This is a genomic window from Achromobacter pulmonis, from assembly GCF_002885955.2.
Classification (GTDB): Bacteria; Pseudomonadota; Gammaproteobacteria; order Burkholderiales; family Burkholderiaceae_B; genus Achromobacter; species Achromobacter pulmonis_A.
This window is the reverse complement of record NZ_POQS01000002.1, coordinates 716618-772933: the sequence shown is the minus strand read 5'-3', so window position 1 is coordinate 772933 and position 56316 is coordinate 716618. Positions and strand designations below refer to the sequence as shown.

The window sequence follows — 56316 nt, the reverse complement described above, 5'->3', positions numbered from 1 at the left end:
GACCGATTCCAGCGTCACGGCCTGGGGCGGCGGGGGCGGGGCCTCGGAATCGGCGCCGCTGCCGCAGGCGGCGGCGCTCAGCAGGGCCGCGAGGGCCAGGGCGAGCCGCAGGCGTCTCATAGTTGTTTCCTCCTGAATGCCGCCGCCGCCAGCAGGAACGGCACGGCGACCCACAGCAGCAGCGCGGCGATCAGCGCCGACGTCGGCAGGCTGGCCTGGTCGCTCACGCCCGCCATGCCGGCGTACAGCGAAATGTTCTCGAAGCCGGTCAGGTTCAGCAGCCGGTACACGTCCGAGGGGTTGAGCAGCAGCAGCGCGTTGAGCAGGCCGGGACTGACGTGGCGGCCCTGGTCGGCGGCCAGCACGCCCAGGAGCGCCATGTCGTAGATGACGACGAAGAACAGCCAGACGCCCAGGGCGATGCCGGCGGCCGTGGCGCGCTCGCGCACCAGCGTGCTGATCAGGTAGCCCATTGCGAGAAAGCTGGCGCCCAGCAGCACGCTGGCGCCGATCAGCAGCGCGAACGGCTGCCAGGCGCCGATGTCCAGGCCGCCGTAGGCCCATTGCAGCGCCAGCCCGGCCGAGCCGTAGCCCGCGCCCGTGGCCAGCGCCAGGATGGCGAGGTGGCCGATGAACTTGCCCACCAGCACCTGCCAGCGCGAGACCGGATAGCTGAGCAGCAGCGCCATGGTGCCGCGGTCGACTTCGCCGACCACGGCGTCATAGGCCAGCAGCATGGCGATCAGCGGGACCAGGAAGATGGACAGGCTGGACAGGCTGACCACGGTGACGGTCAGCGGCTCGGCCTTGACCGTGCCGCTGGGCGAGCTGCCCAGCAGGCCCAGGGCCAGCGCCAGCGCGGCCAGCAGCAGGGCGGTGGCCAGCACCCAGCGGTTGCGCAGCCCGTCGCGGATTTCCTTGCCGATGATGGTGCCTACCGCGTTCATACGTCTTCCCGTTCAAGCAGATGTGCATAGATGTCGTCCAGGCTCGGCACCTGGATGTCCAGGTCGTGGATGTCGGACGACAGCGCGCCGATGCTGCGGATCGCCGCGATCTTGTCGTGTTCCAGGCAGGCCAGCTCGTAGCGGCCCGCTTCGATGCGGCGCCAGGCGCCGGCCGGCGGCGCGTCGGCGTGCGCCAGGGTCAGGCGGATGCGGATGGGCAGGCCGGTGGAGCGCCGCAGCGCCGACATGGCGCCGTCGGCGATCTTCCTGCCGGCCTTCATCACCACGATGCGATCGGCGTGGCCGGCCAGTTCGGACAGCGCGTGCGTGCTGAGCAGGATGGTGGCGCCGGCGGCGCGCAGCTCGTGCACGATGTCGTAGAACATCAGGCGCGAGGCCGGGTCCAGGCCGGTGGTGGGCTCGTCGAACAGCAGCACGCGCGGCTGGCCCAGCAGGGCCTGGGCCAGCGCCAGGCGCTGGCGCATGCCCTTGGAGTAGCCGCCCACGCGCCGGCGCGCCGCGCCCGAGATGCCGACCCTCTCCAGCAGCGCGGCGTTGCCCGATAGCGGCTGGCGCTTGAGCCGGGCGTAGAACGCCAGCGTTTCCTCGCCGGTCATGGACGGATGCAGCGCCACGGTTTCGGGCAGGTAGCCGATACGGTTGCGCAGCCGCGCCGCGGCCGGGCTGTGGGCGTCGTGCCCGAACAGCGCGACGCGGCCCTGGGTGGGGCGGATCAGGCCCAGGATGAGCTTGATGAGCGTGCTCTTGCCGGCGCCGTTGTGGCCGGCCAGCGCGACGCATTCGCCCTCGCGCAGCTGCAGGTCCAGGCCGTCGATGGCCCGCTGCGCGCCGTAGTGCTTGCTGACGCCGGACAGCGTCACGAGGTCGGTATTCATGGAGACTCCTTGGGCAGCCGGGCCGGCAGCGGCGGCGGCTGCATCAGCGGCGCGCTGTCGATCACGCCCCCGGGCAGGATGGCGGGGAACTGCGATTGCGCCCAGCGCACGATGGCGATCGACGGGCTGTTGAGCAGGATGCGCGCGGCCGGCGCGCGCCACAGCAGCTGGTCGACCACGTCGTTGGGCCGGTAGGCGGTATCGGCGATGCCGTCGCCGTCCAGGTCGAAGGCGGTGTTGTCGCTCCAGTAATTGCCGCGGCCCGCGACCGACCAGTCCAGCGTCCGGGTGCTGACGTACTTGACCTGGTTGCGGTTGTTGATGAAGGCGTTGCCTGACACCTGGTTGCCTTCGGAGCCGGCGGTGAAGTGCACGCCGATGTCGCAGTTGGCGAAGCGGTTGTCCTGGAATTCGTTGTAGTTGGCGTTGTAGATGAACACGCACTTGCCCGCGCGGTCCACCGAGTTGCCGGTGATGCGGGACTGGTTGGCGTAGTTCAGCATCAGCCCTTGCTCGCGGCTGTCGACGGCGACGTTGTCGCGCACGATCAGCTGGTGCGAGAACATGATGGCGTAGGCCACGTCGGTGCCGGTGGCGACGTTGCCGCTGATTTCGCTTTCGTTGGTGTACATGTAGTGCACCGCGTAGCGCAGGTCGTGGAAACGGTTGCCGCTGAAGGTGTTCAGCCGGCTGGTGTTGACGAAGATGCCGTCGCGCCCGGCCGAGATGTCGTTGTCCAGCACGCGGGTGCCGGGCGTGTTCCAGAGCGTGACGCCGTTGCCCCGTTCGGCCACGCGCAGTTCCCGGTTGCCGACGATGCGGTTGCCGCGCACCAGGGCGTCGCGCGGCCCCCAGACGTGCACGCCCACGAGATTGTCGAGGATGTCGTTGCCTTCCACCCGGGCGCGGTGCGCCGTGCGGTCGAGGAAGACGCCGGCGTCCATGTCCGACAGGCTCAGCCCGGAGCGGGTCACGGTCAGGCTGCGCAGCGACACGTCGGCGGCCTTGATCCACACCGTGCGCCCCTGGCGCGTGCCGGCGATGACCGCCGAGCGGTCGGCCGGCCCTTCCAGCGTCAGCGGCTTGTCGATGACGATGCCGCCGGCATAGGCGCCGGGGGACAGGCGCAGCACGTCGCCGTCCTGCGCCGCGGCGACGGCCTGCGCCAGGTCGGCGCCGGGGGCGAGCGTGTGCACGGCCGCCGGCGCGGCGCCGGACAGCGCCAGGGCGAGGGCCGCCAGCGCGGCGCGGGCGGTCCTCCCGCCGCCCTTCGGCATGGAGATGGACGTCATGGAAGCTACGCGGTCTTCTTGGGATGGACGATCATCTGGCCGGACATCTCCATGTGCAGCGCGTGGCAGAACCACTGGCAGTAGTACCAGTACACGCCCGGGCGGTCGGCGGTGAACGTGACCGACGAAGTGGCCTGCGGTCCGATCTCCATGGCGATGCCGTGGCCTTCCAGCGTGAAGCCGTGCGTCAGGTCCTCGATCACCTCCATGTTGGTCACCACCACGGTGACTTCGTCGCCCTGGTTGACTTCGAACTTCTTGATGCTGAACATGGGCGCGACCGCCATCATGTACACGCGCACCTTGTTGCCGTCGCGCACCACCTTGGCGGCGTCCTCCAGCGTGACGCCGTCCTTCTTGGCCAGCTGGCGGGCGTCCTCCCACATGGGGTCGTCGCGTTTCCAGACGCTGAGCGGGTGGACCTTGGAGCGGTGCACCAGGCACATGTCGTGCGGCTCGGCGAAGCTGGGGCCGTCGTGCACCAGCTTCATCTCGTCGCCGGAGATGTCGATGAGCTGGTCGTTCTCGGGCTTGAGCGGACCCACGTTGAGGAAGCGGTCCTTCGAGAACTTGTTCAGCGACACCAGCCACTTGCCGTCGGCCTCGCGGGTCTCGCCCATGGTGGTGTGGTTATGGCCGGGCTGGTAGTGCACGTCCAGCTTCTGGATGATGGGGTCGACCTTCTCGCCCTTGAAGGCGCGCTTGGCCAGGTCGAGGTTCCACTTGACCATCTGGCTGTCGATGAACAGCGTGGTGTAGGCGTTGCCGCGGCCGTCGAAGGCCGTGTGCAGCGGGCCCAGGCCCAGCTGCGGTTCGGCCACCACGCAGTCGCGCGGCTTGATCTTGTCGTCGAACAGGTCGTCCAGCGTGCGCACGTCCAGCACCGTGACGGTGGGCGAGAGCTTGCCGTTGAGCACGATGTGGATGCCGTCGGGCGCGGCGTTGCAGCCGTGCGGCGAGTTCGGCACCGGGATGTAGCGCGTGTACTTGGAGCCGTGGCGCCCGTCGATCACCGGCACCCCGCCCATCATCTTGTAGTCGCCCTTCTTGACGGCTTCCTCGATGCGCTTGATGTTGAACACCACGACCCAGTCCTGCTCATTGGCCGACATCTCTTCCACCGTCACGCCCTTCTCCGAGTTGTAGCAGGTGGAGAAGGAGTACTTGCCCTGGTAGTCGGCGTCGCCGTTGTCCAGGTTGCCGTCGACCAGCACCTGCCAGGCGACCTTCATGGTGTCGCCGTCGATCGCGGTGTAGATGGCGAAGAAGTTCTTCTTGGGATCGTCGATCACCTTGCCGTCGTTGGGCAGCGGCACGATGTGCTCGCCGTTGGCGAACACATAGCCGGTGCGCGGATAGCGCTGCGGCCGCAGGCCGTGCACGCCCGATACGTTGGGCAGCTCGGTGATCTTGTCGGTCTTCATCACGTCCAGGCGGATGCGCGCGACGCGGTTGTTGGCCTTGTCGTTGATGAACAGGTAGCGGCCGTCGTAGGTGCGGTCGGTGAACGACAGGTGAGGGTGGTGGGCGTCGCCGTTGGCGAACACGCCGCCCTTGTCCTTGAGGTAGGCGCGGGTCTCGGGCGTCAGGCCTTCGGTGAGGATCTTGCGGCTTTCGTTGGTGCGGCCCCAGCCGGTCGCGCTGCAGTGGTTGAAGACGGGGATGCGCACCAGCTCGCGCATGGACGGCAGGCCCAGCACCCGCACTTCGCCCGACTGGCCGCTGGAGTTGAACGCATAGTATTCGTCCAGATCGCCCGGCGCGACGTGGCCCAGCACGCCGTTGGCGCCCTTGGCGTCCTTGCCATGCGCGGTGGGGATCTGCGCGCCCGCCACCAGGCCGGCGGCGCCGGTGATGGCTGCGGTGCCGAGGAAGCTGCGGCGAGAAAGGCCGCCCTTTTCGGGATTCTTGTCGGACATGGATAACTCCTTGGTAGGAACGGCGGCTCGCGCCGTGGGGTAAGAAAGTTCCATCCGCTGCCCGCCGTCCGGGGGGCGGCGTTTCCGCCCCGGAATGGCGCAACGGCAAGAACTGGATTCAGGCTTCGGCTTCGGGTTTCTGGCTCGGCAGGCGGTGGATCACGATGGGCTGCTCGGCGGGCTCGGCCTGGGGCCGGCGGCGCTCGCGCTTGGCCTTTTTCTGGATCAGGTGCGGACACTTCTGGTCATGGTGGTAGAGCATCTGGCAGTGCAGGCACTGGATGCACTCGTTCGGGTTGATCTCGCCGGTGGGGTCGATGGCCTGTACCGGGCATTCGAGATTGCAGCGCTGACAGGGGTTGCCGCAGTCGCGGTAACGGCGCAGCCAGTTGAAGATGCGCAGGCGGGCGGGAATCGCCAGCGCCGCGCCCAGCGGACAGAGGTAGCGGCAGAAGAAGCGTTCCACGAAGAGGCCGGCCGCCAGCACCGCCACGGCGAAGAGCACGAAGGGCCAGTAGCGCACGAAGCGCAGGATGATGGCGGTCTTGAAGGGCTCGATCTCGGAGAGCTGCTCGGCCAGCGCCAGGTCGTACAGCGAGAAGCCGAACAGCAGCAGGAAGATCACGTACTTCAGCGTCGACAGGCGCTGGTTGACGCCGTGGCTGATCTTCAGCTGGCGCACGCCCAGGCGCTTGGCGGCCCGGTTGGCCAGCTCCTGCAGCGCGCCGAACGGGCACAGCCAGCCGCAGAACGCGCCGCGGTTCCAGAACACCATCGAGATCGCGGTGGCGCACCACAGGATGAACACCAGCGGGTCCATCAGGAAGTACTCCCAGCGGAAGTCGGTGCGCAGCGCCGAGAAAAAGGTCAGCACGTTCACGATGGACAGCTGGGCCTGGCCGTACCAGCCGATCCAGAACAGCGCGAACGCCAGGAACGCCAGCCGCAGGCGGTCGTGCAGCAGCGGCCGGCTGGTGAGCTGGTCCTGGAAGAAGAAGATGCCCACCAGCACCACCAGCGCCACCGTCAGCACGGCCACCTGGCCGGACTTGCCGCGCCAGATCTGCTTCCACAGCGCGGGCGCGGGTTCTTCTTCGGCGGCCTGCGTGGTCGGGGCGGGAGCGGTCGCGGCCGGCGCCGCCGCCGCGGGTTGCGCGCCGGCGACGGGCCTGGTGTAGGCCTGCGGCAGTTCGTAGGGCAGGTCGAAGGTGACGAACGCCTTGTCCTTCACGCTGAGCACGCGCTGCACCATGAGCTGCAGGCGCCAGGGCGCGACCGGGTCGAGCGCGGCGTCGTCGGGCACGATGAACAGTGCCACTTCGCGAAACGCCGGTGCGCCCTCGGCGGCCACGTCGGCCAGTCGCTGGTGGTTGCGGTCGCGAAAGCGGAAGCTGCTTTCGTCCTGGATCACCTCGATGCGGTCGAAGATGCCGCCGCGCACGTAGCCCGAGCCCTTGAACGAATACGCGCCGTTGCCCGCCACCAGCATGGCCTGCTGGCCGGGCTTGAGTCTTTCCTTCAGGCGCTGCCATTCGGTGTCGCCCAGCAGGCTGCGGCCGATGGCCGGCACGCTCACCAGCGCGGCGTACAGGTCGATGAAGGTGTCGGCATTGCCGCTGCCGTCGGCGACCGCGGCGGCGTCGTCGCGCCCGGATGCGCGGAAGGCCTGGTTGACGTCCTCGGGCGTGAGCCTCAGGTTGCGCACCGCGCCGGCGTCGAGCAGGGCCTGCCAGCTCTGCGGCGTGTCGCGCGATTCGTCGACGGCGCGCGCGGCGGCCGGCGCGGCCTGCTGGACGGGTGCGGCGGTCTTGTCGATGCCGTGGGCGCGCGCCACGGCGATGGCCGAGCGCGTGATGCTGTCGCCGATCACCATCAGCGTGACGGTCGCGCCGCTGATGATGTCCACCGGCGGCGGCGCGCCGTGGCGGGGCGGGGAGTCGACGAAATTGAGGCCGACGTAGCCGCTGATGAAATGGTCCACCTTGGCCTGGGGGATGCCGATGAGGACGATGGGTTCGTGGTGCTCGACCAGCTTGGCCCCGACGATGCGGCCGTCGTTGGCCAGCCCGACCAGCACGTCGATGGGCTTGCTGGAATAGCCGCGCGTGTTGACCACGTCGGAAGTCAGGTAGACGACGCCGAGCGGGCGCGAGCCGGCATAGGCCTTGGCGGCCAGCGGCTTGCCGGCGGGGGCGTCGACGCGGTCCGCGCCGGGGAAGATCTCGCCGATCGGGGTAGTGGCCAGGAAGTCGGGTAGCCGCTGCGCCTGCGCCAGGCCGGCGCCCAATATATAGAGCAGCAGCGCAATGAACGCTGCCCGCATGAATCCGACGATCCGCATGAACTCCCGCCCCGCTGTGCTGCCCTGCATGCCTGTACTCTTCTGGTTCTATTTGCAAAGGTTTGACGCATCCTAAGAAGATCCAGGACGGGTGGTATTGCGGTTTATCAACGGCCTCCGTTTCCTTCTCGCCGGAACCTCAATACCCCTACAAAACCTGGGGGTTTCCCGGTTTTGCGGCATGCGATCCGGACGGACTTGATGTCCGTCAATAGCGTGTTTTTTTCGGTGTCCTAGACTTGTGCCTAGCGGCAGCGACGCAGGCATGTGGCTTGCGGAGAATCCAAACGCCGCCCCTGTCTACGGAGAATTCCCATGCTGGCAAAAGCCACCCTCGCCATCGTCCTGTCCGCCGCCAGCCTGCCCGCGCTGGCCGCGCAATGCGAAGCCACCATCGAAGGCAACGACGCCATGCAGTTCAACCTGAAGGAAATGGTGGTCGACAAAAGCTGCAAGCAATTCACCGTGACGCTCAAGCACGTGGGCAAGATGCCCAAGGTCGCGATGGGCCATAACTGGGTGCTCACCAAGGAAGCCGACCGCCAGGGCGTGGCCACCGACGGCATGAACGCCGGCGCCGCCCAGGACTACGTCAAGCAGGGCGACAGCCGCGTCATCGCGCACACCAAGGTTATCGGCGGCGGCGAATCGGATTCGGTCACCTTCGACGTGTCCAAGCTGACCGCGGGCGAAGCCTATGCGTTCTTCTGCTCGTTCCCCGGCCACTGGGCCGTCATGAAGGGCACGCTCAAGCTCAGCAACTAAGCGGCTCGCGCGCCAGGAACAGACCGGCCCCGGGCCGGTTTTTTTCTGTCCGGCGGCTGGTTCCTATGGCCTAAACCGCCTGTACATCAGGCTTACGGAGGGGCGGCGTCACCGGCGTGTCACGGATTTTCCATGTACGATTATCGGTCGTGTAACTTTTGGAGCTCCTGATGGAGTGGCTGCTGGACCCCACTGCGTGGGTCGGCTTGCTTACCCTGGTCGTCCTCGAGATCGTCCTGGGAATCGATAACCTGATTTTCATCGCCATCCTGGCGGACAAGCTGCCCCCTGCGCAACGCGACCGCGCGCGCATCATGGGCCTGAGCCTGGCGCTCGTCATGCGCCTGGGGCTGTTGTCGGTCATGTCATGGCTGGTCACGCTGACCACCCCCCTGTTTTCCGTCGGCCCGCTTTCCTTCTCGGGACGCGACCTGATCCTGATGATCGGCGGCCTGTTCCTGCTGTTCAAGGGCACCATGGAGCTGCACGAGCGCCTCGAAGGCAGCCAGCACGGCGGCTCGTCCGGGCCGCGCGTCTACGCCAGCTTCTGGGTGATCGTGACGCAGATCGTGGTGCTGGACGCGGTGTTCTCGCTGGATTCGGTGATCACCGCCGTCGGCATGGTGGACCACCTGGCGATCATGATGATCGCCGTCGTCATCGCCATCGGCATCATGCTGCTGGCGTCCAAGCCGCTGACGCGCTTCGTCAACGCCCACCCCACGGTGGTGGTGCTGTGCCTGGGCTTCCTGCTCATGATCGGCTTCTCGCTGCTGGCCGAGGCGTTCGGCTTCAAGGTGCCCAAGGGCTACCTGTACGCGGCCATCGGCTTCTCGGTCGCCATCGAGGCGCTGAACCAGGTGGCGCGCCGCAACCTGCTCAAGCTGGACGCGCGCCGTCCCATGCGCGAGCGCACCGCCTCGGCCGTGCTGCGCATGCTGGGCAAGCGGCCGCCGGCCGACGAACCCGACCTGCCCAGCGTCGACGGCCCGACCGTGCCGGCCTTCGGCGTCGAAGAGCGCAACATGGTCAGCGGCGTGCTGACCCTGGCCGAGCGCTCGATCCGCTCCATCATGACGCCGCGCACGGACGTCTCCTGGATCAATATCGACGACGATCCGCAGACCATCCGCAACCAGCTGACCGAGGCGCCGCACAGCTTCTTCCCGGTCTGTCGCGGGTCGCTCGACGAGGTGCTGGGCATCGGCCGCGCCAAGGACCTGGTGGCCGACCTGATCACCGAGGGCCGCGTGCGCCGCAACCGCCTGCGCGATCCCATCATCGTGCACGAATCCATCGGCATCCTGCGCCTGATGGATACGCTCAAGCGCTCGCGCGGCCAGCTCGTGCTGGTGGCCGACGAATTCGGCGCGATCGAGGGGCTGGTGACGCCCATCGACGTCTTCGAGGCCATCGCCGGCGAATTCCCCGACGAGGACGAACTGCCCGACATCGTCGCCGACGGCGAGAACACCTGGAAGATCGACGGCGCGGCCGACCTGCACCACGTCGAGCAGGTGCTCGAAACCGAAGGCCTGGTCGACGACGCCCAGGACTTCTCGACCCTGGCCGGCTACCTGCTGTCGCGCTTCGGCCACCTGCCCAAGCCGGGCGACGCCTGCGAGTACGAGATCCACCACGACCATTTCCGCTTCGAAGTCCTCGAAATGGACGGCCGCCGCATCGCCCTGGTGCGCGTCGAGAAGCGGCCGCAAGAGCTGCATGCCGACGAAGCCTCTCCCGCCAACGACTAACCGGACAGAACCTGTATCGTGACCGACAACGCGCTATACCTGATCAAAGCATTCGTCCTGGGCGTCATCGAGGGCCTGACGGAATTCATCCCGGTGTCCAGCACCGGCCACCTCATCCTGGTGGGCGACTGGATCAATTTCGAGTCCAGCCAGGGCAAGGTCTTCGAGGTGGTGATCCAGCTGGGCTCCATCCTGGCGGTGATGTGGGTGTTCCGCGCGCGCCTGCTGCGGCTGGCGCGCGGCACGCTGACCGGCGTGCCCAGCGAGGTGGCCTTCACCCGCAACCTGATCATCGCCTTCCTGCCGGCCGCCGTGATCGGGGCGATCTTCATCAAGTCGATCAAGAGCATCTTCTACCACCCGGCGGTGGTGGTCGTGACCCTGGTGCTGGGCGGGCTCATCATGCTGTACGTGGAGCGCAAGACCCATCACACGCCGGGCGACCAGCCGGGCGCGGCCGACGACACCGCCTCCGACGAGCGCGCCACGGCCCGCACGCTGGAGCAGATTTCCTGGAAGCAGGCGCTGGGCGTGGGCGTGGCGCAGTGCCTGGCCATGATCCCGGGCACCTCGCGCTCGGGTGCGACCATCATCGGCGGCATGATCGCCGGCATCCAGCGCAAGACGGCGACCGAATTCTCGTTCTTCCTAGCCATGCCGACCATGCTGGGCGCGGCGGTCTACGACATGTACAAGAACATGGACCTGCTGACCCAGCAGGACCTGTCGGGCATCGCGGTGGGCTTCGTCGCGGCGTTCCTGAGCGCGATGGTGGTGGTGCGAGCCGTGCTGCGCTTCGTCGCCAACCATACGTACCGCGTGTTCGCCTGGTACCGGATCGTGTTCGGCGGCGTGGTGGCCGCGTGGATATTCACGCGCTGAGGTCCGCTTGCGCGCAAATGAAAAAGCCGGCATCCGTCCCATGGACGGATGCCGGCTCGGACCGGCCGATGGGGCTTACGGTTCCAGGTCGTAGAACTCCGGGCCGTCGGACGTGATGACCAGCCAGCCGCCGCGCGGCGGGTTGACGTGGTCGCAGTCCCAGTCGGGCAGCACCCAGCGTTCGCACTTGCGGCCGTCGACGTCCAGCACGTGGCGGGCCGGGCGGTGGGTGTGGCCGTGCACCAGCACGCGCACGCCCGTGTCGCGCAGGACCTTTTCGATAGCGCCGGGGTTGACGTCCATGATCTCCATCGACTTGGCCTGGTTGGCCGCCTGGCTTTCGCCGCGGGCCTGCTGCGCCATCGCCAGCCGTTCGGGAATGGTCTTGCCCAGGAACTCGGCCTGCCAGCGCGGATTGCGGACCATCTGGCGGAACTGCTGGTAGGCGGCGTCGTCCGTACAGAACTCGTCGCCGTGGGTCAGCAGGATGGGGCCGAAATCCGTTTCCAGCAGGGCGGGCTCGGGCAGCAGGTGGGCGCCCAGCGCCCGGGCCAGCTCTTCGCCGATGAGGAAGTCGCGGTTGCCGCGGCCCAGCCACACCGGGATGCGCGCGGCGGTCTCGCGCAGCGCCGTCAGCGCCGTGGCCAGCCACGGCGGCGCGGCGCGGATCACGTCGTCGCCGATCCAGGCGTCGAAGATGTCGCCCGGCAGCAGCAGGGCGGCGGCTTCTTCGCGCGCCGCCTGCAGAAAGGCCGTGAAGGCCTCCAGGGTGGCCGGCGTGGCCGGGCCCAGGTGCAGGTCGGACGCCAGCCAGATGGGGCCGGGCAGGCTGATCTTATTCAAGAACTTCGGCCTTCTCGATGATGACGTCCTCGTTGGGGACGTTCTGGTGGAAGCCCTTGTTGCCGGTCTTCACGCCCTTGATCTTGTCGACCACGTCGGTGCCTTCGGTCACGCTGCCGAACACGGCATAGCCCCAGCCGTTGGGCGTGGGGGCGGTGAAGTTCAGGAAGTCGTTGTTGGACACGTTGATGAAGAACTGCGCCGTGGCCGAGTGCGGATCGCTGGTGCGGGCCATCGCCAGGGTGTACTTGTCGTTCTTCAGGCCGTTGTTGGCTTCGTTCTCGATGGGGGCGTGGGTCTGCTTCTGCTTCATGCCCGGTTCGAAGCCGCCGCCCTGGATCATGAAGCCATCGATCACGCGGTGGAACACCGTGCCGTTGTAGAAGCCTTCCTTGACGTAGGTCAGGAAATTCTCGACGGTCTTGGGAGCCTTGGCGGCATCCAGGGTGATGACCATGTCGCCTTGGTTCGTTTGAAGCTTGACGCGGGGGGTGGTGCTCATGGCTTTTGTGCCTTCAGAGGTGGAGGTGGAGGAATTGGCCGCCGGAGCGGCGCTGACGAGCGCCGGCGCGAAAGCGGCCAGCGCGAACGAGCACGCCGTCAGGCGCAGCAGGTGCAGAGGAGAAAAACGGGACATCATTTGCCTTGTTTATCCTTCAACATGGTTTCGACTTCCTGGGCCTTTTGCTGCGCGCCCGGCACGCCTTCGCGGGCGGCCTTTCTATAGGTGCTCAGCGCCTGCAGCAGCTGCAGGTCGCCCAGATTGGCGCGCGCGGCGGCATAGCCGGGATCGGCGCGCAGCGCCATTTGCAGGGCGTCCTGCGCGCGATCGAGCTCGCCGCGGCTTGCATATAGAGCGGCCAGATTGTTCCAGGGTTCCGGAAGCTCGGGGAATTCGGTGGTCATCTCGGTGTAGACGTCGATGGCCTCGTTGGTGCGATTCAGGGCGGCCAGGGCGCGCGCGTGCTGGAACATCAGCTGCACGTCGGTGCCGCGCTGGCCCTTGATCTCGGCCTGGCGTTTCTCGATCAGCGCGAGCGCCTCTTCGTTGTCGCCGTGGTTCAGCAGGCGTTCGATGTGCGTGGTGATCTGCGAGGGCGAAGGCGTCAGCCGCGTGTCGACGCCGGGCTTGATCGCTTCCAGCATGTTGGCCAGGCTGTCCCAGCCGCCCTCGGGCGGGATGGGGTCCAGGGTGGTCCGGTTGGCGTTGGGGTTCGCGCCCCCGCCGCCGGCCATGGACTGTGCAAGAGAGGCTCCAGCGGGAACGCCCGCTAGGGCCAGGGCGAGCAGGGCGACGCGTAGGCGCGGCTTGATAGTCACGTGGTCATCCGTTAAAAGTCGTGGCTGGCCGGCGCTTACGCGCGCGACCGGGCCGCTTGCTATACTTGACGACCACCATTTTAGCCCCGGTTGGGTTTTGACTCTCGTCCAACCCGGATGCTGGCGTCGGGGGTATCGTCCTTCGATGGCATCTTTTTTCCGCGTCCGCCACGGAAAACTCATCCGAACAACAAAGCCGAACTGCTGAGCCGAACAACAAAGCCGAACCACGCGCCATGCTGCAAATCTACAACACCTTATCGCGTACCAAAGAACCGTTCAAGCCGGCCCAGGCCGGCCAGGTGCGCATGTACGTGTGCGGCATGACCGTCTACGACTTCTGCCACCTGGGCCATGCCCGCATGCTGGTGTCGTTCGACGTGGTGCAGCGCTGGCTGCGCGCCAGCGGGCTGGCCGTCGACTACGTGCGCAACATCACCGACATCGACGACAAGATCATCCGCCGCGCGGTCGAGACCGGCCGCCGCATCGGCGAAGTGACCGAGTTCTATATCGACGCCATGCACGCCGACGAGCGCGCGCTGGGCGTGGCCACGCCGGACCGCGAGCCGCGCGCCACGCAGTACGTGGGCGAGATGCTGGACATCATCGGCAAGCTGGAACGCAACGGCCTGGCCTATCAGGCCGACGACGGCGACGTGAACTACGCCGTGCGCGGCTTCCCCGGCTACGGCAAGCTCTCCGGCAAGACGCTGGACGACCTGCGCGCCGGCGAGCGCGTGGCGGTGGGCTCGGCCAAGCGCGACCCGCTCGACTTCGTGCTCTGGAAATCGGCCAAGGAAGACGAGCCGGTCGACACCAAATGGGAATCGCCCTACGGCCTGGGCCGGCCGGGCTGGCACATCGAATGCTCGGCCATGACCAAGGCCCTGCTGGGGCTGCCGCTGGACATCCACGGCGGCGGGCCGGACCTGAAATTCCCGCACCACGAAAACGAAATCGCCCAGACCGAGGGCGCCTTCGGCGGTACGCTGGCCAATATCTGGATGCACTGCGGCCCGCTCATGGTCGACTCGGACAAGATGTCCAAGTCGCTGGGCAACTTCCGCACCATCCGCCAGACCATCGCGCAGGACGAACCGGCGGCCGACCAGTCCAGCTACCGCGTCAATCCGCGCGAGGCCGAGATGGTGCGCTTCTTCATCGTGCGCAACCACTACCGCAGCCCGCAGAACTACACGCCGGACAACCTGGTCGACGCGCAGAACGCGCTCGACCGCCTGTACCAGGCGCTGCAGAACGTGGCCGCCGACGACCAGGGCATCGACTGGAACGAGCCCCAGGCCCAGGCCTTCAAGGCCGCCATGGACGACGACTTCAACAGCTCCGGCGCCGTGGCGGCGCTGTTCGAGCTGGCTTCCGAAGCCAACCGCGAAAAAAGCGCGCGCAGCGCCGGCCAGATGAAGGCGCTGGGCGCCCTGCTGGGCCTGCTGCAGCAGGAGCCGGCGGCCTACTTCCAGTCGCCCACCCGCTACTCGGCGGCCGCCATGGAGCAGGGCGAGCGCCGCGCGCTCGACGCTCAGGCGATCGAATCGCTGATCGAGGCGCGCGCGGCGGCCAAGGCCGCCCGCAACTACGCCGAGGCCGACCGCATCCGCGCGGAACTGCGCGAGGCCGGCATCGAGCTGGACGACAAGCCGGGCGGCCTGACGCAATGGCGTCGCGCGTGAGCCGCCAGGAACCGCCCGCCATGTCCACCGCCGACCTCAAGATTCCCAAGCCCGAGTATTGGGAAGCCGCCGTAGCCCACCTGATGCGGCGCGACCGCATCCTGAAGAAGATCATCCCCCAGCACCCGGAGGTATGGCTGACTTCGCGCGGCACGCCATTCGTGACGCTGGCGCGCGCCATCATCGGGCAGCAGGTCTCGCCCAAGGCGGCCGACACCGCCTGGACCCGGTTCATCGACGCGGCGGGCAAGCGCCCCACGCCGGTCGCGGTGCTGCGCGTCGGCCTCGACGGCCTGCGCGCCGCCGGGCTGTCGCAGCGCAAGGCCGAATACGTGCTGGACCTGGCCGTGCATTTCGGCGAACGCCGGGTGCATCCCGAGAAGTGGGCGGCCATGGACGATGAAGCCGTCATTTCCGAGCTGGTCGCCATCCGCGGCATCGGACGCTGGACGGCGGAGATGTTTTTGATTTTCAATCTGCAGCGGCCCGACGTCTTGCCGCTGGATGATCCCGGGTTGCTCAAGGCAATCTCGCTACACTATTTCAGCGGCGAGCCTGTCTCTCGCTTCGAGGCTCGCGAAGTCTCGTTGGCGTGGCAACCCTGGCGTACCGTGGCGACCTGGTATTTGTGGCGCAGTCTGGAACCGGCTCCGGTCCAGTACTGACGCACCCCGGGCAGCCCATCTACGGAACCACACTACATGCGCAATACATTTCTGGAATTCGAACAACCGCTAGCCGAGCTTGAGAACAAGATCGAGCAGCTGCGCTACGTGCAGGCCGATTCGGCGGTGGACATCTCCGACGAAATCGGACGTCTGCAGCAGAAGAGCCAGACCCTGGCCAAGGAAATCTACGCCAAGCTCACGCCTTGGCAGACGGCCCTGGTCGCCCGCCATCCCCAGCGTCCCTACACGCTGGACTACGTGCGCGAAATATTCACCGACTTCCATGAACTGCACGGCGACCGCATGTACGCCGACGACCAGTCCATCGTCGGCGGCCTGGCGCGCTTCAACGGCACCCCCTGCATGGTCATCGGCCACCAGAAGGGCCGCGACACCAAGGAACGCGCCGCGCGCAATTTCGGCATGCCGCGTCCCGAGGGCTACCGCAAGGCCCTGCGCCTGATGCGCCTGGCCGAGAAGTTCGGCATTCCCGTGTTCACCTTCGTGGACACGCCGGGCGCCTATCCGGGCATCGGCGCCGAAGAGCGCGGCCAGTCCGAGGCCATCGGCCGCAACCTCTACGCCATGGCCGAGCTCAAGGTGCCCGTGATCTGCACCATCATCGGCGAAGGCGGCTCGGGCGGCGCCCTGGCCATCGCCGTGGGCAACGCCGTGCTGATGCTGCAGTACGCCACCTACGCCGTGATCTCGCCGGAAGGCTGCGCCTCCATCCTGTGGCGCAGCGCCGACAAGGCGCCCGAGGCCGCCGAGGCCCTGGCCATCATCGCGCCGCGCCTGAAGGACCTGGGCCTGGTGGACCGCGTGGTCAACGAACCCGTGGGCGGCGCCCACCGCGATCCCCGCGTCATGGCGCGCCTGCTGCGCCGTGCGCTGGGCGATGCGCTGCGCCAGCTGCAGGACATGACGCCCGAGCAGCTGGTCGAGCAGCGCGTGCAGCGCCTGCTGTCCTACGGCAACTTCCAGGAAGTGCGCGCCTGAGGCCCGGGCGCCGGCTTCGCGCCGGCGTCGCGCGCCACGCGCCGTTCCCCACCATGAACGCCCGCCCGACTCCCGAAGACAGCTCTCGGGGCGCGGCGGGCGCAGTTCATCCGCTGCCCCTGTCCGACGATCTCGCCGCGGCCCTGCGCCGCGCGCTGCTGGCCTTGCCCGAGCGGCCGGCGCGCGTCGCCGTGGCGCTGAGCGGCGGCGCGGACTCGGCCATGCTGGCCGTGCATGCGGCCGCCGTGGCGCCGCAGCTGGGCATGGACGTGATCCTCATCCACGTGCACCACGGCCTGCAGGCCGACGCCGACGCATGGGAACGGCAGACGCGTGCGCTGGCGGACCTGCTGGCGCTGCCGCTGGCGCAGGCCCGCGTCGAGGTCGACGCGGCCGCCGGCAAGGGCATCGAGGCCGCCGCGCGCGACGCCCGCTACGCCGCCCTGGCGCGGCTGGCCCGGGAGGCGGGGGCGGCGCACGTGCTGCTGGCGCATCATCGCAACGACCAGGCCGAAACCGTGCTGCTGCGCCTGCTGCGCGGCACCGGGCTCGAGGGCATGGCGGCCATGGCGCCCGTCGCGCGGCGCGACGGCGTGGCCTATGTGCGGCCGTGGCTGGAGCTGGACCGCGACCTCATCCTGCGCGCGGCGCAGGCCGTCGAGCGGGCCTGCGGCTGGCGCCCGGTGCAGGACCCGACCAACGCCGATCCCCGCTACACGCGCGCGGCCGTGCGCGAACTGCTGGCGCCCGTGCTGGACGCCCGCTGGCCGGGATGGCGGGCCATCGTCGCCCGGCATGCGCGCCACATGGCGCAGGCGGCCGAAATCCTGGACGAAGTGGCGCAGGCCGATTTCGCGTCGCTGGAGCCCGACCCGGACGGCGCCAGCTTTTCGCTGCGCGCCTGGCGCGAGTTGTCGCATGCGCGCCAGGCGCACGTGCTGCGCCACTGGCTGCAGCGCAACGGCGCCCGCATGCCGACCGAGGCCCGCATGCAGGACCTGCTGCGCCAGCTGCGCGGGCTGCACAGCCTGGGCCACGACCGCCAGCTGCGGGTGGAGCAGGCCGGCCACGTCATCCGCTGCCATCGGGGCAGGGTCTGGGTCGAACCCCGGGAAAATCCCTGAAATAGCCGCGCCATGGACGGAAAATTGCACAAACTGCGCAAATTTTTACCGTCGCGCTAGAATATACGGCTTTGCCCGTCAACCTTTTGCGGCGGGTTCCCAGCCAGAGTACGAGATGTCCCTGATCGTTCACAAATATGGCGGTACTTCGATGGGCTCGGTCGAGCGCATCAAGAACGTGGCGCGCCGCGTCGCGAAGTGGCACGCCGCCGGCCACCAGGTTGTCGTAGTCCCGTCGGCGATGGCGGGCGAAACCAATCGCCTGCTCGGCCTGGCGCGCGAGATTTCGCCCCAGCCCGACACGCGCGAGCTCGACATGATCGCCGCCACCGGCGAGCAGGCCAGCAGCGGCCTGCTGGCCATCGCGCTGCAGGCCGAAGGCGTGCCGGCGCGCAGCTATGCCGGCTGGCAGGTGCCCGTGCGCACGGATTCGTCGTTCACCAAGGCGCGCATCAGCGCCATCGACGACGCGCGCATCCGCGGCGATCTGGACGCCGGCCGCGTGGTCATCGTCACGGGCTTCCAGGGCGTCGATCCCGAAGGCCACATCACCACGCTGGGCCGCGGCGGCTCCGACACCTCGGCCGTGGCCGTGGCGGCCGCCATCAAGGCCGACGAATGCCTGATCTACACCGACGTCGACGGGGTCTACACGACCGATCCGCGCGTGGTGCCCGAAGCGCGCCGCATGGCCGTCGTTTCCTTCGAGGAAATGCTGGAAATGGCCTCGCTGGGCTCCAAGGTCCTGCAGATCCGCTCGGTCGAATTCGCCGGCAAATACCGTGTGCCGGTGCGGGTCCTGTCCTCGCTGACCGACCCGCTCATCCCGCTCGAAGAAGAAATGGTCTCGGGCACGCTGATTACTTTTGAGGAAGACGAAAAAATGGAAGCCGCCGTTGTCTCCGGCATCGCCTTCAGCCGCGACGAAGCCAAAATCACCCTGCTGGCCGTTCCGGACAAACCCGGTATCGCCTTCTCCATCCTGGGTCCGGTCGCCGCCGCCAACATCGACGTCGACATGATCGTGCAGAACCAGTCCGTGGCCGGCACGACCGACTTCTCGTTCACCGTGAACCGCAATGAATTCGCGCGCGCCGTGGACCTGCTCAAGCGCGAAGTCATCCCCGCCGTGGGCGCGCGCGAACTGTCCACCGACGAAAAGGTCGCCAAGGTCTCCATCGTCGGCATCGGCATGCGCTCGCACGTGGGCGTGGCCAGCCTGATGTTCCAGACGCTGTCGCAGGAAGGCATCAACATCCAGATGATCAGCACCAGCGAAATCAAGACCTCGGTCATCATCGACGACAAGTACATGGAGCTGGGCGTGCGCGCGCTGCACAAGGCCTTCGGCCTGGACCAGGCGCCCGCCGAGAAGGCCTGAGCAAGCGCTACGGCACGATTTTTTTCGCGCTGGCCGCCTCGTCGGCGGCATGAGTCAAAAAAGTCGTGCTAGAATCTCGTTCTCTTCGGAGATGTGCCCGAGAGGCTGAAGGGGCTCCCCTGCTAAGGGAGTATGTGGCTAAAAACTGCATCGTGGGTTCGAATCCCACCATCTCCGCCAGACATGGACGCTGCGATCCGTCGCGATGTCCCAAAAACCCGCAGAAGCGTAAGCTCTGCGGGTTTTTTCTTGCCTCCCTCGGCAAATACGCAGTCCCCTAGGGCCTGTTCACACTAAAAGGAGCCATGCACAGGCCGGTAATCGGGCGCCAGGCTAGGCGCGCTCGCCGCCGCGTGGCTGTGCCACGCAAGGTGAGTGCAACGACGCCTGGCGCCCGATTACCGGCCTGCCCGAAGGGTGAGCACCCAAATGAGCGCCTCTCCGCGTTGCGAATGCTCGCCGGGGACCTGCCACGACTGCGCTTCGCGCCTTGATAGGCGCTCATTTGGGTACTCATGCATGGCTCCTTTTAGTGTGAACAGGCCCTAGGACCGGAGGAAGGTTTCGGAATCGCCAGGCCATACCTNCGTTCCGGACAAACCCGGTATCGCCTTCTCCATCCTGGGTCCGGTCGCCGCCGCCAACATCGACGTCGACATGATCGTGCAGAACCAGTCCGTGGCCGGCACGACCGACTTCTCGTTCACCGTGAACCGCAATGAATTCGCGCGCGCCGTGGACCTGCTCAAGCGCGAAGTCATCCCCGCCGTGGGCGCGCGCGAACTGTCCACCGACGAAAAGGTCGCCAAGGTCTCCATCGTCGGCATCGGCATGCGCTCGCACGTGGGCGTGGCCAGCCTGATGTTCCAGACGCTGTCGCAGGAAGGCATCAACATCCAGATGATCAGCACCAGCGAAATCAAGACCTCGGTCATCATCGACGACAAGTACATGGAGCTGGGCGTGCGCGCGCTGCACAAGGCCTTCGGCCTGGACCAGGCGCCCGCCGAGAAGGCCTGAGCAAGCGCTACGGCACGATTTTTTTCGCGCTGGCCGCCTCGTCGGCGGCATGAGTCAAAAAAGTCGTGCTAGAATCTCGTTCTCTTCGGAGATGTGCCCGAGAGGCTGAAGGGGCTCCCCTGCTAAGGGAGTATGTGGCTAAAAACTGCATCGTGGGTTCGAATCCCACCATCTCCGCCAGACATGGACGCTGCGATCCGTCGCGATGTCCCAAAAACCCGCAGAAGCGTAAGCTCTGCGGGTTTTTTCTTGCCTCCCTCGGCAAATACGCAGTCCCCTAGGGCCTGTTCACACTAAAAGGAGCCATGCACAGGCCGGTAATCGGGCGCCAGGCTAGGCGCGCTCGCCGCCGCGTGGCTGTGCCACGCAAGGTGAGTGCAACGACGCCTGGCGCCCGATTACCGGCCTGCCCGAAGGGTGAGCACCCAAATGAGCGCCTCTCCGCGTTGCGAATGCTCGCCGGGGACCTGCCACGACTGCGCTTCGCGCCTTGATAGGCGCTCATTTGGGTACTCATGCATGGCTCCTTTTAGTGTGAACAGGCCCTAGGACCGGAGGAAGGTTTCGGAATCGCCAGGCCATACCTATAATTTTTTCCGGAGGCGGCGCACGGCGTGCGGCCGCGCACGCTCGCAGGCAAACGCCACGACAGGCACAACAGGGGTTGCCAACATGCAAGAAGCTGAACTGGAGAAAATTCGTGCAGAGATCAGCAAGCTGATGGCGGAATCGCTCCGCATAGGCGCCGAGGCCGGCAAGATTACGCGCGAGACATTCTGGTATCCGGTGACGGTCGCCATTGCCATGTTCGGCGCGGGGGTGGCTTTTGCCAAGCTGTTTTTCTAACAAGGAACCGCCGTGATGAGCACAGCAAAGGTTGCCGACATGGAAGACGCCGAACTGGAAAAAATCCGTGCCGAGATCAGCAAGCTCAACGCTGAAGCCGGCAAGCTCTTTGCGGAACAGATCAAGTTCTATGCGGAGGGACATAAGCTCACCCGCGAGGCATTCTGGTACCCGTTCGGGGAGTGTCAGGATTTCTGTGTGTGAGGCTGTTGAATCCGTCACTCAATCGTGAGGCGGCTTGGTGATCTTACTGGCCCGATCTGGTAAATCGGTCCTCGTAGAGGATCGCAAATTGGTTCATCGCTGATTTCCAGTGGTTGGCCGCCCGCCCCCAGTCCGCGGTGATGTTGCGCAGCGCCAGCCAGATCAGCTTGGTGGCCGCCTCGTCGCTGGGGAAGTGGCCGCGCGTTTTGATGATCTTGCGCAGCCGTGCGTTCACGCTCTCGATGGCGTTGGTGGTGTAGATCACGCGCCGCACCTCGGGCGGGAAGGCGAAGAACGGGATGACCTTGTCCCAGGCCCGGCGCCAGGCGCTGACCACGGTCGGGAACCGCTGCCCCCAGGGGCCGGCCGCAAACGCATCCAACTCGGCCTCGGCCGCCTCGGCGCTCACCGCGGTGTAGATGGGTTTGATGGCTGCGGCCAGCGCCTTGCGGTCTTTCCATGACGCAAAGTCCAGGCCACCCCGGATCAGGTGCACGATGCAGGTCTGCAGCGTCGTCGCCGGGAACACTGCGCCCAGCGCCTCTGGCATGCCCTTGAGGCCGTCGGTGACGGCAATCAGGATGTCCTGCACCCCGCGCGTCTTCAGATCGTTGAAGACCTTCATCCAGAACTTCGCCCCCTCGGTGTTCTCGATCCAGATTCCCAGGATGTCGCGCGAGCCGTCAGGCAGTACGCCCAGCGCCAGGTAGACGGCCTTGGAGCGCACCACCGCATCCTCGCGAATCTTGACCCGCAGCGCATCGAAGAACACCACCGGGTACATCGCCTCCAGCGGCCGTGTCTGCCAGGCCGTGACCTCGCCCATCACCTCATCGGTGACACGGCTGATGAGCTCGGGCGAGACGTCCACCGAGTACATCTCAGCCAGGAAACCCTGGATCTCGCGCACCGTCATGCCGCGTGCGTACATGGCGATGATCTTGTCGTCGAAACCCGTAAAGCGCCGCTCGTGCTTGCCAATGAGCTGCGGCTCGAAGCTGCCTTCGCGATCGCGTGGGACATCGATGCGCAGCGCCCCCACATCGGTCAGTACGGTCTTGGTGCTCTTGCCGTTGCGGTGGTTGGCTGATCCGCCTGTGGGCTTGGCTTGGCCGGGCGCATAGCCTAGGTGATGACTCATCTCGGCGCCCAGCGCCCGCTCAAGAATTGACTTCTTGAACTGATCGAACAGCCCTTGGACTTGGCCCGGCGTCATGGGCCCGGTCACCAACTGGTCAAGCAGCTCGGCCGGGATGTGAAATTGCGGCTGTGCCGCCTGGTCCGCCAAAGCGGTGGGTTTGGTCTTGCGTGGCATTCATGCTCCTTGTCGACATGCTATGCCTCACACACAAAATTTCTGACAAGCTCCCCGTTCGGGCTGGGTATCTCCGTAGTGGTCCTGATCGGGGGCATCGTCAAATTGTTCCTGTGAAGGCAAGCCGCCATGCCTCGATGCGGGCCCGCCTTCTTTCCGGCATGAGAGAATCGAGCTTTCCCTCTTTCGCGCCGCCACCTTGAAACACCTGCTCGCCACGCTCGACCGGGTCGACGACTTCGATGAGATCATCGATGTGCGCACGCCGCTCGAATTCGCCGATGACCATATTCCGGGCGCGATCAACGCGCCGGTGCTGAGCAACGAGGAGCGCGTCGTGGTCGGCACGCTCTACAAGCAGGTCTCGCCGTTCGAGGCCTCGCGGGTCGGCGCGGCGCTGGTGGCGCGCAATATCGCCGCGCATCTGGAGAATCTTTTCGTGGACCGGCCGCAGGGCTGGCGCCCGCTGGTCTATTGCTGGCGAGGCGGCACGCGCTCGGGCTCCATGACGACCATGTTCAACATGATCGGCTGGCGCGCGCGCCAGCTCGATGGCGGGTACAAGGCCTATCGCCGCGCGACGCTGGAAGCGCTGGAGCAGTTGCCGGGCACGCTGCGCTACATCGTGCTGACCGGGCCGACCGGCAGCGGCAAGACGCGGCTGCTGAACGCGCTGGGCGGGGCGGGCGCGCAGACGCTGGACCTGGAACAGCTGGCCGCGCATCGCGGTTCCCTGCTGGGGGCGTGGGCCGGGGTGCCGCAGCCCACGCAAAAAGGCTTCGATACGCGGCTGGCGCAGGCGCTGCGCCAGCTCGATCCGTCGCGCCCGGTGTTCGTCGAGGCCGAGAGCCGCAAGATCGGCGCGGTGGCCTTGCCGGCGGCGCTGCTGGCCGCCATGCATGACAGCCCTTGCGTGGATGTGCGCTCCAGCCGCGAGGACCGGGCCGCGTTCCTGCAGCAGGACTACGCGCAACTGTTCGACGATCCCGCGTCGCTGAAGGCGCAGCTGCAGCGCCTGGTCGGCCTGCACAGCCGCGAGCGCGTCAGCGGCTGGCAGGCGCTGGTGGACCTGGGCGCGCGGCGCGAGCTGGCGCGCGAGCTGATAGACGAGCATTACGATCCGGCCTATGCCCACAGCTGCCACGCCCATTTCTCCCGATTGCCACAGGCGCTGCGCATGGATTTCCGGCCCAACGACGCCGACGTGGTCGAGCAGGCGAGGGCGCTGATGACAAGGCTGGATATCGATGCGCAATCTTCCTGACTTGCGCGCCTTCTGAAATAACGCTATTATTCAAGGCTTGCTCTGACACGCGCCCGTAGCTCAGCTGGATAGAGTACCTGGCTACGAACCAGGGGGTCGTAGGTTCGAATCCTGCCGGGCGCGCCATCATCTTGAATGATGGTTCAAGCAAAAACGCAGTAGAAGTAGAAGCAGTAAAAAGCAGTAAAAGCACGGCAAGATTTTCTGATATAATTTTGCCTCTTTGCCGGAGCGCCCGTAGCTCAGCTGGATAGAGTACCTGGCTACGAACCAGGGGGTCGTAGGTTCGAATCCTGCCGGGCGCGCCAAATCCGAATCCGGATTTGGCCAATACAGCAAAGAAAATGGAAAGGCCTTTGATCTCGATCGAAGGCCTTTTTGTTTTGCGTGGCGCGGCTAGAACCGGATCGTCAGTCCCGCCATGGGGCCTTGCAGCACGGCGTCGAATTTGAAATCCCCCCGGCTGTAGTCCACGCCTATGGCGCGGTAGCCGATGGCCGCCGAGACGTTTTTGCTGACGCGGTAGCCCAGGCCCAGCCCCAGGTCCCAATCGGCTTGCGCCCCGCCGGCGCCGATCAGGCCCCAGCCCGTGACGTAGAGCTTCGGGTTGATCGCATAGTTTCCGCGCACGCCCACCAGGCCGTCGACCCAGGTGTCGCCGTCGCTGCGTTTCCTGCCGTTGAGGTGCGCACCCTTGAGCGTGATGTCGGTGTCGACCGACCACACCCGCAGGCCCGCGACCACGTCCAGCTGGTGCGGCGAGTTTTCCAGCACGGAATAGCCGGCGCCGATGAGTCCGGCGAAGGTCGAGGTCTTGACGTCGGCGCTGGTGGCCAGCAGGCCGTGCGGCGTGTCTCCCTGGGTGCCGATCTTGGTGTAGATCAGGTCGCCGAAGATGCTGTAGCGGCCCTTGCGCGCTTCGCCGATCAGCATGGCGCCGAAATCCAGGTTGTCGAACAGCTTGCCGAAATCCGCGTCCACGTCGATGACGGGCAGGCGCGGCTGGGATACCTTGCCGGAGAAGCCGGCCGCCCAGAAGTAGGGCGTGACCGCAAACTCCCATTGATCCGAAGGCCCGGCCTGCTGCGCGGGCGCGTCCGCGCCCGCCGCCAGCGCGGACACGCCATGGAGCAGCCCGCAAAGCAGGCCGCCGCTGAGCTTGTTTTTCATCGCAAACCCTCCCGCGCTGCGGGGATCAGCTCACCCGCCTGACGGGGGGTATGGTCCAGGTGCCGTTGATGATCGACGGGTCGCTTTCGTTGGGCCAGTACAGGCGCATCATCAGGATGAACCTGCCCTTGGGCGCCGGCAGCCAGTTCGACTCCAGTTCGGGGCCGGGGGATTCATGCTGGATGAGCAGGTCGATCGAGCCGTCGGGCTTGGTTTTCAGCGCCTGGCGCGCGCTGATGGAATAGCGGTTGAGCGGGTTGTCGACGAAAAAATACTTATCGTCGTACATGGTCAATGACCAGAATCCGGAGACCGGCGGGGTCATGCCTTTCTTGAAGGTCAGGACGTATTTTTCCGAACCGTTATAGGCCCGTTTGATCGCTCCGGTGTCCGACTGCAGCGAAGTGGGGTAGATCGCGTCCTGCGGACGGTTGGCGCCCAGACCGATCGCGGCGACCAGGGCGCGTTGCAGATAATTGGTGCCGTAAATGCCGGTCTTGGTCGTAAAACCCCAGCCGTCGATTTCCTGGATATCGCCGCCGCTGGATTTGAAATGCGTCATGATGCGCCCGAAACCGACCTGCGGCACGCGCCGGGCGAATTCGGGATTGAATTTGCTGCGGTCGAAGTCCTGCCCCGGCACGATGCCGATCGAGGCCAGTCTCGCCACCATGGGAGCGTCGGCCGCGTTGGGAGGATTGCGTTTCAGGAGTTCGGCGAACAGCGTGAAGTAGGCGATTGCGTCCATATTGTTGACCAGGTCGCGCACCGGGGTCTTCATGTCTATGGACGGATCGACCTTGCCCTTGGGCGGGGTCCAGTTTTTGCCCCAGGCGCTCAGCGGGCTGAGCTTGACCTCGTCCTGGACCTTGTGCACCTCGGCGTAGTCCTGGGACGTGCCGGAACAGTAGATGCGGCCGAGCAGCCAGACGATGCTGGTGGGGGATTTGTAATGTGTCATGCCCTCGGGCACGGCGCCTTGCCATCCAGGGCCGGTCACGATGAAGGTCTGCGCCCCCGTGCCCGTGGTCCGCTTGCCGGGGACGTCGAATACCGTGGTCCAGCCGTCGAGCATGGGAAACAGGGCGTAGCGGCCGTGCAGGTCGGGCAGGCTGACCACCCAGGGCTCGTCGCCCACGTCGATAAAGGCCGTGGTGTAGAGGGTGTCGGCGTTCGGCGCCGTGACGTCCCGGAATTTGGCGTCCGGATAGTGGCGCAGCTTGATGAGGTGCCCCATCGGCGCCCGGGTTCCCTCCGGTTCGGCGACGTTGGTCATGACTCTTCGGGTCATTTCCATGGTCACCAGCGGGTAGGCGTAAATATAGGCGTCGGTCGCCAGTCCGAATTGTTCATCGCCCTCGGGCAGATCGGCGATCAGCCCGTCGGCGGCCCGGGCCGGCCCAGCCAGCGTGCCGGCTGCGAGTAAGGTAAGACCACCTGCATTGAATTTGCGACGGCTCAGCTTCATTTTTTTATCGCTCCAATAAGAATTGGCTGTGAAGTTCGGTGAGGCTTCAAACAGAAAAACGATTTGTTTTCAAGCTAGTTGGACCGCATTGATTCAGGCGTGGCGGCGGATCTCCGTAGGTCGAATTGATGGGCCGCGCTGGGGCGACGGTATTTTTTCCCGCTGGCGAGATAATCTGCCCGACTCCGAAAAAAATCCAATTATTTTTTAAACTGTGCAGCCGCGCAACGGTGCACGCATGAACCGGTTTATTTGGACTAGTTTCGCGGTATGCGGGGATGTGGCCGGAGGTTTTAATCCGTCCGGCGCCGTCTTCAGGACGAGGGCTGGAGCATCGCGACGGTTTTCTGCGCCGGCGTTTCTTCTTCGTCGAATCCCCAGTCGCCCACCGTGTACCAGTCCTCGCCCAGCGTTTCGGCGGGATGCATGGTGCGCCCCGACCCGTTGCCGCAGGCCATGGAATCGGTGGAACAGTAACGGTCGCAGCCCCAGCAGATGCGTTCGGGGTGCTTGGGATGCAGCGGAAACTTCTTGGCCATGACGATACCTGCTGTCCGGTCCGCGTCGAAGTGGAATGAAAACCGCGGCGAGGCGCGGGTCCGTCGCGTACCCAATCAGCGTACTGCGCGGCGCCCGCCCATTTCCTTGACCTGGGTCAAGTATGGGCGGGCCCGTGCCGATTTGCGCAGCCTATTTGATTCATGGTATAAACACGCCTCTTTCGGGGCGCCCGTAGCTCAGCTGGATAGAGTACCTGGCTACGAACCAGGGGGTCGTAGGTTCGAATCCTGCCGGGCGCGCCAATTCAATTTCATGCCGACACGCATCGTGGCGATGTGCGAGGCAAGATCCGGACAATACAAAAAGCGGCTTGATGAGCAATCATCAAGCCGCTTTCTGTTTTTACGCGGTGTTCACTGTTGCCGTCGTCGGTCCACCGCCGTCAGGGCCGTGCCGCTTTTCAGCAGCTGGTAGGCCTGTCCGCCCAGCCAGGCGACCTGGTCGCCGGCGCTGGTGCGGCATACGCAGTGGGTCTTCGGATCGAAACGGGACGTGCCCATTGCGGAGCACGCATCGTGGCCCGAAACGAAGCGTTCGATACGGTACAGCGTGCCATCCGGAGCGGTGGCGAGGACATCGGTAAGCCGTCTTGCCGTGCCGAGCATATTTACACCTCCATGCGCGGGTCATTGGTATGCGACGCCAGAATCATTCGGACATTTCAGTGGAAATGTCCTCCTAACAAGGAATCGTCGAGCTGGTCGGGAGACACGCCCAGGGCCGCAGATACGCGGTCCAGGATGGCCTGCCGGGGCCGCGGTCGCGGCCGTTCCAGTTCGATGTAAATGGAGTGATCCACGCCCAGCCGGGCAGCCATATCAGCGGTGCTGATATTGAGATGCTCGCGCCATGCGCGTATCAGGCTCCAGTCGTTGCCGGTTTTCAGATTGACGACAGCCAATGGTACATGGTCCTGGCCCGCGGCAAGCTTCTTGCGCGGGTCGGGTTTGCTACCGGGTGTGTGCTCGCCGCCTGCCGCGAAGCCGCTCTTGCGGGCGTTGAAATGGGGCGCGGCGACCGCGGGTTCGGCAGTGAAGATCTGGCCGCCGTTCAATTGGCGGTAGCGGTCATTGCCGATCCAGCAGAGGGTCTCGCCGTTGTCGAGTTTGCATTCGCAGTCCAGATGGTAGCTGCTGGGCATGCTTTCGAGCTTGGCGATGGTTTCAGCGGTCGTGGCGTGGCGCACCACGCGGTGCAGGACACCGTCTGGCGAGCGCACGAACACGTCGGGAAGTCTCCAGGAAAATGGAATGATGATCTCCACTGCCGAAACCTATTGCGCCACTGTATCCCGCGCTGGGCGGGGTGGGATTTGGGGTTTCCCCTGGGCCGAACATCCTCACGAATCTTTACGTCGCCGGGCGATTCAATCGCCGCCGCCCGCGCTGAATCCGGCGCTGTCGAGCAGCCTGGGCATGAGCTCGGCGGCCGGGCCGCGCAGGTTGTGGTGCGCGCGCGCGTCCAGCGGCGTGGCGGCCGGATTGATCTGGGCCACGATGGCGCCGGCGGCCAGCGCGCGCTGCGGCAGCTCGGCGGCCGGGTAGACCAGCGCCGAGGTGCCGATGCTCAGCAGCAGGTCGCATTGCTCGGCGGCGCGGATGGCGGTGTTCCACGCGTCGACGGGCAGGCTTTCGCCGAACCAGACGACGCCGGGCCGCACCGGCGCGCCGCAGCGCGTGCAGGCCGGGGGCGCGATGCGCCTGCCTTCTTCGGGCTCCTGGGGCGCGTCATCGGCGCAGGCCTGGGGCGCGCCGCAGGCCGAGCAGCGCGGCGCGTGCAGGCTGCCGTGCAGGTGCGCGACGCCGAGGCTGCCGGCGCGTTCGTGCAGGTCGTCCACGTTCTGCGTGACGACGCACAGTTCCGGCACGTGCCGGGCCAGTTCGGCGATGGCGCGGTGGGCGGCGTTGGGCGTGGCGCGCAGCACCTGGGCGCGGCGCCATTCGTACCAGCCCCAGACGATGTCGGGATGCGCCCTGAAGGCCTCGGGCGTGGCCAGCGCCTGCGCGTCGAAGCGGGACCACAGGCCGGTGAGCGCGTCGCGGAAGGTGGCGATGCCGCTTTCGGCGGAAACGCCCGCGCCGGTGAATACCAGCACGCGGCGCGCCGCCCGCAGGGCATGCGCCAGCGTGGCGGGAATTTGTAGATGCGTAGGATTCATTTTCTATCTTGCAGGCAGTCCGATACGCTGCACGCGCGGGCATGGGCCTGTCAAGAAAAAATCGGTCGCCGGCGGCGGGGCGGGCGAGCCACGGGATGCGCATTTGTCCCGAATGATGGATACTGGATTTCTCATCTGGGATTTACCCCTGACCTGGAGATACGAATGCCTGACTCTCGAACCGGCCTGGACCGGCTGCGCGGTTTCATTGCCACGGCCACGCGCATGGCGTCGGCCGACGGGCTGCGGCAGAGCGCGGCGCTGGAGGCGGCGTTCGCCGACCTGGTGCGCCATGACGACTGGCTGCCCGAGTCCTGCACTGCGCCGCATCCGCAGTACTACCAGCAGTACCTGCTGCATTGCGATCCGCTGGAGCGCTTTTCGCTGGTGAGTTTCGTCTGGGGGCCGGGGCAGTCCACGCCGGTGCACGACCACGAAGTCTGGGGCTATGTGGGCATGCTGCGCGGCGCCGAGGTCGACCAGCGCTACGCGCGCGACGCCCAGGGCCGCCTGGCGCCGGCCGGCCCGGCCACGACCCTGCGCCCCGGCGACGTGGCGCGCCTGTCGCCCGAAGAAGGCGACATCCACCGGGTTTCGAACGCGCACGCGGACCAGGTCTCCATCAGCGTGCATCTGTACGGCGGCAATATCGGCGCGGTGTCGCGCCACGTCTATGACCCGGCCAGCGGCCAGGCCAAGCCGTTCGTGTCGGGCTATTCCTCGTCCAGCCAGCCCAACCTCTGGGACCGCTCGCAAGCCGTGCGGGCCGCGATCGCGGACGGCGTGCGCTAGATCCTGGCCGGGCCCGGCGTCTCGTGCTATTTTGTCCTAAATATTAGGAAATATGTAATGGACAAGACGCTGCTCAAAGGCTTGATGGTGTTGGAAGCGGTCACCGACGTGGACGATCCGCCGCGCAGCATCGATGCGCTGGCCGCCCGCGTGGGGCTGACCCGCAGCAATACGCACCGCACCTTGCAGACGCTCATGCATGCGGGCTACGTGATCAAGGATGACGACGGCGGGGGTTACCGCGGTTCGGTCAGACTGTTCGAGCTGGCCGCGCGCCAGCTTGCCCAGCTGGACCTGCGCAAGCTGGCCGCTCCCTTCATGCGCACGCTGGCCGACCAGACGGGCGAAACCGTGCACCTGTCCGTGCTCGACGGCTTCGACGTGGTCTACGTGGACAAGATCGACAGCCCCCAGCCCATACGCGCCTACTCCATGGTGGGCGGCCGCGCCCCGGCCTATGCCGTCGCCACCGGCAAGGCCCTGCTGGCCTACCAGCCCGAGGGCTACGTCGAGCGCTACGCCGACCAGCTCGTGCGCCATACGCCGTCGACCATCGTGTCGATGCCGCTGCTGAAGGACGAACTGCGCAAAATCGCCCGCAGCGGTTATGCGATCAACCGGGGCGAATGGCGCGAAGGCGTGGGCGGGCTGGCCGTGACCTTGTTCAACAGCCTGGACCAGCCGGTGGCCGCGGTGGGCATCTCGGGTCCGCTGGACCGCCTGAGCGCGACCAGGATGAAGCAGCTGGCGCCGGACGTGGCGGCCTGCGCGCAGTCCATTTCGCAGGGGATGGGCTATCGGCTCGGCTATCTGGATCAATAGCCCCCTGCGTTTCCGCTGTTGATCATTTCGCCGCCGACAAGCGCACCACGTCGGCCCAGCGCGCCACTTCCTGCTTGAGCACCCGGCCGGTGTCGGCCGGCGAGGTGGCCACGGCGTCCGCGCCCAGTTTCCGCGCGGCCTGCTGCACGGACGGCATGGCGGCGGCCTTCTGCATGCCGGCCGAGAGCTTGTCCACCACGGCGGGCGGCGTGCCGGCAGGCGCCAGCAGCGCGTAGGTGGTGGCGACGGAATAATCCTTCACCCCCTGCTCGGCCAGCGTGGGCAGGTCCGGCAGCGCGGTGGCGCGCGTGGCCGTGGTGACGCCGAGCAGGCGGATCTTGCCGGTCGCGATGTGCGGCAGCAGCGCCGGCAGCGTTTCGATCACCATGTCGATCTGGCCGCCGAGCAGGTCCGTGATGGCCGGGCCGCTGCCGCGGTAGGGCACGTGCATGAGCCGGGTGCCCGTCACGACCTGGAAGAGTTCGCCCGCCATGTGCTGGGACGTGCCGGGACCGGCCGAACCGAAGGTGATGGAACCCGGCCGGCTCTTGGCCAGATCGATCAGTTCCCGGATGTTCTTCGCGGGGATCTTGCCGCTGTTCACGGCCACGGCCATGGGCATGCTGGTGGCCATCGACACGCCCACGAAGGCGGTGCCGAAGTCATAGCCGGGCTTGTCCGGCATGGCGGCATGGATCGCGTGGCTGCCCACGGCGCCCATCAGCAGGGTGTAGCCGTCGGCCGGGGATTTGGCGACGTACTCCGCGCCGATCTCGCCTCCCGCGCCCGCCTTGTTTTCCACGACCACGCCCTGTCCCAGGTAGTCGCCCAGATGCTGCGCATAGATGCGCGCGGCGGCATCGGTCGCCCCGCCGGGCGGGAAGGGAACCACCATGCGGATGGGTTTGGTCGGCCAGGCGTCGGCGGCGGCCGCGCCGCCCGCCAAAGCCAGCGCCATGCCCGCCAGGGCGATGCGCCACGTGTTTTTCATGGAAGTCTCCTTGGTGTCGGGGCGGGGCCTCGATTCTCCATAAGTCCTAAAATATAGGATATGAATTCCAAAAAATGGTTTACTTAGAATTCCACACGGTGATATTCTGGTCAACAAATAAGCACGTGGCTTAGGGAATGCACTAGGATTGATGCTGAAATTCATGGCCTTGCATCTGGCGTGCGTTGAATGATGCCCGGTTTCGCGGCGTGCTTTTATAATGATTTGCTAGTCCCAAATATTGAATTTTCATAACGAGAGGTAAGGCATGACACCCAGTTCGGCGCTGGCCGGCATCACAGTGCTGGAGATTTGCAATGTCGCGGCGGGGCCTTTTTGCGGCATGTTGTTGGCTGACATGGGCGCCGATGTGATCAAGGTCGAAAACCCCGAAGGCGGCGACACGCTGCGCAGCTGGCCGCCCATTTCCGACGGCTATAGCGAGAACTTCGCGTCGCTGAACCGCAACAAGCGTTCGGTGACGCTGAACCTGAAGGACCCCGGCGACTTGGCCCTGGCGCGCGAGCTCGCGCTGTCCGCCGACGTGCTGATCGAGAACAACCGGCCCGGCGTGATGGAGCGCCTGGGATTGGGATACGCGCAACTGCGCGAGGCCAATCCCCGGCTGGTCTATTGCTCGATCTCGGCCTACGGCCAGTCGGGGCCGCGTTCGCAGGAAGGCGGGTTCGACCTGACCATCCAGGCGATGAGCGGCATCATGAGCGTGACCGGCGAGGCCGGCGGCGAACCCGTGAAATGCGGCGTTCCCGTGGCGGATTTTTCGGCCGGCCTGTACGGCGCATTCGCCATCGCGTCGGCGCTGCGCGCGGCCCAGGCCAGCGGGCAGGGCACGCATATCGACGTGCCCATGCTGGGCGCCACGCTGGGCATCGCGGCCCTGCAGACGTCGGAGTTCTTCGGCAGCGGCAGGGACCCGGTCAAGCTGGGATCGGCGCATCCGCGCAATGCGCCGTACCAGGCCTTCCGCTGCAAGGGCGGCTACTTCGGCATGGCGGCGGGCAACCAGGCCTTGTGGAAGGGCGTGTGCGCCACGGTGGGCAGGGAGGACCTGCTGGCCGATCCGCGTTTCACCGACACCAGCGCCCGCGCGCGCAACCAGACGGCGCTGCGCGAGATCCTGGAGGCGATCTTCGAAACCGAGGACGCCCAGACCTGGCTGGCGCGTTTCCGCGCGGCCGGGGTGCCGTGCGCGCCCATCAACACCTATTCCGAAGTGCTGGCGGACCCGCAGGTGGAACACATGGGCTGGGTGCAGCCCGTGGACCTGCCCAACGGCGTGCGCACCCGCACGTTCGGGCTGCCCGTGCGTTTCGACGGCCAGACCACCGCCTTGCGCCGCCGTCCGCCGGCGCTGGGCGAACACAACGACGAGGTGCTGGGCCCGCTGCGCGCGGCCCGCAAGGAGACGGCGCAATGAACGACGTCCTGCGCATCGACAGGCAGGGAGCGGTGCACGTGCTGACGCTGGCGCGGCCCGACAAGATGAACGCCCTGTCGGCCGCACTGGTGGAAGCGCTGATCGCCGCGCTGGACGAGGCCGAGGCCGCGGGCGTCAGGCTCGTCGTGCTCAAGGGCGAGGGCAGGAACTTCAGCGCGGGCTTCGACTTCGGCGGCTGGCAGGAACAGAGCGAGGGCGATCTGCTGCTGCGCTTCGTGCGCATCGAGATGCTGCTGCAGCGGCTGGCGGCGTCGCCGTGCCTGACGCTGGGCCTGGCCCACGGCCGCAACTTCGGCGCGGGCGTGGACCTGTTCGGCGCCTGCAAATGGCGCGTCAGCGCGCCGGACGCCACGTTCCGCATGCCCGGGCTGAAGTTCGGCCTGGTGCTGGGCACGCGCCGTTACGCGGCCCTGGTGGGCGCGGAACGGGCGCGCGCGGTGCTGGAGCAGGCGGCCACGTTCGGCGCGGAAGAGGCGTTGCGGGACGGCTTCGCCAGCCGCCTCGCCGCCGCGCCGGACTGGCCCGACATTGAACGCGAGGCGCTGGACGCCGCGTCCGCGCTGAGCTGCGCGAGCCGCGTCCAGCTGTACGCGGCGCTGTCGGCGGAAACGCCGGACACGGATCTTGCCCGCCTGGTGCGCTCCGCCGCCCAGCCGGGCCTGAAGGACCGGGTGGCGGCGTATCTGCAGGCGCGCTAGACGCAAAAGAACGAGCAGGCAAGGAGACATCATGGCATCGGGTTTCAATCAGAAGGACAAGCAGCGCACGCTGGCCGAGCTGGCCGCGTTGGTGCCCAACGGCGCATCGATCGCGCTGGGCGGCAGCTTCCTGCACCGCGGACCGTTCGCCTTCGTGCGCGAACTGATCCGGCAGGGGCGGCGCGACCTGGAACTGATCAAGCAGTCGCCGGGCTACGACGTGGACATCCTGTGCCGCGCCGGCGCGCTGCGCCGCGTGCGCGCGGGCATCGTCGCCATGGAAGGCAACTTCGGCCTGGCGCCGTGGTATCGCAAGGCGGTGGAGCGTCGCGAGATCGAACTGGAGGAACACGCCTGCGCCAGCCTGACGGCCGGCCTGCGGGCGGCCGCCTTCGGCGTGCCGTTCCAGCCTTGCGGCGGCCTGCACGGCAGCGGCCTGCCCGAACTCAACGGCTGGAAATGCCTGGACGATCCCTATGGCAGCGGCCAGCAGACCTGGGTGGTGCCGGCCATCCGCCCCGACTTCGCCGTGATCCAGGCGTCGGAGGTGGACGCGTTGGGCAACGTGCGCGTGCACGGCACCGCGCACTGGGACCGGATCATGTCGCGCGCCGCCGGCAGCGTGCTGGTGGTGGCCGAGAAGATGGTCGACAGCGCGGTGTTCGAAGCCAATCCCGAATCCACGCTGGTGCCGTTCTTCATGGTGCAGGCGTATGCCGTGGCGCCGGGCAGCGCCTGGCCGGGGTCCTGCTGGCCGGACTACGCCATCGACTACCCGGCGGTGGAGGCATACATGGACAAGCAGGGCGATCTCGCAGCGCACATGGCCGCGGCGCCTGAAGCGCGGGAGGTGCAGCATGGCTGAGCAATGGTCGGGCTTTTCGTACATCGTCACCAACCTGGCGCGTTTCATCCGGCCGGACGAAATCACCTTCAGCGGCGTGAATTCCACCCTGCCCATGCTGGCCTGCCTGCTGGCCAAGCGCGCCTACGACTGGGACTTCGTCTACATCAACGTGGCCGGCGGCGTGAATCCGCGGCCCTCGCACGTTCCGATCTCCAGCTCCGACCCGGTGCTGGCCGAGCACACGGCCTCGATTTTCTCGAACGAGGACTTCTACGACCTGTGCACGCGCGGCCGCATGGACCTGACCTTCCTGGGCGCCGCGCAGATCGACGGGGAAGGCTGCGCCAACAATTCCTGCATCGGCGACTGGCACGAACCCAAGGTGCGGCTGCCGGGCGGCGGCGGCGGCGCGGTGATGCTGCCCACCGCCAGGCGCGCCTGCACCTGGCGCACCGAGCACTCGCGCCGCACCTTCGTGCCCAGGCTGGACTTCATGACTTCCTGGGGCGGATTCCATGGCGTGGTCACGCCCATCGCCGTGTTCGTCAAGCGCGACGGGCGCCTGGCGCTGCAGTCCTGGCATCCGGAATCCAACCTGTCCGAAGTGCGCGAGCGCACGGGGTTCGAGTTCGACGCCTCGGGCGCCGAGCCGTCCGCGCCGCCCACGGCGGCGGAGGCGCGCGCGCTGCGCGAACTGGACCCCGACGGGCAGTTCGAGCGCGACGCCGCCGTCGCACTGCGTTAGGAGACCGCCATGACGATCGCCGACGCCACCCTGGTGGCCGCTTTCGCGCGCCTGTGGAGCCAGCCGCAATGGGCCGGCCGGCCCGCCATCGCGACCGCGGACGGCGTGCTGACCTATGCCGGTCTGCACCATGAGGTCGGACGCATCGCCGGCGGCCTGCGCGCCGCCGGCGTGGCGCGCGGCAGCCTGGTGGCGATCGCGATGGAACGTTCGCAGGCCCAGGTGCTGGCCATTCTGGGCGTGATGGCGGCGGGCGCATGCCCGTGTCCGCTGGAGCCGCGCCTGTCGGACGCGGAGACCGCCCGGCGCGTGGCGGCGGTGGGACTGGGCTGGATGCTGCGCGACGAGGCCAACGCCGCGACGGCCCGGGCCAGCGGCCTGGCGCCGCAACGCCTGCTGGAGGCGGGCGCGGTCGCGCAAGGACCGCTGGATTGGCGCGGCGCCAGCGACGCCGCGCCCGGCGAGGCCGGCCTGCTGCTGTTCACGTCGGGCAGCACCGGCAATCCCAAGGGCGTGCTGCTCAGCCATCGCGGGCTGGCCAACAACGCGCGCGGCGTGCTGGCGCATACCGGGCTGACGCCCGGCGACCGGCTGCTGCACGTCATGCCGCTGCATCACACCAATGCGCTCAACAACCAGATTTTCACGCCGCTGCTGGCGGGCGCGTGCGTGGCGCTGGCCGGCCGCTTCCGGGCCGAGGACATGCCGGGATTGCTCGCGGCGTTCCGGCCCACCATCATCACCGGCGTGCCCACCATGTATGCGCGCATGCTGGAGCTGGAATTCGATCCGGCCAGCCTCGCGGCGCTGCGCTTCGCCCGGTGCGGCTCGGCGCCCATCACCGAAGCCCTGCACCGGCGCATCGAGGCCTTCCTGGGCTGTCCGCTGGTGGTGTCGTACGGGCTGTCGGAAGCCACCTGCACCTCGACCATGAATCCGCCCGCGGCGCGCCGCGTGGGTTCCGTGGGCACGGTGCTGGCCGGCCAGCGCGTGAGCCTGCGCCTGCCCGACGGCACGCAGGCCGCGCCGGGCGGCGAAGGCGAGATCTGCATCGAGGGCGACAGCCTGATGCTGGGGTATCTGGGCGTGGACGGCGCCGACGCCGATGCGCCGCGGCTGCTGCGCACGGGCGATCTGGGGCGTTTCGACGAGCAGGGCTATCTGAGCATCACCGGCCGCATCAAGGACGTGATCATCCGGGGCGGCGAGAACATTTCGCCGGCGCTGATAGAAGGGGTGGTGACCGGGCTGCCCGGGGTGGCGGCCTGCTGCGCGGTGGGCGCGCCCGACGAGGACCTGGGCGAAGTGCCCGTGATCTTCGTGCAGCGCGCCGGCGACGCCGCGCCGGACGAGGCCGGCATACAGGCCGCGGTGCTGGCGCGCCTGGGCCGGATCTACGTGCCGCGCGAGGTGCGCTGGATGGAGCGCCTGCCGGAGAACTCGGTGGGCAAGGTCGATCGCAAGGCGCTGGCGCGGCAACTGGCGCCCGCGCCCGCGCGCCTGTGAGCGGGCCCGGCGCGCGGACCTCGCAAGAGGACTTCAGGGCTGCGCGCGCAGCCTCGCCAGTTCGGCGGAAAGCTCGGCCACCAGGGCCTGGGCGCGCGCCAGCGGGTCGTGCGCTTCGGGCGCGGCCTCGGACGCCGCGGCGCCGGTCTGCAGCCGCGGCTGCAAGCTTTCGTGGCCCACGCTGACGTCCACGTCGAACACCAGTTGTTCGGCGCGGTGCCAGGTGGTGAACCATTCCAGCGGCCGGTCCAGCTGATCCATGCCGCGGCCCTGCAGCATCAATAGCGGCGTGCCGGCGGGCGTGTCCAGCAGGCGGCCCAGGGTGGCGTCGGCGGCCACGGCCCGGATCTGATTGCGCCCGGCGCCGGGACGCAGGCCGAAACGCCGCGTCAGCACGCCGTGCAGCGAGGCGTCGGTCAGGTCTTCGGTGCGCAGCCTGGGCACGGCGTCGGCCGGCAGCCAGGTGCGCACATAGGCCAGCGGCGCGTCGGCCACGTGGCGCAGGCGTTCCAGCATCAGCAGCCGGGTCGTGCCGAAGAATTCGGCGACTTCCGCGGGCGGCTCGGCGCGGGCGAGAGCCAGCACGCGGGTCTGCAGCGCGACGCCGGACTGGGCGAACTGCTCGTACAGGCCGGTGGAGCGCTGCACCAGCCGGCGATGCTCCTGCGGCGCGGCCACGGTGGCCGGGCGGCCGCTTTCGCGCTGGATCAGGCCTTCGGAAGCCAGCGCCGCCAGGGCCTGGCGCACCACGCTGCGCGCCACGCCGAAACGCTCGCACAGCCCCGCCTCGCTGGGCAGCGCGGTGCCGGCCGCCAGGCGGTTGGTGCGGATGTATCCGCGCAGCAGGGTGGCCACCTGGGCATGCAGCGGCGTATCGCCGGAGCGGTCTAGTGCGGGCAAGGCATCGTGCGTGGCGGGCGCCGTGGACATAGGGGAATCAACCTCCGGTTTGTGCCCGCGCAGTTTCCCATACATGCGTCCAGCCCGGGGCCAGGTGCGCGGCGCGCTCGGCGGCCAGGACCAGGCTGTCTTCGCGGGCGATGCCGCGGCCGGCGATGTCGAAGGCGGTGCCGTGGTCGACCGAGACGCGCACCACCGGCAGGCCGACGGTGATGTTCACGCCGTCGTCGCCGTAGACCGCCTTGAAGGGCGCGTGGCCCTGGTCGTGGTAACAGGCGATCACGAACTTCCATTTGCCGCGCACGGCCTGCGGGAACAGGGCGTCGGCGGGGATCGGGCCGGCGGCCAGGATGCCTTCGGCGTTGGCCTCGGCCACGGCGGGCGCCAGGATGTCGGCGTCTTCGCTGCCGAAGATGCCGTTTTCGCCGGCATGCGGGTTCAGGCCGGAGACGGCCACCGGCTGGTCGCCGCGGCCCAGCGCCTTGGCGAACGAGCCGGCCAGGCGCAGCACCGCGCGCATGCGCGCCGGGGTCAGGTTCTCGATGGCCTGGCGCAGCGACACGTGTGTGGTGGCGTGAAAGATGTAGAGGTCGCCGGCCGACAGCACCAGCGAGAAGGTCTTGACGCCGAATTCATGGGCCAGCAGTTCGGTGTGGCCGGGCCACTTGTGGCCGGCGGCGTGCATGGCGGCCTTGTTCAGCGGCGCGGTCACGATACCGTCGACCTCGCCGGCGCGCGCCAGCGCGCAGGCGGTGGTGACGAAGCGCACCGAGCCGTCGCCGGCGTCGGGGCTGATTTCGCCCAGCTTGACGTGGGCCAGCGAGGGGCCGGCCTGCAGCACTTCGATGGTGCCGGGGGTGTTGCTGCAATCGGCCGCGCGCTCGAGCTTGCGCACGATGGCGGGATCGCCGCCCAGGCTGCGCACCGCGTTGGCCATGACGTCCACGTCGCCGACCACCAGCAGGCGCGCCTTCTGGCGCAGTTCGTCATGGCCCATCAGCATCTTGGCCGTGATCTCCGGCCCGATCCCGGCCACGTCGCCGAGGGTCACGGCCAGCAGCGGCAGCTTGTTGGGTTGGGGTTGTGTCATTGCTTGAATCTCCTGTCGCGGATCGCGCGCACCGCGCGAACCAGTACGTCTTCGGCGCCAAAGCCGCCGGCCTTGGTCACCACGGGCAGGCCGGCGGCCGTGCCTCCGGTCAGCGTGCCCAGGGGCACGCCGCCCATTACTTCGTCGACCAGCGCGATGCCGCGGGCGCCGAGCGCCAGCAGCACGCTGCGCGCACCGTCGCCGCCGGTGGCGACCACGCCGGCGGCCTGCGAGGCCGCGATCAGCTGCGCGGCCAGGCCGCCCAGGCGTTCGGCGACGGTCTCGGAATCCAGCCCGTCGCGCTGGCCTTCGGGGGCCAGCAGCAGCACCGTGCCGGCCTCGGCCGGCGCCTGGGCATGGGCCGCGAGCAGCGGCTGGCTCCAGGCCTGCCAGGCGGCGTCATCGGCCAGGTCGGCCAGCGACGGCGTCCAGGTGTCGGCGCCGGCGGCCTGCAGCGCGGCCGCCTGGGCGCGCGCCGCGCTGTGCTGGGAGGTCACCACCACGACCACGGGGGCGGACTGGTCGGCGCCGGCCCAGACCCGGGCGAGCGGTGCGGCCAGGCCGCCCGCGCCCACCGGCAGCGCCTGCGCGCCGAGCAGGCCGATGGCGCGCGCCAGCCGCTCCAGGTCGGCGTCGCTGGCGGCGTCCACCGCCACGGTCGGACCGGCCTGGCGGATGCGCGCGGCCAGCGCTTCGGGCGTGTCGCCGTCGTGCTGCGCTACGTGGGCGCAGCCCAGCAGGGTGGGGATATGGCTTTCGGTCACCGGCGTGACCGGGTCGGTGGCCGCCGAGGTTTCGGTGACCGGCTTGCCGTTCACGTAGAGCACGCCGGCCTGCACGGTGCGGCCGGTGGCCGGGAAGGCGGGGCAGATCACCGCCACCGTGTCCGGGCCCCAGGCCTCGCGCGCCGCGTCGACCTCGGCCTTGAAGGCGCCGCGCAGCGTGGAGTCCACTTTCTTGTACAGGCGCGTCACGCCGGCCGCGCGCAGTCGGCGCACGTTGTCGCGCACCACCGCGGCGGCGGCCTCGGGGGCCAGCGCGCGGCTGTTGGTGGTCACGGCCAGCACTTCGACGCCGGCGGTGGCCGGCCCGGCCAGCGCCTCGTCGGCGCCGCCGATGGACAGGTGCGTGCTCCAGCCGGCGCGGACGAACTGCACCGCCGTATCGCCCGAGCCGGTCAGGTCGTCGGCGACGATGGCGATGGCGGGATTCAAAGCGCCTCTCCGCGCGCCTCGCGCAGCGAGGGGTGCGCGTCGGCCGCGTCGGCCTCTTCGGACTTGAGTTCGCCCGCTCGCTTGAGGAAGAACGAGGCCAGCACCGGGGCCAGGATGGAGCTGATCAGCACGCAGGCGGCGACCTGCGCGGTGGCGGTCGACACGTATTGCTGGAAGTTGGGATCGGCCGCCGCCACCACCGCGGGGGTGGCGATGGCGTTGCCGGCGGTGGTGCCGGCCGCGAAGCCCAGGCCGCTCTTGCCGCCGCGGCGCAGGATGAAACGGTAGCCCAGGTACACCAGGCCGCCGGTGATGGGGCTGATGATCAGGCCCAGGATCAGGCCGCTGACGCCGCCGCTGACCACGGCGCCCAGGTTGATGCCGGTGCCCAGCGCGAAGGCGAAGAAGGGAATGACGATGTTCGGCACGGGCTTGAGCACGTCGCGCCACTTGGGGTCCAGGTTGCCGACCCCCACGCCCAGCAGGAACGGCACCAGCGCCGCCACCAGGGCCACCATCGGGATGTCGGCCAGGCCCGAGGCGCCCAGGAACAGCAGGCTGAAGAAGGGGCCGTCGTTGACCGCGCTGGCCACGTAGGCGCCGCGGTCGCGGGCGTCGCCGTACTGGCCGGTGTAGGCCAGCCACAGGCCGCCGTTGCTGTTGTCGAAGGCCGCCAGCAGCGCCAGGATGGACACGCCCATCACGCCGTCCAGGCCGACGTAGCTGCCCAGGATGATGATGAGGGTGGCGGGCACCAGCGTCTTCATCAGCAGGATGGTGCCGGCGGTGGCCAGGATGGGGCCGCCGGTGCGGGCGTTGACGTGGGTGCCGGTGGCGAAGATCAGCAGCGCGATCAGGGGCAGGGCGCTGTTCTTGAACAGGGCGGTGGTGAAGCCGCCGATGGCCAGCGCGTCGGGGGCGAAGGTGCCGATCAGGGAACCCAGGATCAGCGGCACCAGCATCAATCCTCCGGGGATTTTCTGCATCGTGCCAAAAAAGGGCGAGCGGGAAGTTTCGGTCGACACTGTCGAGTCTCCAGGACGGTTTTCTAGATGCAGACGTTAGTGCAGGCGTCTGTCAGGTGGTTGAAAAGACGAAGGAAAACCGTAGTGTACACCTGTACGTACAGGATGTACGTACAGGTTTTCCCGCGCCCGCCGCTAGAAGCGGTAGGCGCCGCTCAGCATGACCGTGCGGCGCGCGCCGTAGAAGCAGTCGCCGCGGTCCAGGCAGACCACTTCGTAGCTGCGGTCGGCGATGTTGTTGACGTTCAGGGCGTAGCGCCACGGGCCGTTGTCGTAGCTGATCATGGCGTCGAACAGCGTGACGGCGGGCGTCTCGGGCGCGCCGCCGTCGCGGAAGGCCGACAGGTAGCGCACGCCGGCGCCCACCGCGAAGCCGGGCTGGCCGGCCAGCGCGAAGCGGTACTTGCCCCACATCGACGCCATGTGCTTGGGCTGCGCCTCCAGTTGCGGGTCGATGTCGGTGTAGATGTAGTTGGCGATCACGTCCAGTTCCTTGGTGACGCGCCCGCGCAGCTCCAGTTCGACGCCGCGGGTGCGGGTTTTGCCGGCCTGCACCTGGTTGTTGGGATTGTCGGGGTCGTTGGTCTGGCGGTTCTCTTCGCGCAGGTCGTAGGCGGCGGCGGTGAATTCGATGTCGGCGTCCTTGGGCATGTACTTGATGCCGGCCTCGACCTGCTTGCCGCGCATCGGCTGCCAGCGGTCGCCGTAGAAGTCGGCGCCGGCGATGGGCGTGAACGATTCGCTGTAGCTGAGGTAAGGCGACCAGCCGTTGTCCGCCGCGTACATCAGGCCGAAGCGCTTGGTGGTGGCCAGGTCCGTCTCGCGGTCCTGGCCCGCGGTGGTGCTGTCGGCGCGGTCGCGGCGGATGCCGGCCAGGAAGATCCAGTTGCGGTCGAAGGTGATCTGGTCCTGGGCATAGAAGCCGATCTGCTGCTGGTTCTGCTTGGGCTTGTCGCTCAATTCGTATTGCGGCGCGTTGCCGTACTCGGGATGGAACAGGTTCAGCGGCGAGCCGGCGCCGGTGGCGGTCTGGCTGGTCTCGCGGTAGCGCGAGTAGTCCATGCCGAAGATCACCGTATGTTCGGTGCGGCCCCAGTGCAGCTTGCCTTCGAGGTTCTGGTCGGCCAGCAGGGTGCGCATGCGCGGCTTGTTGACGTAGAAGTAGCGGTCGACCGTCTGCTGCTCGGCATCGATGTAGGAATCGCCGCGGCGCGCGCCGTACACGTTGGGATACAGCGTCTTGTAGTCGACGCTGCTGACCGTGTTGCGGAAGTTCTGTCGCACCTTCCAGGTGTCGTTGAACTGGTGCTCGAACAGCCAGCCCACGCTGAACTGCTCGGTGTCGTAGGCGTCGAAGCCCGGCTCGCTGGTGAAGCGCCGCGTCGGAATGCGGCCGTTGGGATTCTCCTGCACCGAGCCGCTCCACGGCAGGAACGATTGCGTGGTGCCGGCGCGGTCCTTCTGCCAGGTGGCCTGCAGCGTCAGCGAGGTGGCGGCGCTGGGACGCCAGGTGAGCGACGGCGCCAGCATGAGGCGGTCGTCCGGCGCGTACTGCACCTGGGTGTCGCTGTCGCGTCCGACCGCGATGACGCGGTACAGCCATTGGCCGTCTTCGGTCACCGGGCCGGTCAGGTCGGCCTGGATCTCGCGGCGGTTGTGGTTGCCCAGCACCACGCCGATTTCGCGCTGCGCTTCTTCCAGCGGCCGCTTGCTGACCAGATTGACGATGCCGCCGGTGCTGCCCTGTCCGTACAGCATGGAGGAGGGGCCGCGCAGCACTTCCACGCGCTCCATCGCATAGACCTCGGTGCGCGGATTGTTGAAGCTGAAGTACTGGCGCAGGCCGTCCAGGTACTGCACCGGCTCGACGCCGCGCACTCGCACGTAGTCGGCGCGGTTGTCCACGCCGTACGCGTTCGGCCGCACCCCGGCGGCGTAATTCATGGTGTCCTGGATGTTCTGGGCGCCCTGGTCGACGATCTGGTCGCGCGGGATCACGGTGATGGCCTGGGGTGTTTCCGACAGCGGCGTGTCGGTCTTGGTGCCGGTGGCGCTGCGCGTGGCCACGTAGCCGGCGACCGGACTGGTGGCGGTTTCCGCCGCGCCCGTGACCTCCACGGCGGGCAGCAGCGTGGCGGGTTCGGCGGGCTGGGCCTGCGCGGCGCCGCCTAGGCAGGCGGCCAGCGCGGCGGCCAGGGGCAACAGGGCTTGCGGCCGCGCAGGGCGGGCGGCCGGGTGGAAATGGCGTTTCAAGTGGGATCTCCAGCGGCCGCGCGGCCGTCAAATGGACTGACATGCGAATGACAACGATAATTATTATTAATTATTGCGGCCATGCAATTCAAAGAAACAGTCCGCCAAAAATGTAAAAAAGCCCCGCGGGCCAGGGCGGCCGGCAGGGCGTGGGGTCGAAAAAAACCCGTTGTTTCAGGGATTTGGCGGCGGCGCGCGGGGGCGGGTGGCGGTGCCGCCGGTTGTTGGTCCGGCGCGACAGTCAGGCTTCAGGACAGGTGCGCGCGGCGCGTGCCTCCGTCGCGGCGGCTGGCCTTTTCCGCCACGACGTTGTCCTCCGACATGCGGCGTCCGCGCTGTTCGATGCGGCCAAGAAAATCGCGCAGCAGGGCGACCTCCCGATCGTCCAGATCCTGCACCAGCAGGTTGTTCAGGCGCGCGATTTCGGGCAGCAGCGCGTGATAGCGGGCCTTGCCCTCTTCGGTGGCTTCCACGCGCACCACGCGGCGGTCGGCGCCGTCCTGCCTGCGGCGTATCCAGCCCTTCTGGCAGAGCGTGCTCAGGGTGCGGGACGTGCGCGTGAGATCCAGCTTGGCGACGGCGGCCAGTTCGGCCGAACTCATGCTTCCGCTTTCGACGGCACAGGCAAGTATGTGCCATTCGCGGCGCGTGATGCCGAAGCGCCCTTCGCAAAGTCGCAGGAAGACGGGGTTGGCTTGCGACCAGGCCTGGTACAGCCGGTACAGCAGCATGTCCGCCAGGCAGCGCTGGCCGTTCGAGGTGTCGCAGTTCATGTCCGCAAGTCCTGAATTAGATCAATAAATGCTCACGTTGCTACATTCGAATCCCGCATTCGGGAGCCGGCCTTGCAGCGACAACCATAAACGACAGTGGGCCGCTGTCACCAGGAGACAAGCATGTGTAAATGGATGGCAGGAGCCGCGGTCGCGGCAATGCTGGCGGGCGCCGTTGCGCCGGCCGGTGCGCAGCAGGCTGCGCTGGAAGGACCGCTGACGATCGTGGTGGGGTTTGCCCCTAGCGGCACGGCGGACCGCGTCGCGCGGCTGGTCGCCAGCCGGCTGGCCGAGCGCGTCGGCGTGCCCGTGGTGGTGGAGAACAAGTCGGGCGCGGGCGGGCGCATCGCGGCGCAGGGCATGCGCGCGGCGTCGGCCGAGCAGAACGTGCTGATGCTGGCGAATCCGGCCGTCATGGTGGTGGGGCCGCTGGTCTATGCCAAGCCCGGCTACGATCCCCAGCGCGACTTCAAGCCGGTGTCGCTGGTCACCCGCTACAAGTTCGCGCTGGCCGTGCCTCCGGATTCGCAGATCAAGAACCTGGCGGACCTGCGCCAGTGGATCGAAGCGCATCCCAGGCAACTCACCATCGGCGTGCCGGCCACAGGCAGCCTGCCGCACTTTTTCGCGCTGATGCTGGGCCGCGAATTGAAGGAGCAGCCCGAGGTGGTCGGCTACCGGGGCTCGACGCCGGTGATCAACGAGCTGGTCGGCGGCGTCTTGCCGCAAGGCATCACCACGCTGGATACGCTGCTGCCGCTGGCCGGTTCCGGCAAGGTCCGCATCCTGGCCGTTTCAGGCGAGAAGCGCGACGCCGATCTGCCCGACGTGCCCACCTTCCGCGAGGAGGGCGTCAACCTGGTGGCCGAGGGCTGGAATGCCTTTTTCGCGCCGGCTGCGATGCCGCAGGCCAGGATCGAGCGGCTGGGCGCGGATATCGCGGCCGTCATGAAGGAACCCGAGATGCAGGAAGCCGTGCGCGCGGCGTTCCTGGAGCCGGTGTCCATGGACGCCGGCGCAACCGCCGAAGCGCTGGCGGCCTATCAAAAGCAATGGGAGCCGGTGGTGCGGGCATCGGGTTTCAAGGCCGATCAATAGCGGCGGATGCGCGGCCTCAGGTTGGGCGGGCGCGGCGCGTGCCGCCCTCGCGCCTGCTGGCCTTTTCCGCGACGATGTTGTCCTGCGACATGCGGCGTCCGCGCTGTTCGATGCGGCCCAGCAGGTCGCGCAGCACGGCGACTTCCTGGGCGCTCAGGTCCTGCACCAGCAGGTCGTTGAGCCGGGCGATTTCGGGCAGCAGGCCCTGGTAGAGGGCCAGGCCCTCGTCCGTCACCGCCACGCGCACCACGCGGCGGTCGGCGCTGTCGTGCAGGCGGCGCAGCAAGCCCTTTTCACAGAGCGCGCCCACGGTACGGGACGTGCGCGCCAGGTCCAGCTTGGCGGTGGCCGCCAGTTCGGCCGTGCTCATGGTGCCGTCTTCGACCGTACAGGCCAGGATGCGCCATTGGCGGCGCGTGATGCCGAACCGTCCTTCGCACAGGCGCAGGAACACCGGATTGGATTGCCACCAGGCCTGGTAGAGCCGGTACAGCAGCATGTCCGTCACGGGACGTTGGCCAGGCTGGAGGGGGTTCTGCATGGCTGCTCCTTTCTTGAGGCAACGCAAATCATGATTGCAAGTAGTGGATTAGATCAACAAATATCCGCGTTGCTACAGTCGGCTTTCCCATCCGGGGACAGGCAGTAATCACCATAATCGACAGCGCAGCTGTCGGCAGGAGAAGACAATGCTTAAGTGGATGACGGGCGCCGCGGTCGCGGCAGCGCTGGCGGGAACCGTGCCGCAGGTCTGTGCGCAGCAGGCCCCGCTGGAAAGCCCGCTGACGATCGTGGTGGGGTATGCGCCGGGCGGCAGTTCCGACCGCATCGCGCGGCTGGTCGCCACCCGGCTGACCGAGCGGGTGGGCGTGCCCGTGGTGGTGGAGAACAAATCGGGCGCGGGCGGGCGCATCGCGGCGCAGGGCATGCGCGCGGTATCGGCCGAGCAGAACGTGCTGATGCTGGCGAATCCGGCCGTCATGGTGGTGGCGCCCCTGGTGTACGCCAAGGCCGGCTACGACGCCCAGCGCGATTTCAAGCCGGTGTCGCTGGTCAGCCGCTACAAGTTCGCGCTGGCCGTGTCGGCCGATTCGCCGATCCGGGACGTGGACGGCCTGCGCCAGTGGCTGAAGAGTCATCCCAGGCAGTTCAGCCTGGGCGTGCCGGCCACCGGCAGCCTGCCGCATTTCTTCGCGCTGATGCTGGGCCGCGAGCTGGGCGACGCGCCCGAGGTGGTCGGCTACCGCGGTTCGTCGCCGCTGATCACCGAACTGATAGGCGGCGTCCTGCCGCAAGGCATCGATTCGCTCGACACCCTGCTGCCGCAGCACCGCTCCGGCAAGCTGCGCATCCTGGCGACGTCGGGCGAGCAGCGCCCCGCGGAACTGAATGACGTGCCCACCTTCCGCGAGCAGGGCCTGGACCTGGTGGCCGATGGCTGGAACGCGTTCTTCGCGCCGGCGTCGATGCCGCAGGCCAGGATCGACCGCCTGAGCGCGGACATCGCCGCCGTCATGAAGGAGCCCGCCATGCAGGAAGCGGTGCGCGCGGTCTACCTGGAGCCGGTGTCCATGGACGCGGGCGAAACCGCCCGAGAATTGGCCGCGTACCGCAAGCAGTGGGAGCCCGTGGTGCGAGAATCCGGCTTCAAGGCGGAACAATAGGAGCAGGCATGAGTACCGTGCAGAACGTGTTGTTCATCATGGCCGATCAGCTCAGGGCCGATCACCTCAGCTGCTATGGCCATCCCTATCTGCAGACGCCCAGCCTGGACGCGCTGGCCGCCCGCGGCGCGCGCTTCGACCGGGCGTTCGTGAATTCGGGCGTCTGCGGCCCTTCGCGCATGAGCTATTACACGGGGCGCTATCCGTCCAGCCACGGCGCGACCTGGAACCGCGTGCCGCTGTCGGTCAACGAAGTCACGCTGGGCGAGTACCTGGCGGGGCAGGGCCGCGACCTGGCGCTGGCCGGCAAGACGCACATCATTGCCGACAAGGCCGGCATGGAGCGCCTGTCCATCGACGGCGCCTCCGAGCTGGGCGTGCTGCTCAGCCGCGGCGGCTTCACCGAGCTGGACCGCTACGACGGCCACCACGAACCCGGCGACGAAAGCGGTTATCCGGCGTTCCTGCGCCGCCATGGCTACGACAGCGCCGATCCCTGGACCGACTACGTCATCGCCGGCCTGGACACCGACGGGCGCGTGGCCAGCGGATGGAACATGCGCAACGTGCACCTGCCGGCGCGCGTGGCCGAGGCGCATTCGGAAACCGCCTATATGACCGACCAGGCGCTGGACTTCATGAAGCGCCGCGGCAGCCAGCCCTGGGTGCTGCACCTGAGCTACGTGAAGCCGCATTGGCCGTACATGGCGCCGTCTCCCTACCACCGGATGTACACGGCCGACCAGTGCCTGCCGGTGCAGCGCAACCAGGAAGAACTGGCCGACGCGCATCCGGTGGTCGCGGCCTACCGCCAGCACGAGGAAAGCCTCAGTTTCTCCACCGACGAATGCGTGCGGGTGGTGCGCCCGGCCTACCAGGGCCTGATCCGCCAGCTCGACGACCACCTGGGCCGGCTGTTCGACTACATGGAGGGCGCGGGCCTCATGAAGAACACGCTCATCGTGTTCACGGCCGACCACGGCGACTTCCTGGGCGATCACTGGCTGGGCGAAAAAGAGCTGTTCTACGACACCGTGCAGCGCGTGCCGTTCATCGTGATGGACCCGTCGGCCCAGGCCGACGCCACGCGCGGCAAGGTGCTTTCCGACATGGTCGAAAGCGTGGACGTGGCGCCCACGGTGCTGCGCGCGCTGGGCGCGCCCGTCCCCGGCCACCGGCTCGAAGGCCGCGAGCTGCAGACGCTGCTGCATGGCGGCGGCGACGGCGCGGCGGCATGGCGGGACTGCGTGTTCTCGGAGCTGGATTACAGTTTCCGCCAGGCCCGCGTGCTGTGCGGCAAGACGCCGCAGAACGCGCGCGCCTGGTCGGTGCGCACGGACCGCTGGCGCTACGTGTACTGGCTGGACGAACCCGAGCAGTTGTTCGACCTGCAGGCCGATCCCGGCGAGTTCCAGGACCTGGGCCGCAGCAGCGCGCATGCCGGCACGCGCCAGGCGCTGCGCCAGCGCCTGCTGGAATGGATGCTGCGCACCAAGCGCCGCACCACCATCAGCGACGAGGCCATCGAAAAATCCACCAACGCGCACAAGCGGGCCGGCATTTTCTTCGGCCAGTGGTAGCGCGCCTCAGGCCCGCACCGGGGGCGCCGCGGGCTTGAGCTCGCGGCGCAGGATCTTGCCCACGCTGCTGCGCGGCAGGTCCTCGCGGAACTCGACGTAGCGCGGCACCTTGTAGCCGGTCAGCTGCTGGCGGCAATGCGCGATCAGGGTCTCGGCGTCCAGCGCCGGGTCCTTGCGGATGACGTACAGCTTGACCGCCTCGCCCGAACGCTCGTCGGGCACGCCGACCGCCGCCACTTCCTTGACCCCGGGATGCAGCGCGGCCACGTCCTCGACCTCGTTGGGATAGACGTTGAAGCCCGACACCAGGATCATGTCTTTCTTGCGGTCGACCAGGAACACGTAGCCGTTCTCGTCCACGTAGCCGATATCGCCGGTGCGCAGGAACCCGTCGGGGTACATGACCAGCGCCGTCTCGTCGGGGCGCTTCCAGTAGCCCTGCGTGACCTGGGGGCCGCGCACGCAGATCTCGCCGCTTTCGCCTATGCCCAGCTCGCGGCCGGCGTCGTCGCGGATCGAGAGGTCGGTCGACGGCACGGGCAGGCCGATGGAACCGGTGAACGCCTGCACGTCCAGCGGGTTGATGGTGACGGCCGGCGAGGTCTCGGTCAGGCCGTAGGCCTGCGCCAGCGAGCGGCCGGTCACGGCGCGCCAGCGTTCGGCCACGGCGCGCTGCACCGCCATGCCGCCGCCCATGGTCAGCCGCAGCCGCGAGAAATCCAGGCGCGCGAAATCCGGGTTGTTGAGCAGCGCGTTGAACAGCGTGTTCACGCCGGTGAAAGCGGAAAACGGTACTTTGCGCATTTCCCTGACCAGCCCGGGGATGTCGCGCGGATTGATGATGAGCAGGTTGCTTGCGCCCATGCGCATGAAGGTCAGGCAGTTCGCCGTCAGCGCGAAGATGTGATAGAGCGGGAGCGCCGTCACGATGCATTCCTCGCCCTCGGTCACCAGCGGGCGCACCCAGGCGTAGGCCTGGTTGAGATTGGCCACCAGGTTGCCGTGGGTCAGCATGGCGGCCTTGGCCACGCCGGTGGTGCCGCCCGTGTATTGCAGGCAGGCCAGGTCGCGCTGGTCGAGCGGGACCTCTTCGAAGGGCGCGGCGCGCCCGGCGCGCAATGCCGCGCCCAGCCGGACGGCGCGGGGTATGGTCCACGCGGGCACCATGCGCTTGATCCGGCGCACCGCGAAGTCCACCAGGCGGCCCTTGAGCGGACCCAGCATTTCGCCGATGGAGGTCACCAGCACCCGTTCGATCGCGGTGCCGGGCAGGGCCTTTTCCAGCGTGGCGGCGAAGTTGTCGGCCACCACGATGGCGCGCGCGCCCGAGTCGGCCAGCTGATGCTGCAGTTCATGGGCGGTGTAGAGCGGATTGCAGCTGACCACCACGCAGCCGGCGCGCAGCGCGCCGAACAGGCATACCGGGTATTGCAGCAGGTTGGGCATCATGAGCGCGACGCGGTCGCCGCGGCCCAGGCCGTTGGCGTGCAGCCAGGCCGCGAAGTCGCGCGTCAGCCGGTCCAGCTCGGCGTAGCGCATCGGCCTGCCCATGCTGATGTACGCGGTCTTGTCCGCGTAGCGCAGGCAGCTTTCGCGCACCACGGATACCAGCGTGGTCGCGCCGTCCAGGTCGATCTCGGCGGGGACGCCGGGTGGGTAGCTCTTCTGCCAGATTCGTTCCATCGTCGCTCGTATGCACTGCTGCGGGTTGCCCGGGCGGACCGTCTTCGGCGCCGCCCGCGCGGGCGTATTGTCGCGCAAACGGCTGACGGCGATGTCCGGGGAGGTCAGGGCGGCGGCCCGGAGTCCGCGCCGCCGGTGTTCTTGCGCTTGTAGAACGTCTTGTCCGCGATGTAGATGCTGCGCTCCACCACGGCGTAGACGACGCCGTCCTTGTCCTTGAGTTCGACCGTGTAGTTGCGGGTGGTTTCGTGATGCTGCGCCAGCAGCCGGCGGATCTCCGCGATCTCGCCCGGCGGCAGCCGGAAATCGGCGTACAGCGTGGCGTAGGCCGGCTTGCGGTAGCGGATGGTCGCGGCCTTGTCCCAGACGATGTGGTCCGCGCCCAGCGCGGACATCAGCATGGTGGGGTGGGCGCCGTCGGTCACCGCGAACAGCGAGCCGCCGTACATGGAGCCGACGATGTTGCGCGTGCGGCGCAGCAGCGGCAGCTTGATGCGGATGTGCTGGAAGTCAGGCGACACGTGCACCACGCGCCCGCCGGTGGCGCGGAACGCCGGATGCAGGTTGAATCCCACCCGCATCAGGCGCGCGCGCCACCGCGGCGACAGGCTCTTGAACCAATAGGGCTTCATCGCCGGCGCGCCGCCTACATGGCTTCGAACAGGCCGGCCGCGCCCATGCCGGTGCCGATGCACATGGTCACCAGCCCGTACTTGCCGCCGGTGCGGCGCAGGCCGTGGACGATGGTGGCCGTGCGGATCGCGCCGGTGGCGCCCAGCGGATGGCCCAGCGCGATGGCCCCGCCCAGCGGGTTGACCTTGGCCGGGTCCAGCTTCAGTTCGCGGATCACCGCCAGCGACTGGGCGGCGAAGGCTTCGTTCAGTTCGATCCAGTCCAGCGCGTCCTGCCCGATGCCGGCGCGCGCCAGCACCTTGGGAATGGCCGCGACCGGGCCGATGCCCATCACCTCGGGCGGCACGCCGGCCACCGCGAAACCGGCGAAGCGCGCCAGCGGACTCAGGTTGAATTCGCGCAGGATGCGGTCGGACACCAGGACCACGGCGGCCGCGCCGTCCGACATCTGCGAGCTGTTGCCGGCCGTGACGCTGCCGCGCGCCGCGAACACCGGCTTGAGCCGGGCCAGCGCCTCGGCGCTGCTGTCCGGGCGCGGGCCTTCGTCCACCTCGACCAGCCGGCGCACCTCGCGCACCGCGCCGCTGGCGCCGTCGGGCAGGTGCGCCACCACTTCGTAAGGCGTGATCTCGGCGCGGAAATGGCCGGCGGCGATGGCCGCGCAGGCCTTCTGGTGCGAAGCCAGCGCAAAGGCGTCCTGGTCCTCGCGCGAGACCTTCCAGCGCTCGGCGACCTTTTCGCCGGTCAGGCCCATGCCGAACGCCATGCCGAGATTTTCTTCATGCGCGAAGATGGCCGGGTTCATCGCCACCTTGTTGCCCATGATCTGCGGCATGGCGCTCATGGACTCGGTGCCCGCGCCGATCATGATGTCGGCCTCGCCCATGCGGATGCGCGCGGCGGCGTCGGCCACCGCCTGCAGCCCCGAGGCGCAGAAGCGGTTCACGGTGACCCCGGCCACGCTTTGCGGCAGCCCCGCCAGCAGCAGGCCGATGCGCGCCACGTTCATGCCCTGTTCGGCTTCCGGCATGGCGCAGCCGGCGATCACGTCTTCGATGCGGGCATGGTCCAGCCCCGGCGCCTGCGCCAGCGCGCCGTTGATCGCCGCCGCCAGCATGTCGTCGGGCCGCGTGGTCGCGTAGGCGCCGTTGCGCTTGCCCACCGGCAACCGCGTCGCCGCCACGATGTAAGCGTCTTGAATCTGTCTGTTCATAATCAGTTCCTTGTGTCCATAGCGCATAACGCTCCGCATGCCGCTGCCCTCGCCTNGCGGCGCAGGCCGTGGACGATGGTGGCCGTGCGGATCGCGCCGGTGGCGCCCAGCGGATGGCCCAGCGCGATGGCCCCGCCCAGCGGGTTGACCTTGGCCGGGTCCAGCTTCAGTTCGCGGATCACCGCCAGCGACTGGGCGGCGAAGGCTTCGTTCAGTTCGATCCAGTCCAGCGCGTCCTGCCCGATGCCGGCGCGCGCCAGCACCTTGGGAATGGCCGCGACCGGGCCGATGCCCATCACCTCGGGCGGCACGCCGGCCACCGCGAAACCGGCGAAGCGCGCCAGCGGACTCAGGTTGAATTCGCGCAGGATGCGGTCGGACACCAGGACCACGGCGGCCGCGCCGTCCGACATCTGCGAGCTGTTGCCGGCCGTGACGCTGCCGCGCGCCGCGAACACCGGCTTGAGCCGGGCCAGCGCCTCGGCGCTGCTGTCCGGGCGCGGGCCTTCGTCCACCTCGACCAGCCGGCGCACCTCGCGCACCGCGCCGCTGGCGCCGTCGGGCAGGTGCGCCACCACTTCGTAAGGCGTGATCTCGGCGCGGAAATGGCCGGCGGCGATGGCCGCGCAGGCCTTCTGGTGCGAAGCCAGCGCAAAGGCGTCCTGGTCCTCGCGCGAGACCTTCCAGCGCTCGGCGACCTTTTCGCCGGTCAGGCCCATGCCGAACGCCATGCCGAGATTTTCTTCATGCGCGAAGATGGCCGGGTTCATCGCCACCTTGTTGCCCATGATCTGCGGCATGGCGCTCATGGACTCGGTGCCCGCGCCGATCATGATGTCGGCCTCGCCCATGCGGATGCGCGCGGCGGCGTCGGCCACCGCCTGCAGCCCCGAGGCGCAGAAGCGGTTCACGGTGACCCCGGCCACGCTTTGCGGCAGCCCCGCCAGCAGCAGGCCGATGCGCGCCACGTTCATGCCCTGTTCGGCTTCCGGCATGGCGCAGCCGGCGATCACGTCTTCGATGCGGGCATGGTCCAGCCCCGGCGCCTGCGCCAGCGCGCCGTTGATCGCCGCCGCCAGCATGTCGTCGGGCCGCGTGGTCGCGTAGGCGCCGTTGCGCTTGCCCACCGGCAACCGCGTCGCCGCCACGATGTAAGCGTCTTGAATCTGTCTGTTCATAATCAGTTCCTTGTGTCCATAGCGCATAACGCTCCGCATGCCGCTGCCCTCGCCTAGCGGGGCCGCGCGGATCCGGCTCCGCCGGTCCGCAGCCGGCGCCCCCCTGGGGGGGAAGCGCCGCAGGCGCTTCGGGGGGGGTCAATTCCGCAGTGGCTTGCCGGTGTCTAGGGTGTGGCGGATGCGCGCCTGGGTTTCCGGTGTGCGCAGCAGCGCCATGAATTCCCGGCGTTCCACCGCCAGCAGCCATTCCTCGTCCACCTTGGCGCCGGGGTCGACCTCGCCGCCGCACAGGGCCACGGCGGCGCTGCGCGCCACGCGGTAGTCGTGGGCGCTGATCATGCCGCCCTCGCGCATGTTGAGCAGCACCATTTCGAAGTTGGCGATGCCGCCGCGTCCGGCCACCGGCACGTCGCGCAGCCGCGGCGGCGGCGTGTGGCCGGCCTCAGCGGCGGCGCGGGCCTGGCCGATGGCGACGAACAGCAGCTCGTCCGGATGGAAAACCACCACGTCGCGGTCGCGGCCGAAGCCGGCCGCGATGGCCTCCAGCGCACTCTTGGCGACCTGGGCGGTGGCGATGTTCTGGAACACCGGCTGCAGGTACGGGAAGACCTCGCCCGGCGTGGCCGTGCGCGCCGCCAGCGCGGCGGCGCGGCCGGCGAACTCCTTGCTGCCGCCGCCGGCCGGAATCAGCCCCACGCCGGCCTCGACCAGCCCGATATAGCTTTCCAGCGCCAGCACCCGGTGCGTGGCGTGCATGAGGAATTCGCAGCCGCCGCCCAGCGCCATGCCCTGCACCGCGGCCACGGTGGGAATCTGCGCGTACTTGAAGGCCTGCGAGGCGCGCTGGAATTTCTCGACCGTGGCTTCCAGCATTTCCCATTGGCCGGCGGCGCAGGCTTCCGACACCTGCTGCAGATTGGCGCCGAGCGCGAAGGGCGCGTCGTGCCAGATCACCAGGCCGTCGAATTCGCGTTCGGCGCGGGCCACCGCCTGCAGCACGCCTTCCAGTACTTCGGCGCCCAGCGTGTGGTTGCGCGACGTGACCGAGAGGATGGCGATGCCGGCGTCGTGCTCGGGCAGATGCCACAGGCGCACGCCTTCGTTTTCCCAGACCGTGGCGCCGCGCGCGGCGGCGCCTTCGCCGTACAGGCGCTCGGGGAACAGCTGGCGGCGGTACACCGGCAGGCTGGAGCGCGGATGCAGCTGGCCGCTGCGCGCCGAATACGAGCCTTCGGGCGTGTGCACGCCCTGGCGGGCCGGCTCCAGCGCCCACGCCGGCAGCGGCGCGTCGCTCATGGCGCGGCCGGCGGCGATGTCCTCGGCCACGGCCGCGGCGATGTCCTGCCAGCCGGCGGCCTGCCAGGTCTCAAACGGCCCTTGCGACCAGCCGAAGCCCCAGCGCATGGCCAGGTCCAGGTCGCGCGCGTTGTCGGCCACGTGTTCGAGCTGCACCGCGCTGTAGTGGAAGATGTCGCGAAACAGGCTCCACAGGAACTGGGCCTGCGGATGGGCGGAGGCGCGCAGCGCGGCGAAGCGGCGCGCGGGATCGCGTTCCTTGAGCAGGGCGGCGACCTCGTCGGCCAGCTTGCCGGCGCTGGGCACGTAGTCCTGCGCCTTCAGGTCCAGCACCTGGATGTCGCGGCCCTGCTTGCGGTAGACGCCGGCGCCGCTCTTCTGGCCCAGCGCGCCCTTGGCGATCAGGGCCGACAGCCAGCCGGGCAGGGCGAAGTACCGGTGCCACGGATCGTCAGGCAGGTTCTTTTCCATGGTGCCCACGACGTGGGCCAGGGTGTCCAGGCCGACCACGTCGGCGGTGCGGTAGGTGGCGCTCTTGGGGCGGCCGATCTTCGGGCCGGTGAGGGCGTCGACCTCGTCGAAGCCCAGCCCCAGGCGGGACGTGTGGTGCATGGCCGCCAGGATCGAGAACACGCCGATGCGGTTGGCCACGAAGTTGGGGGTGTCCAGCGCGCGCACCACGCCCTTGCCCAGCTTGGAGGTCAGCCAGGTTTCGAGCTGGTCGAGCACGTCGGCGCGCGTGTGCGGGGTGGCGATGATTTCCACCAGCCGCATGTAGCGCGGCGGGTTGAAGAAGTGGATGCCGCAGAAGCGTTCGCGCAGGCTCTCGGGCAGCGCGTGGGCCAGCGCGTCGATCGACAGGCCCGAGGTGTTGGAGGCGATCAGGGCGTCGGGCGCGACGTGCGGCGCGATGCGTTCGTACAGCGCGGTCTTCCAGTCCATGCGCTCGGCGATGGCTTCGATCACGAGGTCGCAGCCGCGCAGGCGGTCCAGGTGGTCGTCGTAGTTCGCCGGCGTGATCAGCGCCAGGCGCGCGGCGCCGGCCAGCGGCGCCGGCTCCAGTTTCCTCAGGCCGGCCAGCGCCTTGTTGACGATGCCGTTGCGATCGCCCTCGGGCGCGGCCAGGTCGAACAGCGTGACGGGCACGCCGGCGTTGGCCAGGTGGGCGGCGATCTGCGCGCCCATGACGCCGGCGCCCAGGACGGCGGCGTGTTTGACGAGGAACTTGCTCAAGGAAGTCTCCTGAAAAAACGGAGGGCGGGGCGAACCCGCCCTCCGGGCAGGGCGGAAAGGCTAGAAACGGGACGACAGCTGCACGCCCAGGATGTGGGCGTTGCTGTCATAGGTGCCCGCGACGCGGCCCTTGGTCAAGGCGTTGCCGGACGTGGTGTCGATGTCCGTCTTGCGCAGGTACAGATAGGTGTAGCCCACGTCCAGCGTCGTGTTCTTGCCGGCCTGCCACTGCACGCCGGTCGAGAACCAGTAGCGGTCGTTGTCGGGCAGCGAGGTCGGGCGGTCGGACGCCTGGTAGACGGGCGACTGGTCGAAGGCCACGCCGAACTTCCATTTCCAGTCCGGCGCGAACTTGTAGGGAAGGTCTGAAGAACTCGATTTCAAACATCCAAAAATCGACCTCATGACCAAAGTATTCAAAAATGGTTAAAAACTGCTCAAATCATCGCCACTTTCGGGTTGTTTGCACCCCGATCAGGCCCGTTTTCGGGCCTGTTGGCGCTTTTTGGGCGCACTTACCCTGCCACCGCCGTCAACGGGCGGCGTGCCATCCAGATATTGGACAGCGTAAACAACATTTTCAAATGCGCAGTGTTCTTGGCCAGTCCACGGAATCTGACTTTACGAAACCCGAATTGGCATTTGATGACACGAAACGGATGCTCAACCTTGGCTCGAAGACTGGATTTGGCCCGCTCAATGTTTTGCGTCAAACGATCAATTGCGCTGTTACCCAAGGCGCGCCGTTTGCCGGGGCGCATGGCAATGTGCCAGGTTACGTCACGCCCTTGGTGC

The 56316-nt window shown here is 67.8% G+C and carries 51 protein-coding genes, 5 tRNA genes and 2 pseudogenes (1 of these 58 running past the window's edge); 27 read left to right on the top strand and 31 right to left on the bottom strand.

Annotated elements, in window-relative coordinates; genetic code table 11:
• The 6 genes from C1I89_RS09670 to C1I89_RS09645 form a co-directional block, all read right to left on the bottom strand.
• A protein-coding gene (locus C1I89_RS09670) for a nitrous oxide reductase accessory protein NosL (RefSeq protein WP_102772523.1) crosses the window boundary here: on the bottom strand, positions 1 to 120 show its start. It extends 384 nt beyond the left edge of the window; only the first 120 of its 504 coding nucleotides appear in the window; the start codon lies at positions 118 to 120; its stop codon lies beyond the left edge, outside the window.
• On the bottom strand, positions 117 to 947 hold the full coding sequence (locus C1I89_RS09665) for an ABC transporter permease (RefSeq protein WP_102772522.1): 831 nt from the start codon (positions 945 to 947) through the stop codon (positions 117 to 119). The genes C1I89_RS09670 and C1I89_RS09665 overlap by 4 nt, the downstream gene beginning before the upstream one ends.
• Positions 944 to 1843, bottom strand: a complete 900-nt coding sequence (locus tag C1I89_RS09660) for an ABC transporter ATP-binding protein (protein WP_102772521.1) — start codon at positions 1841 to 1843, stop codon at positions 944 to 946. Before C1I89_RS09660 ends, C1I89_RS09665 begins: the two co-directional genes overlap by 4 nt.
• Positions 1840 to 3135: a nitrous oxide reductase family maturation protein NosD gene (locus tag C1I89_RS09655; RefSeq protein WP_258231373.1), complete on the bottom strand. Its 1296-nt coding sequence runs from the start codon at positions 3133 to 3135 to the stop codon at positions 1840 to 1842. Before C1I89_RS09655 ends, C1I89_RS09660 begins: the two co-directional genes overlap by 4 nt.
• A 5-nt stretch (positions 3136 to 3140) precedes the next feature.
• On the bottom strand, positions 3141 to 5054 hold the full coding sequence (gene nosZ, locus C1I89_RS09650; protein ID WP_102772520.1) for a TAT-dependent nitrous-oxide reductase: 1914 nt from the start codon (positions 5052 to 5054) through the stop codon (positions 3141 to 3143).
• 118 nt (positions 5055 to 5172) lie between these two features.
• Positions 5173 to 7377 carry a NosR/NirI family protein gene (locus tag C1I89_RS09645; RefSeq protein WP_102772854.1) on the bottom strand — a complete coding sequence of 735 codons (2205 nt, stop codon included), beginning with the start codon at positions 7375 to 7377 and terminating at the stop codon, positions 5173 to 5175.
• A gap of 333 nt (positions 7378 to 7710) precedes the next feature.
• Here C1I89_RS09645 and azu point away from each other — a divergent pair, with 333 nt between their 5' ends.
• From azu to C1I89_RS09630, 3 genes are all read left to right on the top strand, one after another.
• Positions 7711 to 8160, top strand: coding sequence for an azurin (gene azu / locus C1I89_RS09640; RefSeq protein WP_102772519.1), 450 nt, complete (start codon positions 7711 to 7713; stop codon positions 8158 to 8160).
• A 170-nt stretch (positions 8161 to 8330) separates the two neighbouring features.
• Positions 8331 to 9914, top strand: coding sequence for a TerC family protein (locus C1I89_RS09635; protein WP_102772518.1), 1584 nt, complete (start codon positions 8331 to 8333; stop codon positions 9912 to 9914).
• 18 nt (positions 9915 to 9932) lie between these two features.
• Entirely contained in the window at positions 9933 to 10796 is an 864-nt protein-coding gene (locus C1I89_RS09630) for an undecaprenyl-diphosphate phosphatase (RefSeq protein WP_102772517.1), read from the top strand.
• 75 nt (positions 10797 to 10871) lie between these two features.
• Here C1I89_RS09630 and C1I89_RS09625 read toward each other — a convergent pair whose 3' ends face one another.
• From C1I89_RS09625 to C1I89_RS09615, 3 genes are all read right to left on the bottom strand, one after another.
• Positions 10872 to 11639, bottom strand: a complete 768-nt coding sequence (locus tag C1I89_RS09625; RefSeq protein ID WP_102772516.1) for a UDP-2,3-diacylglucosamine diphosphatase — start codon at positions 11637 to 11639, stop codon at positions 10872 to 10874.
• Positions 11632 to 12141, bottom strand: a complete 510-nt coding sequence (locus C1I89_RS09620; RefSeq protein ID WP_102772853.1) for a peptidylprolyl isomerase — start codon at positions 12139 to 12141, stop codon at positions 11632 to 11634. The genes C1I89_RS09625 and C1I89_RS09620 overlap by 8 nt, the downstream gene beginning before the upstream one ends.
• 134 nt (positions 12142 to 12275) lie before the next feature.
• On the bottom strand, positions 12276 to 12959 hold the full coding sequence (locus C1I89_RS09615; RefSeq protein WP_102772515.1) for a tetratricopeptide repeat protein: 684 nt from the start codon (positions 12957 to 12959) through the stop codon (positions 12276 to 12278).
• A 236-nt stretch (positions 12960 to 13195) separates the two neighbouring features.
• On the opposite strand from C1I89_RS09615, the gene cysS reads away from it, so the two are divergent.
• The 10 genes and pseudogenes from cysS to C1I89_RS09570 all read left to right on the top strand — a co-directional run bounded on the left by cysS (position 13196) and on the right by C1I89_RS09570 (position 20892).
• Complete coding sequence (gene cysS, locus C1I89_RS09610) at positions 13196 to 14650, top strand: cysteine--tRNA ligase (RefSeq protein ID WP_102772514.1); 1455 nt, start codon at positions 13196 to 13198, stop codon at positions 14648 to 14650.
• 20 nt (positions 14651 to 14670) lie between these two features.
• Positions 14671 to 15315 carry a DNA-3-methyladenine glycosylase family protein gene (locus C1I89_RS09605; protein ID WP_102772852.1) on the top strand — a complete coding sequence of 215 codons (645 nt, stop codon included), beginning with the start codon at positions 14671 to 14673 and terminating at the stop codon, positions 15313 to 15315.
• A gap of 36 nt (positions 15316 to 15351) precedes the next feature.
• Positions 15352 to 16317 carry an acetyl-CoA carboxylase carboxyltransferase subunit alpha gene (locus tag C1I89_RS09600; protein WP_102772513.1) on the top strand — a complete coding sequence of 322 codons (966 nt, stop codon included), beginning with the start codon at positions 15352 to 15354 and terminating at the stop codon, positions 16315 to 16317.
• Positions 16318 to 16460: 143 nt separating this feature from the next.
• Entirely contained in the window at positions 16461 to 17441 is a 981-nt protein-coding gene (gene tilS / locus C1I89_RS09595) for a tRNA lysidine(34) synthetase TilS (protein WP_440130631.1), read from the top strand.
• A gap of 115 nt (positions 17442 to 17556) precedes the next feature.
• Complete coding sequence (locus C1I89_RS09590) at positions 17557 to 18822, top strand: aspartate kinase (RefSeq protein ID WP_102772511.1); 1266 nt, start codon at positions 17557 to 17559, stop codon at positions 18820 to 18822.
• Positions 18823 to 18909: 87 nt separating this feature from the next.
• Positions 18910 to 19002: transfer RNA gene (locus C1I89_RS09585), tRNA-Ser, on the top strand.
• A 408-nt stretch (positions 19003 to 19410) separates the two neighbouring features.
• Positions 19411 to 19842 (top strand): annotated as a pseudogene (locus tag C1I89_RS09580) (ACT domain-containing protein); the annotation flags it as partial.
• 87 nt (positions 19843 to 19929) lie between these two features.
• Positions 19930 to 20022, top strand: a tRNA-Ser gene (locus C1I89_RS09575).
• A gap of 492 nt (positions 20023 to 20514) precedes the next feature.
• Positions 20515 to 20688, top strand: coding sequence for a hypothetical protein (locus C1I89_RS34440; RefSeq protein WP_168202092.1), 174 nt, complete (start codon positions 20515 to 20517; stop codon positions 20686 to 20688).
• A 15-nt stretch (positions 20689 to 20703) separates the two neighbouring features.
• Positions 20704 to 20892 carry a hypothetical protein gene (locus C1I89_RS09570; RefSeq protein WP_102772510.1) on the top strand — a complete coding sequence of 63 codons (189 nt, stop codon included), beginning with the start codon at positions 20704 to 20706 and terminating at the stop codon, positions 20890 to 20892.
• 43 nt (positions 20893 to 20935) lie between these two features.
• Here the strand turns inward: C1I89_RS09570 and C1I89_RS09565 are convergent, their stop codons facing one another.
• Positions 20936 to 22207, bottom strand: a complete 1272-nt coding sequence (locus C1I89_RS09565) for an IS256 family transposase (protein ID WP_047350851.1) — start codon at positions 22205 to 22207, stop codon at positions 20936 to 20938.
• Positions 22208 to 22406: 199 nt separating this feature from the next.
• On the opposite strand from C1I89_RS09565, the gene mnmH reads away from it, so the two are divergent.
• The 3 genes from mnmH to C1I89_RS09550 all read left to right on the top strand — a co-directional run bounded on the left by mnmH (position 22407) and on the right by C1I89_RS09550 (position 23779).
• Positions 22407 to 23471: a tRNA 2-selenouridine(34) synthase MnmH gene (mnmH, locus tag C1I89_RS09560; protein ID WP_102772509.1), complete on the top strand. Its 1065-nt coding sequence runs from the start codon at positions 22407 to 22409 to the stop codon at positions 23469 to 23471.
• 49 nt (positions 23472 to 23520) lie between these two features.
• Positions 23521 to 23597, top strand: a tRNA-Arg gene (locus C1I89_RS09555).
• Between the two features lie 105 nt (positions 23598 to 23702).
• Positions 23703 to 23779, top strand: a tRNA-Arg gene (locus tag C1I89_RS09550).
• A gap of 88 nt (positions 23780 to 23867) precedes the next feature.
• Here the strand turns inward: C1I89_RS09550 and C1I89_RS09545 are convergent.
• The 3 genes from C1I89_RS09545 to C1I89_RS09535 form a co-directional block, all read right to left on the bottom strand.
• Complete coding sequence (locus C1I89_RS09545) at positions 23868 to 24641, bottom strand: hypothetical protein (protein ID WP_102772508.1); 774 nt, start codon at positions 24639 to 24641, stop codon at positions 23868 to 23870.
• A gap of 25 nt (positions 24642 to 24666) precedes the next feature.
• Positions 24667 to 26109 carry a DUF1254 domain-containing protein gene (locus C1I89_RS09540; protein ID WP_102772507.1) on the bottom strand — a complete coding sequence of 481 codons (1443 nt, stop codon included), beginning with the start codon at positions 26107 to 26109 and terminating at the stop codon, positions 24667 to 24669.
• Positions 26110 to 26423: 314 nt separating this feature from the next.
• Positions 26424 to 26648 (bottom strand): DUF3079 domain-containing protein, encoded by a 225-nt coding sequence (locus C1I89_RS09535; RefSeq protein WP_102772506.1) that lies wholly within the window; start codon positions 26646 to 26648, stop codon positions 26424 to 26426.
• Positions 26649 to 26835: 187 nt separating this feature from the next.
• On the opposite strand from C1I89_RS09535, the gene C1I89_RS09530 reads away from it, so the two are divergent.
• A tRNA-Arg gene (locus C1I89_RS09530) sits at positions 26836 to 26912 on the top strand.
• A gap of 111 nt (positions 26913 to 27023) precedes the next feature.
• Here C1I89_RS09530 and C1I89_RS09525 read toward each other — a convergent pair.
• The 3 genes from C1I89_RS09525 to C1I89_RS09515 all read right to left on the bottom strand — a co-directional run bounded on the left by C1I89_RS09525 (position 27024) and on the right by C1I89_RS09515 (position 28828).
• On the bottom strand, positions 27024 to 27275 hold the full coding sequence (locus C1I89_RS09525) for a hypothetical protein (protein ID WP_102772505.1): 252 nt from the start codon (positions 27273 to 27275) through the stop codon (positions 27024 to 27026).
• A 56-nt stretch (positions 27276 to 27331) separates the two neighbouring features.
• Positions 27332 to 27934: a helix-turn-helix domain-containing protein gene (locus tag C1I89_RS09520; protein WP_102772504.1), complete on the bottom strand. Its 603-nt coding sequence runs from the start codon at positions 27932 to 27934 to the stop codon at positions 27332 to 27334.
• 102 nt (positions 27935 to 28036) lie between these two features.
• Positions 28037 to 28828, bottom strand: a complete 792-nt coding sequence (locus C1I89_RS09515) for an SIR2 family NAD-dependent protein deacylase (protein ID WP_102772503.1) — start codon at positions 28826 to 28828, stop codon at positions 28037 to 28039.
• Between the two features lie 165 nt (positions 28829 to 28993).
• Here C1I89_RS09515 and C1I89_RS09510 point away from each other — a divergent pair, with 165 nt between their 5' ends.
• On the top strand, positions 28994 to 29620 hold the full coding sequence (locus C1I89_RS09510) for a cysteine dioxygenase (RefSeq protein WP_102772502.1): 627 nt from the start codon (positions 28994 to 28996) through the stop codon (positions 29618 to 29620).
• Between the two features lie 57 nt (positions 29621 to 29677).
• Complete coding sequence (locus C1I89_RS09505) at positions 29678 to 30442, top strand: IclR family transcriptional regulator (protein WP_102772501.1); 765 nt, start codon at positions 29678 to 29680, stop codon at positions 30440 to 30442.
• A gap of 22 nt (positions 30443 to 30464) precedes the next feature.
• On the opposite strand, the gene C1I89_RS09500 is transcribed toward C1I89_RS09505, so the two are convergent.
• A complete protein-coding gene (locus C1I89_RS09500; RefSeq protein WP_102772500.1) occupies positions 30465 to 31433 on the bottom strand; it encodes a tripartite tricarboxylate transporter substrate binding protein in 969 nt (322 codons plus the stop codon).
• Between the two features lie 268 nt (positions 31434 to 31701).
• On the opposite strand from C1I89_RS09500, the gene C1I89_RS09495 reads away from it, so the two are divergent.
• The 5 genes from C1I89_RS09495 to C1I89_RS09475 are packed head-to-tail and all read left to right on the top strand — an operon-like array spanning position 31702 to position 36688.
• A complete protein-coding gene (locus C1I89_RS09495; RefSeq protein WP_102772499.1) occupies positions 31702 to 32871 on the top strand; it encodes a CaiB/BaiF CoA transferase family protein in 1170 nt (389 codons plus the stop codon).
• Entirely contained in the window at positions 32868 to 33590 is a 723-nt protein-coding gene (locus tag C1I89_RS09490) for an enoyl-CoA hydratase/isomerase family protein (protein WP_102772498.1), read from the top strand. Before C1I89_RS09495 ends, C1I89_RS09490 begins: the two co-directional genes overlap by 4 nt.
• 31 nt (positions 33591 to 33621) lie before the next feature.
• On the top strand, positions 33622 to 34455 hold the full coding sequence (locus C1I89_RS09485; protein ID WP_102772497.1) for a CoA transferase subunit A: 834 nt from the start codon (positions 33622 to 33624) through the stop codon (positions 34453 to 34455).
• Entirely contained in the window at positions 34448 to 35182 is a 735-nt protein-coding gene (locus C1I89_RS09480; protein ID WP_102772496.1) for a CoA-transferase subunit beta, read from the top strand. The genes C1I89_RS09485 and C1I89_RS09480 overlap by 8 nt, the downstream gene beginning before the upstream one ends.
• A gap of 9 nt (positions 35183 to 35191) precedes the next feature.
• The gene (locus C1I89_RS09475) at positions 35192 to 36688 is read left to right on the top strand and encodes a class I adenylate-forming enzyme family protein (RefSeq protein ID WP_102772495.1); all 1497 of its coding nucleotides are present in this window, start codon (positions 35192 to 35194) and stop codon (positions 36686 to 36688) included.
• A 33-nt stretch (positions 36689 to 36721) separates the two neighbouring features.
• Here C1I89_RS09475 and C1I89_RS09470 read toward each other — a convergent pair whose 3' ends face one another.
• From C1I89_RS09470 to C1I89_RS09445, 6 genes are all read right to left on the bottom strand, one after another.
• Positions 36722 to 37618, bottom strand: a complete 897-nt coding sequence (locus tag C1I89_RS09470; protein ID WP_102772494.1) for a GntR family transcriptional regulator — start codon at positions 37616 to 37618, stop codon at positions 36722 to 36724.
• Positions 37619 to 37625: 7 nt separating this feature from the next.
• Positions 37626 to 38678 (bottom strand): 4-hydroxythreonine-4-phosphate dehydrogenase PdxA, encoded by a 1053-nt coding sequence (gene pdxA, locus C1I89_RS09465; RefSeq protein WP_102772493.1) that lies wholly within the window; start codon positions 38676 to 38678, stop codon positions 37626 to 37628.
• Complete coding sequence (gene dtnK / locus C1I89_RS09460; RefSeq protein ID WP_102772492.1) at positions 38675 to 39892, bottom strand: D-threonate kinase; 1218 nt, start codon at positions 39890 to 39892, stop codon at positions 38675 to 38677. Before dtnK ends, pdxA begins: the two co-directional genes overlap by 4 nt.
• Entirely contained in the window at positions 39889 to 40917 is a 1029-nt protein-coding gene (locus C1I89_RS09455; protein WP_102772491.1) for a 2-keto-3-deoxygluconate permease, read from the bottom strand. The genes dtnK and C1I89_RS09455 overlap by 4 nt, the downstream gene beginning before the upstream one ends.
• Positions 40918 to 41052: 135 nt before the next feature.
• Positions 41053 to 43170 carry a TonB-dependent siderophore receptor gene (locus C1I89_RS09450; protein ID WP_102772490.1) on the bottom strand — a complete coding sequence of 706 codons (2118 nt, stop codon included), beginning with the start codon at positions 43168 to 43170 and terminating at the stop codon, positions 41053 to 41055.
• A 248-nt stretch (positions 43171 to 43418) separates the two neighbouring features.
• Positions 43419 to 43943: a MarR family winged helix-turn-helix transcriptional regulator gene (locus tag C1I89_RS09445; RefSeq protein WP_102772489.1), complete on the bottom strand. Its 525-nt coding sequence runs from the start codon at positions 43941 to 43943 to the stop codon at positions 43419 to 43421.
• Between the two features lie 123 nt (positions 43944 to 44066).
• Here C1I89_RS09445 and C1I89_RS09440 point away from each other — a divergent pair, with 123 nt between their 5' ends.
• The gene (locus tag C1I89_RS09440; protein ID WP_102772488.1) at positions 44067 to 45041 is read left to right on the top strand and encodes a Bug family tripartite tricarboxylate transporter substrate binding protein; all 975 of its coding nucleotides are present in this window, start codon (positions 44067 to 44069) and stop codon (positions 45039 to 45041) included.
• 16 nt (positions 45042 to 45057) lie between these two features.
• On the opposite strand, the gene C1I89_RS09435 is transcribed toward C1I89_RS09440, so the two are convergent.
• Positions 45058 to 45582: a MarR family winged helix-turn-helix transcriptional regulator gene (locus C1I89_RS09435; RefSeq protein ID WP_102772487.1), complete on the bottom strand. Its 525-nt coding sequence runs from the start codon at positions 45580 to 45582 to the stop codon at positions 45058 to 45060.
• Positions 45583 to 45730: 148 nt separating this feature from the next.
• Here C1I89_RS09435 and C1I89_RS09430 point away from each other — a divergent pair, with 148 nt between their 5' ends.
• Both C1I89_RS09430 and C1I89_RS09425 read left to right on the top strand, forming a co-directional pair.
• Positions 45731 to 46705: a Bug family tripartite tricarboxylate transporter substrate binding protein gene (locus C1I89_RS09430; RefSeq protein ID WP_102772486.1), complete on the top strand. Its 975-nt coding sequence runs from the start codon at positions 45731 to 45733 to the stop codon at positions 46703 to 46705.
• A gap of 8 nt (positions 46706 to 46713) precedes the next feature.
• A complete protein-coding gene (locus tag C1I89_RS09425; RefSeq protein ID WP_102772485.1) occupies positions 46714 to 48285 on the top strand; it encodes a sulfatase-like hydrolase/transferase in 1572 nt (523 codons plus the stop codon).
• Between the two features lie 6 nt (positions 48286 to 48291).
• Here C1I89_RS09425 and C1I89_RS09420 read toward each other — a convergent pair whose 3' ends face one another.
• The 7 genes and pseudogenes from C1I89_RS09420 to C1I89_RS09390 all read right to left on the bottom strand — a co-directional run.
• Complete coding sequence (locus tag C1I89_RS09420) at positions 48292 to 49968, bottom strand: AMP-binding protein (RefSeq protein ID WP_102772484.1); 1677 nt, start codon at positions 49966 to 49968, stop codon at positions 48292 to 48294.
• Between the two features lie 104 nt (positions 49969 to 50072).
• A complete protein-coding gene (locus C1I89_RS09415; RefSeq protein ID WP_102772483.1) occupies positions 50073 to 50600 on the bottom strand; it encodes a DUF4442 domain-containing protein in 528 nt (175 codons plus the stop codon).
• A gap of 14 nt (positions 50601 to 50614) precedes the next feature.
• Positions 50615 to 51814, bottom strand: a complete 1200-nt coding sequence (locus C1I89_RS09410; protein ID WP_102772482.1) for an acetyl-CoA C-acyltransferase — start codon at positions 51812 to 51814, stop codon at positions 50615 to 50617.
• Between the two features lie 2 nt (positions 51815 to 51816).
• Positions 51817 to 52992: an acetyl-CoA C-acyltransferase gene (locus C1I89_RS09405; protein ID WP_102772851.1), complete on the bottom strand. Its 1176-nt coding sequence runs from the start codon at positions 52990 to 52992 to the stop codon at positions 51817 to 51819.
• A 138-nt stretch (positions 52993 to 53130) separates the two neighbouring features.
• A complete protein-coding gene (locus C1I89_RS09400; protein ID WP_102772481.1) occupies positions 53131 to 55521 on the bottom strand; it encodes a 3-hydroxyacyl-CoA dehydrogenase/enoyl-CoA hydratase family protein in 2391 nt (796 codons plus the stop codon).
• 60 nt (positions 55522 to 55581) lie between these two features.
• A pseudogene (locus C1I89_RS09395) lies at positions 55582 to 55878 on the bottom strand (OmpP1/FadL family transporter); the annotation flags it as partial.
• 158 nt (positions 55879 to 56036) lie between these two features.
• On the bottom strand, positions 56037 to 56316 hold a 280-nt coding region (locus tag C1I89_RS09390), incomplete at its 5' end, for a transposase (protein WP_146196897.1).

Coding starts and splice junctions, on each gene's coding strand:
- C1I89_RS09475 (WP_102772495.1), top strand. CDS start 35,192: ATGACGATCGCCGACGCCACCCTGGTGGCCGCTTTCGCGCGCCTGTGG.
- C1I89_RS09500 (WP_102772500.1), bottom strand. CDS start 31,433: ATGAAAAACACGTGGCGCATCGCCCTGGCGGGCATGGCGCTGGCTTTG.
- C1I89_RS09525 (WP_102772505.1), bottom strand. CDS start 27,275: ATGCTCGGCACGGCAAGACGGCTTACCGATGTCCTCGCCACCGCTCCG.
- C1I89_RS09655 (WP_258231373.1), bottom strand. CDS start 3,135: ATGACGTCCATCTCCATGCCGAAGGGCGGCGGGAGGACCGCCCGCGCC.
- C1I89_RS09445 (WP_102772489.1), bottom strand. CDS start 43,943: ATGAACTGCGACACCTCGAACGGCCAGCGCTGCCTGGCGGACATGCTG.
- C1I89_RS09480 (WP_102772496.1), top strand. CDS start 34,448: ATGGCTGAGCAATGGTCGGGCTTTTCGTACATCGTCACCAACCTGGCG.
- pdxA (WP_102772493.1), bottom strand. CDS start 38,678: ATGACACAACCCCAACCCAACAAGCTGCCGCTGCTGGCCGTGACCCTC.
- C1I89_RS09515 (WP_102772503.1), bottom strand. CDS start 28,828: ATGAATCCTACGCATCTACAAATTCCCGCCACGCTGGCGCATGCCCTG.
- C1I89_RS34440 (WP_168202092.1), top strand. CDS start 20,515: ATGCAAGAAGCTGAACTGGAGAAAATTCGTGCAGAGATCAGCAAGCTG.
- C1I89_RS09545 (WP_102772508.1), bottom strand. CDS start 24,641: ATGAAAAACAAGCTCAGCGGCGGCCTGCTTTGCGGGCTGCTCCATGGC.
- C1I89_RS09495 (WP_102772499.1), top strand. CDS start 31,702: ATGACACCCAGTTCGGCGCTGGCCGGCATCACAGTGCTGGAGATTTGC.
- C1I89_RS09645 (WP_102772854.1), bottom strand. CDS start 7,377: ATGCGGGCAGCGTTCATTGCGCTGCTGCTCTATATATTGGGCGCCGGC.
- C1I89_RS09620 (WP_102772853.1), bottom strand. CDS start 12,141: ATGAGCACCACCCCCCGCGTCAAGCTTCAAACGAACCAAGGCGACATG.
- C1I89_RS09435 (WP_102772487.1), bottom strand. CDS start 45,582: ATGCAGAACCCCCTCCAGCCTGGCCAACGTCCCGTGACGGACATGCTG.
- C1I89_RS09535 (WP_102772506.1), bottom strand. CDS start 26,648: ATGGCCAAGAAGTTTCCGCTGCATCCCAAGCACCCCGAACGCATCTGC.
- C1I89_RS09605 (WP_102772852.1), top strand. CDS start 14,671: ATGTCCACCGCCGACCTCAAGATTCCCAAGCCCGAGTATTGGGAAGCC.
- azu (WP_102772519.1), top strand. CDS start 7,711: ATGCTGGCAAAAGCCACCCTCGCCATCGTCCTGTCCGCCGCCAGCCTG.
- C1I89_RS09600 (WP_102772513.1), top strand. CDS start 15,352: ATGCGCAATACATTTCTGGAATTCGAACAACCGCTAGCCGAGCTTGAG.
- C1I89_RS09410 (WP_102772482.1), bottom strand. CDS start 51,814: ATGAACAGACAGATTCAAGACGCTTACATCGTGGCGGCGACGCGGTTG.
- C1I89_RS09565 (WP_047350851.1), bottom strand. CDS start 22,207: ATGCCACGCAAGACCAAACCCACCGCTTTGGCGGACCAGGCGGCACAG.
- C1I89_RS09420 (WP_102772484.1), bottom strand. CDS start 49,968: ATGGAACGAATCTGGCAGAAGAGCTACCCACCCGGCGTCCCCGCCGAG.
- C1I89_RS09425 (WP_102772485.1), top strand. CDS start 46,714: ATGAGTACCGTGCAGAACGTGTTGTTCATCATGGCCGATCAGCTCAGG.
- C1I89_RS09660 (WP_102772521.1), bottom strand. CDS start 1,843: ATGAATACCGACCTCGTGACGCTGTCCGGCGTCAGCAAGCACTACGGC.
- C1I89_RS09485 (WP_102772497.1), top strand. CDS start 33,622: ATGGCATCGGGTTTCAATCAGAAGGACAAGCAGCGCACGCTGGCCGAG.
- C1I89_RS09540 (WP_102772507.1), bottom strand. CDS start 26,109: ATGAAGCTGAGCCGTCGCAAATTCAATGCAGGTGGTCTTACCTTACTC.
- C1I89_RS09590 (WP_102772511.1), top strand. CDS start 17,557: ATGTCCCTGATCGTTCACAAATATGGCGGTACTTCGATGGGCTCGGTC.
- C1I89_RS09505 (WP_102772501.1), top strand. CDS start 29,678: ATGGACAAGACGCTGCTCAAAGGCTTGATGGTGTTGGAAGCGGTCACC.
- C1I89_RS09490 (WP_102772498.1), top strand. CDS start 32,868: ATGAACGACGTCCTGCGCATCGACAGGCAGGGAGCGGTGCACGTGCTG.
- C1I89_RS09635 (WP_102772518.1), top strand. CDS start 8,331: ATGGAGTGGCTGCTGGACCCCACTGCGTGGGTCGGCTTGCTTACCCTG.
- C1I89_RS09440 (WP_102772488.1), top strand. CDS start 44,067: ATGTGTAAATGGATGGCAGGAGCCGCGGTCGCGGCAATGCTGGCGGGC.
- nosZ (WP_102772520.1), bottom strand. CDS start 5,054: ATGTCCGACAAGAATCCCGAAAAGGGCGGCCTTTCTCGCCGCAGCTTC.
- C1I89_RS09570 (WP_102772510.1), top strand. CDS start 20,704: ATGAGCACAGCAAAGGTTGCCGACATGGAAGACGCCGAACTGGAAAAA.
- C1I89_RS09415 (WP_102772483.1), bottom strand. CDS start 50,600: ATGAAGCCCTATTGGTTCAAGAGCCTGTCGCCGCGGTGGCGCGCGCGC.
- C1I89_RS09510 (WP_102772502.1), top strand. CDS start 28,994: ATGCCTGACTCTCGAACCGGCCTGGACCGGCTGCGCGGTTTCATTGCC.
- C1I89_RS09470 (WP_102772494.1), bottom strand. CDS start 37,618: ATGTCCACGGCGCCCGCCACGCACGATGCCTTGCCCGCACTAGACCGC.
- cysS (WP_102772514.1), top strand. CDS start 13,196: ATGCTGCAAATCTACAACACCTTATCGCGTACCAAAGAACCGTTCAAG.
- C1I89_RS09430 (WP_102772486.1), top strand. CDS start 45,731: ATGCTTAAGTGGATGACGGGCGCCGCGGTCGCGGCAGCGCTGGCGGGA.
- C1I89_RS09665 (WP_102772522.1), bottom strand. CDS start 947: ATGAACGCGGTAGGCACCATCATCGGCAAGGAAATCCGCGACGGGCTG.